General features: G+C 62.1%; 55 protein-coding genes and 1 pseudogene (1 of these 56 running past the window's edge). 22 read left to right on the top strand and 34 right to left on the bottom strand.

The annotated features are described in order from the left end of the window. From NCT05_RS29110 to NCT05_RS29095, 4 genes are all read left to right on the top strand, one after another. Window positions 1-817, top strand: the 3' portion of a protein-coding gene (locus tag NCT05_RS29110; protein ID WP_250479349.1) for an MBOAT family O-acyltransferase. It extends 740 nt beyond the left edge of the window; the window shows 817 of its 1557 coding nt (coding positions 741-1557); the start codon falls outside the window, past its left edge; the stop codon is at window positions 815-817. Between the two features lie 2 nt (window positions 818-819). Further along, complete coding sequence (locus NCT05_RS29105) at window positions 820-1857, top strand: hypothetical protein (RefSeq protein ID WP_008346076.1); 1038 nt, start codon at window positions 820-822, stop codon at window positions 1855-1857. Window positions 1858-2020: 163 nt separating this feature from the next. After that, window positions 2021-3082: a catalase family peroxidase gene (locus tag NCT05_RS29100; protein ID WP_008346074.1), complete on the top strand. Its 1062-nt coding sequence runs from the start codon at window positions 2021-2023 to the stop codon at window positions 3080-3082. After that, a complete protein-coding gene (locus tag NCT05_RS29095) occupies window positions 3079-3612 on the top strand; it encodes a cytochrome b (protein ID WP_008346072.1) in 534 nt (177 codons plus the stop codon). The genes NCT05_RS29100 and NCT05_RS29095 overlap by 4 nt, the downstream gene beginning before the upstream one ends. 10 nt (window positions 3613-3622) lie before the next feature. Here the strand turns inward: NCT05_RS29095 and pdxR are convergent, their stop codons facing one another. After that, window positions 3623-5140 carry a MocR-like pyridoxine biosynthesis transcription factor PdxR gene (pdxR, locus tag NCT05_RS29090; protein WP_175980320.1) on the bottom strand — a complete coding sequence of 506 codons (1518 nt, stop codon included), beginning with the start codon at window positions 5138-5140 and terminating at the stop codon, window positions 3623-3625. Between the two features lie 299 nt (window positions 5141-5439). Here pdxR and NCT05_RS29085 point away from each other — a divergent pair, with 299 nt between their 5' ends. From NCT05_RS29085 to NCT05_RS29070, 4 genes are all read left to right on the top strand, one after another. Beyond that, window positions 5440-6588, top strand: a complete 1149-nt coding sequence (locus tag NCT05_RS29085) for an MGDG synthase family glycosyltransferase (RefSeq protein ID WP_250503795.1) — start codon at window positions 5440-5442, stop codon at window positions 6586-6588. Next, the gene (locus NCT05_RS29080; RefSeq protein WP_250503794.1) at window positions 6585-7088 is read left to right on the top strand and encodes a hypothetical protein; all 504 of its coding nucleotides are present in this window, start codon (window positions 6585-6587) and stop codon (window positions 7086-7088) included. The genes NCT05_RS29085 and NCT05_RS29080 overlap by 4 nt, the downstream gene beginning before the upstream one ends. Next, complete coding sequence (locus tag NCT05_RS29075) at window positions 7081-7707, top strand: dual specificity protein phosphatase family protein (protein WP_250437514.1); 627 nt, start codon at window positions 7081-7083, stop codon at window positions 7705-7707. Before NCT05_RS29080 ends, NCT05_RS29075 begins: the two co-directional genes overlap by 8 nt. Before the next feature lie 162 nt (window positions 7708-7869). Continuing rightward, entirely contained in the window at window positions 7870-8103 is a 234-nt protein-coding gene (locus NCT05_RS29070) for an ElyC/SanA/YdcF family protein (protein WP_175980324.1), read from the top strand. 8 nt (window positions 8104-8111) lie between these two features. Here the strand turns inward: NCT05_RS29070 and NCT05_RS29065 are convergent, their stop codons facing one another. From NCT05_RS29065 to NCT05_RS29035, 7 genes are all read right to left on the bottom strand, one after another. After that, window positions 8112-9425, bottom strand: a complete 1314-nt coding sequence (locus NCT05_RS29065) for an MFS transporter (RefSeq protein ID WP_372492603.1) — start codon at window positions 9423-9425, stop codon at window positions 8112-8114. A 42-nt stretch (window positions 9426-9467) separates the two neighbouring features. Beyond that, window positions 9468-11141 carry a GMC family oxidoreductase gene (locus tag NCT05_RS29060; protein WP_250503792.1) on the bottom strand — a complete coding sequence of 558 codons (1674 nt, stop codon included), beginning with the start codon at window positions 11139-11141 and terminating at the stop codon, window positions 9468-9470. Window positions 11142-11359: 218 nt separating this feature from the next. Next, a complete protein-coding gene (locus tag NCT05_RS29055) occupies window positions 11360-12184 on the bottom strand; it encodes an IclR family transcriptional regulator (RefSeq protein WP_250503791.1) in 825 nt (274 codons plus the stop codon). A gap of 9 nt (window positions 12185-12193) precedes the next feature. Further along, the gene (pta, locus tag NCT05_RS29050; RefSeq protein ID WP_175980325.1) at window positions 12194-13207 is read right to left on the bottom strand and encodes a phosphate acetyltransferase; all 1014 of its coding nucleotides are present in this window, start codon (window positions 13205-13207) and stop codon (window positions 12194-12196) included. A 65-nt stretch (window positions 13208-13272) separates the two neighbouring features. After that, on the bottom strand, window positions 13273-15039 hold the full coding sequence (gene xsc / locus NCT05_RS29045) for a sulfoacetaldehyde acetyltransferase (RefSeq protein ID WP_250503828.1): 1767 nt from the start codon (window positions 15037-15039) through the stop codon (window positions 13273-13275). Between the two features lie 305 nt (window positions 15040-15344). Then, window positions 15345-16193 (bottom strand): IclR family transcriptional regulator, encoded by an 849-nt coding sequence (locus NCT05_RS29040; protein ID WP_008346055.1) that lies wholly within the window; start codon window positions 16191-16193, stop codon window positions 15345-15347. Between the two features lie 122 nt (window positions 16194-16315). Next, window positions 16316-17068: an IclR family transcriptional regulator gene (locus NCT05_RS29035; RefSeq protein ID WP_250503790.1), complete on the bottom strand. Its 753-nt coding sequence runs from the start codon at window positions 17066-17068 to the stop codon at window positions 16316-16318. 153 nt (window positions 17069-17221) lie between these two features. On the opposite strand from NCT05_RS29035, the gene NCT05_RS29030 reads away from it, so the two are divergent. From NCT05_RS29030 to NCT05_RS29010, 5 genes are all read left to right on the top strand, one after another. Further along, on the top strand, window positions 17222-18208 hold the full coding sequence (locus NCT05_RS29030; protein ID WP_008346051.1) for an AAA family ATPase: 987 nt from the start codon (window positions 17222-17224) through the stop codon (window positions 18206-18208). After that, window positions 18205-19935, top strand: coding sequence for a cobaltochelatase CobT-related protein (locus tag NCT05_RS29025; RefSeq protein ID WP_250503789.1), 1731 nt, complete (start codon window positions 18205-18207; stop codon window positions 19933-19935). Before NCT05_RS29030 ends, NCT05_RS29025 begins: the two co-directional genes overlap by 4 nt. 522 nt (window positions 19936-20457) lie before the next feature. Next, a complete protein-coding gene (locus NCT05_RS29020) occupies window positions 20458-21891 on the top strand; it encodes an NAD(P)/FAD-dependent oxidoreductase (RefSeq protein WP_008346045.1) in 1434 nt (477 codons plus the stop codon). Between the two features lie 43 nt (window positions 21892-21934). Then, complete coding sequence (locus tag NCT05_RS29015; protein ID WP_008346044.1) at window positions 21935-22324, top strand: nuclear transport factor 2 family protein; 390 nt, start codon at window positions 21935-21937, stop codon at window positions 22322-22324. 84 nt (window positions 22325-22408) lie between these two features. Beyond that, a complete protein-coding gene (locus NCT05_RS29010) occupies window positions 22409-23848 on the top strand; it encodes an amino acid permease (RefSeq protein WP_008346042.1) in 1440 nt (479 codons plus the stop codon). Window positions 23849-23890: 42 nt separating this feature from the next. Here the strand turns inward: NCT05_RS29010 and NCT05_RS29005 are convergent, their stop codons facing one another. Further along, window positions 23891-24670 (bottom strand): IclR family transcriptional regulator, encoded by a 780-nt coding sequence (locus NCT05_RS29005; protein ID WP_008346040.1) that lies wholly within the window; start codon window positions 24668-24670, stop codon window positions 23891-23893. 189 nt (window positions 24671-24859) lie between these two features. Here NCT05_RS29005 and sauS point away from each other — a divergent pair, with 189 nt between their 5' ends. The 4 genes from sauS to NCT05_RS28985 all read left to right on the top strand — a co-directional run bounded on the left by sauS (window position 24860) and on the right by NCT05_RS28985 (window position 31008). Next, window positions 24860-26323, top strand: a complete 1464-nt coding sequence (gene sauS / locus NCT05_RS29000) for an acylating sulfoacetaldehyde dehydrogenase (RefSeq protein ID WP_250503788.1) — start codon at window positions 24860-24862, stop codon at window positions 26321-26323. Then, on the top strand, window positions 26320-27933 hold the full coding sequence (locus NCT05_RS28995; protein ID WP_250503786.1) for an AMP-binding protein: 1614 nt from the start codon (window positions 26320-26322) through the stop codon (window positions 27931-27933). The genes sauS and NCT05_RS28995 overlap by 4 nt, the downstream gene beginning before the upstream one ends. Window positions 27934-27983: 50 nt before the next feature. After that, window positions 27984-29324, top strand: coding sequence for an MFS transporter (locus tag NCT05_RS28990; protein ID WP_250479339.1), 1341 nt, complete (start codon window positions 27984-27986; stop codon window positions 29322-29324). An 82-nt stretch (window positions 29325-29406) separates the two neighbouring features. Further along, window positions 29407-31008 carry a tetratricopeptide repeat protein gene (locus NCT05_RS28985; protein ID WP_250503784.1) on the top strand — a complete coding sequence of 534 codons (1602 nt, stop codon included), beginning with the start codon at window positions 29407-29409 and terminating at the stop codon, window positions 31006-31008. Window positions 31009-31037: 29 nt separating this feature from the next. On the opposite strand, the gene tssE is transcribed toward NCT05_RS28985, so the two are convergent. From tssE to NCT05_RS28965, 4 genes are all read right to left on the bottom strand, one after another. Next, window positions 31038-31463, bottom strand: a complete 426-nt coding sequence (gene tssE / locus NCT05_RS28980) for a type VI secretion system baseplate subunit TssE (RefSeq protein ID WP_033536886.1) — start codon at window positions 31461-31463, stop codon at window positions 31038-31040. A gap of 11 nt (window positions 31464-31474) precedes the next feature. Beyond that, window positions 31475-34135: a type VI secretion system ATPase TssH gene (tssH, locus tag NCT05_RS28975; protein ID WP_175980332.1), complete on the bottom strand. Its 2661-nt coding sequence runs from the start codon at window positions 34133-34135 to the stop codon at window positions 31475-31477. A gap of 124 nt (window positions 34136-34259) precedes the next feature. Continuing rightward, window positions 34260-34745, bottom strand: coding sequence for an Hcp family type VI secretion system effector (locus tag NCT05_RS28970; protein WP_008346030.1), 486 nt, complete (start codon window positions 34743-34745; stop codon window positions 34260-34262). A gap of 98 nt (window positions 34746-34843) precedes the next feature. Further along, window positions 34844-36316 (bottom strand): OmpA family protein, encoded by a 1473-nt coding sequence (locus NCT05_RS28965; RefSeq protein WP_250503783.1) that lies wholly within the window; start codon window positions 36314-36316, stop codon window positions 34844-34846. Here NCT05_RS28965 and NCT05_RS28960 point away from each other — a divergent pair. After that, entirely contained in the window at window positions 36315-36770 is a 456-nt protein-coding gene (locus NCT05_RS28960; protein ID WP_350029738.1) for a type VI secretion IcmF C-terminal domain-containing protein, read from the top strand. The genes NCT05_RS28965 and NCT05_RS28960 overlap by 2 nt on opposite strands. Before the next feature lie 294 nt (window positions 36771-37064). Here the strand turns inward: NCT05_RS28960 and NCT05_RS28955 are convergent, their stop codons facing one another. The 14 genes from NCT05_RS28955 to NCT05_RS28890 are packed head-to-tail and all read right to left on the bottom strand — an operon-like array spanning window position 37065 to window position 50226. Further along, complete coding sequence (locus NCT05_RS28955; protein WP_250503781.1) at window positions 37065-38483, bottom strand: MFS transporter; 1419 nt, start codon at window positions 38481-38483, stop codon at window positions 37065-37067. 28 nt (window positions 38484-38511) lie between these two features. Further along, the gene (locus NCT05_RS28950; protein WP_250503778.1) at window positions 38512-39729 is read right to left on the bottom strand and encodes an NAD(P)/FAD-dependent oxidoreductase; all 1218 of its coding nucleotides are present in this window, start codon (window positions 39727-39729) and stop codon (window positions 38512-38514) included. Continuing rightward, window positions 39722-40687, bottom strand: coding sequence for a VOC family protein (locus tag NCT05_RS28945; protein ID WP_008346011.1), 966 nt, complete (start codon window positions 40685-40687; stop codon window positions 39722-39724). Before NCT05_RS28945 ends, NCT05_RS28950 begins: the two co-directional genes overlap by 8 nt. Window positions 40688-40697: 10 nt before the next feature. Beyond that, a complete protein-coding gene (locus tag NCT05_RS28940) occupies window positions 40698-42188 on the bottom strand; it encodes an aldehyde dehydrogenase (protein WP_250437496.1) in 1491 nt (496 codons plus the stop codon). 14 nt (window positions 42189-42202) lie between these two features. Next, window positions 42203-43027 (bottom strand): aspartate dehydrogenase, encoded by an 825-nt coding sequence (locus NCT05_RS28935; protein ID WP_008346008.1) that lies wholly within the window; start codon window positions 43025-43027, stop codon window positions 42203-42205. Beyond that, window positions 43020-44687, bottom strand: coding sequence for a thiamine pyrophosphate-binding protein (locus NCT05_RS28930; protein ID WP_008346007.1), 1668 nt, complete (start codon window positions 44685-44687; stop codon window positions 43020-43022). Before NCT05_RS28930 ends, NCT05_RS28935 begins: the two co-directional genes overlap by 8 nt. Further along, the gene (locus tag NCT05_RS28925; RefSeq protein ID WP_175980341.1) at window positions 44680-45495 is read right to left on the bottom strand and encodes an SDR family oxidoreductase; all 816 of its coding nucleotides are present in this window, start codon (window positions 45493-45495) and stop codon (window positions 44680-44682) included. The genes NCT05_RS28930 and NCT05_RS28925 overlap by 8 nt, the downstream gene beginning before the upstream one ends. Further along, the gene (locus NCT05_RS28920) at window positions 45492-46352 is read right to left on the bottom strand and encodes an IclR family transcriptional regulator (protein ID WP_250503776.1); all 861 of its coding nucleotides are present in this window, start codon (window positions 46350-46352) and stop codon (window positions 45492-45494) included. The genes NCT05_RS28925 and NCT05_RS28920 overlap by 4 nt, the downstream gene beginning before the upstream one ends. Next, window positions 46349-47209 (bottom strand): alpha/beta fold hydrolase, encoded by an 861-nt coding sequence (locus tag NCT05_RS28915; RefSeq protein ID WP_250503774.1) that lies wholly within the window; start codon window positions 47207-47209, stop codon window positions 46349-46351. Before NCT05_RS28915 ends, NCT05_RS28920 begins: the two co-directional genes overlap by 4 nt. A 7-nt stretch (window positions 47210-47216) precedes the next feature. Continuing rightward, window positions 47217-47744, bottom strand: a complete 528-nt coding sequence (locus tag NCT05_RS28910; RefSeq protein WP_008345999.1) for a cupin domain-containing protein — start codon at window positions 47742-47744, stop codon at window positions 47217-47219. A gap of 33 nt (window positions 47745-47777) precedes the next feature. After that, a complete protein-coding gene (locus NCT05_RS28905) occupies window positions 47778-48530 on the bottom strand; it encodes an SDR family oxidoreductase (RefSeq protein ID WP_008345996.1) in 753 nt (250 codons plus the stop codon). Next, entirely contained in the window at window positions 48523-49581 is a 1059-nt protein-coding gene (locus tag NCT05_RS28900; RefSeq protein ID WP_250503773.1) for an aromatic ring-hydroxylating dioxygenase subunit alpha, read from the bottom strand. Before NCT05_RS28900 ends, NCT05_RS28905 begins: the two co-directional genes overlap by 8 nt. A gap of 17 nt (window positions 49582-49598) precedes the next feature. Beyond that, window positions 49599-49907: a recombinase-like helix-turn-helix domain-containing protein gene (locus NCT05_RS28895; RefSeq protein ID WP_175980345.1), complete on the bottom strand. Its 309-nt coding sequence runs from the start codon at window positions 49905-49907 to the stop codon at window positions 49599-49601. Between the two features lies 1 nt (window position 49908). Then, on the bottom strand, window positions 49909-50226 hold the full coding sequence (locus tag NCT05_RS28890; RefSeq protein WP_008345991.1) for a non-heme iron oxygenase ferredoxin subunit: 318 nt from the start codon (window positions 50224-50226) through the stop codon (window positions 49909-49911). Window positions 50227-50652: 426 nt separating this feature from the next. Between NCT05_RS28890 and NCT05_RS28885 the strand changes: the two genes are divergently transcribed. The 3 genes from NCT05_RS28885 (at window position 50653) to NCT05_RS28875 (ending at window position 52940) form a co-directional block, all read left to right on the top strand. After that, window positions 50653-51726 carry a porin gene (locus NCT05_RS28885; RefSeq protein ID WP_250503772.1) on the top strand — a complete coding sequence of 358 codons (1074 nt, stop codon included), beginning with the start codon at window positions 50653-50655 and terminating at the stop codon, window positions 51724-51726. Window positions 51727-52541: 815 nt separating this feature from the next. Further along, complete coding sequence (locus NCT05_RS28880) at window positions 52542-52727, top strand: hypothetical protein (RefSeq protein WP_250503770.1); 186 nt, start codon at window positions 52542-52544, stop codon at window positions 52725-52727. Between the two features lie 18 nt (window positions 52728-52745). Next, window positions 52746-52940, top strand: coding sequence for a hypothetical protein (locus NCT05_RS28875; protein WP_250503768.1), 195 nt, complete (start codon window positions 52746-52748; stop codon window positions 52938-52940). A 78-nt stretch (window positions 52941-53018) separates the two neighbouring features. Here NCT05_RS28875 and NCT05_RS28870 read toward each other — a convergent pair whose 3' ends face one another. The 5 genes from NCT05_RS28870 to NCT05_RS28850 form a co-directional block, all read right to left on the bottom strand. Next, window positions 53019-53279 carry a PAAR domain-containing protein gene (locus NCT05_RS28870; RefSeq protein ID WP_250457865.1) on the bottom strand — a complete coding sequence of 87 codons (261 nt, stop codon included), beginning with the start codon at window positions 53277-53279 and terminating at the stop codon, window positions 53019-53021. Window positions 53280-53287: 8 nt separating this feature from the next. After that, window positions 53288-53872, bottom strand: a complete 585-nt coding sequence (locus tag NCT05_RS28865) for a hypothetical protein (RefSeq protein ID WP_250503767.1) — start codon at window positions 53870-53872, stop codon at window positions 53288-53290. 44 nt (window positions 53873-53916) lie between these two features. Beyond that, complete coding sequence (locus NCT05_RS28860; RefSeq protein WP_250457868.1) at window positions 53917-54339, bottom strand: hypothetical protein; 423 nt, start codon at window positions 54337-54339, stop codon at window positions 53917-53919. Next, window positions 54305-54625, bottom strand: coding sequence for an RHS repeat-associated core domain-containing protein (locus tag NCT05_RS28855; protein WP_250503766.1), 321 nt, complete (start codon window positions 54623-54625; stop codon window positions 54305-54307). The genes NCT05_RS28860 and NCT05_RS28855 overlap by 35 nt, the downstream gene beginning before the upstream one ends. 234 nt (window positions 54626-54859) lie before the next feature. Further along, complete coding sequence (locus NCT05_RS28850) at window positions 54860-55150, bottom strand: DUF6966 domain-containing protein (protein WP_250503765.1); 291 nt, start codon at window positions 55148-55150, stop codon at window positions 54860-54862. A 537-nt stretch (window positions 55151-55687) separates the two neighbouring features. On the opposite strand from NCT05_RS28850, the pseudogene NCT05_RS28845 reads away from it, so the two are divergent. Next, window positions 55688-55855, top strand: a pseudogene (locus tag NCT05_RS28845) (IS4 family transposase); the annotation flags it as partial. 29 nt (window positions 55856-55884) lie between these two features. Here NCT05_RS28845 and NCT05_RS28840 read toward each other — a convergent pair. Together NCT05_RS28840 and NCT05_RS36865 are read right to left on the bottom strand one after the other, a co-directional pair. Further along, window positions 55885-56343 carry a hypothetical protein gene (locus NCT05_RS28840; RefSeq protein WP_250457875.1) on the bottom strand — a complete coding sequence of 153 codons (459 nt, stop codon included), beginning with the start codon at window positions 56341-56343 and terminating at the stop codon, window positions 55885-55887. A gap of 11 nt (window positions 56344-56354) precedes the next feature. Beyond that, window positions 56355-57032, bottom strand: a 678-nt coding sequence (locus NCT05_RS36865; RefSeq protein ID WP_284507585.1) for an RHS repeat-associated core domain-containing protein, incomplete at its 5' end; no start/stop codon positions are given.

Raw genomic sequence — 57032 nt, 5'->3', positions numbered from 1 at the left:
CGACTTTTCCGGCTATTGCGATATGGCCGTGGGCATCTCACTGCTCTTCAACGTCAAACTTCCGATCAATTTCGATTCGCCCTATAAGGCGGCCAGCATCATCGACTTCTGGCGGCGCTGGCACATGACGCTATCCGCGTTTCTGCGGGATTACCTGTATATACCGCTCGGCGGAAGCAAACACGGCGGCCCGCTGCGCCGCTACGTCAATCTGATGATAACGATGTTATTGGGCGGCTTGTGGCACGGCGCCGGATGGACGTTCATCGCGTGGGGCGGATTGCATGGCGCGTATCTGATCGTGAATCACGGCTGGCGCGCCGTGTCTCCGCGTCTGGGAATAGATGGTTCGAGCCGGTTCGCGCGAATCGCAGGCGTAGCGCTGACCTTTTTAGCCGTCGTCGTGGGATGGGTTTTCTTCAGGGCCGAGAACTTTCAGACCGCCTGGAACATGCTCGCGGGCATGGCGGGCTTTCACGGTGTTTCGCTACCCGCGTCTTTGGAACGGCATATCGCTCCCGTTCTCGGTTCGAAGCTGCGTTTCGACGGCTTTCTGCCATCCGTCGGCATTCCGTCGATGGTGTTCGTCACGCTGCTGTTCGGCTTCGTTCTCGTGTGGGGATTTCCGAACCTGCAGCGTTTGCTGGAGCGCTACAAGTCGGCTGAACTTTCATTCACGCGCGTCCGGAACCGGATATTGCCGCGCCGGGTCGACGCCACGTTATTGGCCGCAAGTCTTTCGGCGTTGCTCTTTTTCGTCGTGGTTCTGGCTATTGGATCAGCGGGTCCATCGGAGTTTCTCTATTTCGAGTTCTGACCATGACGTACTTGAAAATCTTCGCGACGTCGCTGGCCATTATCGCGATTGCCTGGTTCTCGGCGGCATTGATGCTCGCGCCCGCGCCAATTGCCGGCGAGTATTGGGTACGGGAAATGACGGTCGTGAAGCGGAGCATCGCGCAGCATTACAAGGGACAGCGAAAGCTGATCGTAGCGGCCGGATCGAACGTGCTTTTCAGCGTGGACACGACGCAACTGAGCAAGGATCTCGGCATTCCGGTTTTGAATTACGGATTTCACGCGGGACTCGCGCTCGATGAAATCCTTGGCGAAGTGACGTCCGTCGCCGAGAACGACGACACCGTGATTCTCGCTTTGGAGCGCGAATACTATTGCGACGATGCCAACAAGGAGAATGCCACCTGGAGAGCGCGAAACGCCATCGCCTGGGATCACGACCGCTGGCGGACGTGGTCGATATTCCGGCGGCTGGACGCAATTACATCGATGGGTCCTGGACTCATCTTCGAACTCGCGCAGGCTCGAATTCGCGAGACATGGTTTCCGAAATCCATCGAAGACAGGCTTCGCGCATTTCACGATCAGGAAATCGTGACGAGATTCATCGATGCGCCGCCGCCGACATCATTCGCCTATTCCGCGTATCACCTCGACGGCCTGGGCAACATGCAGCAGATCGATGGCTCGAATTACACGGGACGTCCGGAATCGGCGGAACAGGAAACGGAAATCTGCCCGGATAGCTTTCTCGTGCTGAAGCGATTCGTCCATGCGATGCACGACAAGGGCGTGTCGGTCTACTTCGCCAATACGCCCTATGTGCAGACGAGCACGACGCGCGCGGATCGGGTCGAAGAGGCATCGAAGCAATTCGCCAGCGCCATTTCTCCGCTCGGGACCGTGCTCGACGACCGGAACCAGCTTCTCTTCAACCGCAAACTGTTTCTGAACACCGACCTCCACATGAACACCGAAGGCAGGACATTGAGAACCGGATTGCTCGAAGACTCGATCAAAAGCCATCCCGCATTGAAGCAATGGCTCGACTTGCGATGAACGCGAAGTTATCGCGAGCGGCTATCGGCAGGCCATAACTTCCTTTTTCGAACCAGGAGACAATGCGAAGCGGGGGTAGTCTGCGAATTTTGCGCGTTGCTGGCACGATTTCCGTCACGCTGCTAGATTACCGTGCAACAGAATCGTTGATCGAGAGACTACGATGCCTGACAAATCCGCTTCCCCGCGTTCGCCTCTTCCCGCGCTGATCCTCATCGCGGCCATCGTCGCCGTGCTGGTCGCGGCCTTCGCCTACACGGCGGGCTGGCTCACGCCGAATCGCCTCACACCGGCGAAGATCGTGGGCAGCCTCGCGCCACCGGGCGGCGCGGTGCCGGGCTTCAGACGCAATCATGCGAAGGGCATCTGCTTCAGCGGCGATTTCGAATCCAACGGCTCGGGCGCGGCAATCTCCAAAGCAAGGATGTTCATGCCGGGTACGTATCCCGTCACGGGGCGCTTCAATCTCGCGACGCCGGACCCGAAAGCATCGGATGCGATGGCGCGCGTGCGCGGCCTGAGCCTGCGCATCGTGATGCCCGACGGCAGCGAGTGGCGCTCCGCGATGATCGATGCGCCGTTCTTCCCCGTTGCGACACCGCAGGCCTTTTTCGACCTGCAACGCGCGCTCGCGAACAAGAGCGATCCCGAGTCGATGCAGAAGTTCGCCGCCGCGCACCCGGAGATCGCTGCGTTCGGCGCGTGGGCCGGCAGTGCGCCGTGGACGGCATCGTATGCGGACGAGCGTTACAACAGCCTCAACAGCTTCGTCTTCACGAACGCGGAGGGACAGGATCAGACGGTGCGCTGGTCCTTCGTTCCCGCCGCGAAGCCCGAGACGCTGACGCCGGACGAGTTGAAGCAGAAGGGCGCGAATTTTCTCGATGCCGAGATCACGCAGCGCGTGCAAGGCGCGCCGCAACGCTGGGCGATGGTCGTCACCGTCGCGAATCCCGGCGATCCGACCGCGGACCCGAGCAAGGCGTGGCCGGAAGACCGGCATACGGTCGAAGTGGGCACGCTCGTCGTGAAAGCCATCGAACCGGAGCCGGACGGTCCTTGCCGCGATCTCAACTTCGATCCGACCGTGCTGCCCTCGGGCATGCGCGTATCGGACGATCCGTTTCCTGCCGCGCGCTCGGCTGCCTATTCCGTATCGTTCAATCGACGCACCGCCGAGGACAAGGCCTATCCGCACACGCCTTCGCAAGGAGCGCAGCAATGAACGCGATCAACGAGCGGTTCTCGCCGCTGCAACGCGCCCTGCACTGGATCATGGCGATCTGCATTCTGTCGATGCTGTTCATCGGCGTCGGCATGGTGTCGACGGTGAGGCCGGACTATCTGACGCTCGTGTCGATACACAAGCCGCTCGGCATCGCGATACTCGTGCTCGCGCTGATCCGTCTCGCCGTGCGAATCGCGCGCGGTGCGCCGCCGCTGCCCGCGAACATGCCCGAGCCGATGAAGCTCGCCGCGCATCTATCGCACTATGCGTTCTATGCGTTGATGATCGCGCTGCCATTGCTCGGCTATGGCATGTTGTCGGCGGCGGATTATCCGGTCGTGATAGGCGGCTATCGCCTGCCGTCACTTTTGCCGCATAGCAATTCGTTGCACACGCTGCTCTGGAACGCGCATCGGTTCCTCGCGTTGTGCTTCTTCGCGCTGATCGTCGTGCATCTCGCGGCGGCGCTGTTTCATGCGCTCGTGCGTCGCGATGGCGTCTTTCACGCGATGGCGCCGTGGAAATAGACGCGCACGTTCAGGGGCGCCGCTGCTGCACGACTTGGGCGAGCGCCCGCACGCCCGGCTCGATCAGCTCCGCGCGTATCGCTGAAAAACCCATGCGGAAGCATCGCTGGCCATCGGCGGGATCGGCGAAGAACACGCTGCCCGGTTCGATGAGCACGCCGAGCGCTTGCGCGTCTTTCGCGAGACGCGTCGCGTCGAGCCACGGCGGACCTTCGACCCAGCACGAAGCGCCGCCCGTCACGTTCGATGCGCGCAATTCCGGCAGATGCGTGGCGAGCGCATCCATCAGCACTTCGGCGCGTTCCTTGTAGACGCGCCCGAGCTTGCGCAATAGCGTGTCGTGATGACCGAGCGCGAGAAAGGTCGCGAATGCGCGCTGGATGTACGCGGCCGGATGACGAATCATCAGACGGCGCAGCGCGCGCAGCTCGCGTATCAGCTCGCGCGGCGCGACGATATAACCGAGCCGCAGTCCTGGCGCGAGCGTCTTCGACAGCGAACCGATATAGACGACGCGCTCTGCCGTATCGAGGCTCTTCAACGCGGGATGCGGCGTGCCCGAGAACGTGTTCTCGCTCTCGTAGTCATCCTCCACGACGATGAAATCATGCTTCACCGACAGGTCGAGCAACTTGCGTCGCCGCTCGATGGGCATCGTGACGGTCGTCGGACATTGATGGCTCGGCGTGACATACACGTAATCGCAAGGCGCGATCACGCTTTCATCGTCGATGACGGCGCCGTCTCCGTCCACTTCGAGCGGCACGATTTGCGCGTTGTGATGCTGGAAGATGTTGCGCGCATCGGGATAGCCGGGGTTCTCCATGCCGACTTTCGTCTGCGTGCCGCACAACAACGCGCCGATGAGATAGAGCGCCTGCTGGCAGCCGTTCGTGACGACGATCTCTTCGGGCATCGCGAAGACACCGCGACGCGGCAGCACGCGCGTGCGTATTTGTTCGACGAGCGTTTCGTCGTCGCGTTCGATGAGATCGGGCGCCCAGTTGCGGATCTCCATCACCGACAAGCCGTGCATGCAGCTCTCGCGCCAGTCGCTCGTCGGGAAGAGTTCGGTGTCGAATTGCCCGTAAATAAAGGGATATTCGTAACTCTGCCAGTTCGACGGCTTGACGATATTGCGTTGATGCGACGGCGCGTGCCGGATGCGCGCGCTCCAGTCGGGATGACCTTGCTGCGTCTCGATGCTCGATGTTTCCGCGACGCCCGCTGCGGTGAAGCCGCGTTGCAACTCGTCGGTCGCAGGATTCACGAAATGGCCGCTGCGCTCGCGCGAGACGAGATAGCCTTCCTCGACGAGTTGCTGATACGCGAGCACGACGGTGTTGCGCGACACGTTGAGCTGATCGGCGAGTTCGCGGCTCGAAGGCAAGGCGGAATCGGGCGCGATATGACCGCTCAGGATCGCATTGACGATCATCTGGCGGATCTGGTTTTGCAGGCTCATCCCCGAGACCCGCGAGCGCTCGAAGAGCTGCGCCCAAAGCATCGCGGTAGGACGGATGGGCATGCATGTCTCCTTGTGGAACGTTTATTGGATGTGTCGATATTACGTGGGGCTTGCCTGTCGCGCCAGTTGAAAAATAGCCCGAAGGCAGACGAGCTGTTAGCCGCGAATCCGTTCGCGCGATGACGCTGAAGTAAAAAATGATCCCGGATAGCGGATGCGGCGCGACGATTGAATAGAATCGCCTGCGTTTTCTCACGGATGACGACTTCGTAAGTTGGTTCTATTGACGATATCGGCGGCGCGCTGGCGTAATCTCCAAGCCGAATCGAACAGTCACCCCATCGAGCTTTCCGATAAGTATGCCCAAGGTTCTTGTTCTAAGCGTGAGCGCGGGCGCCGGCCACGTTCGCGCAGCAGAGGCGCTGTGCGCGTATGCAAAGACTCATCCCGCAAGTGTCGAAGCCGTGCATCTCGATGTCATGGACTTCGTTCCCGCAAGTTTCAAGGCGCTTTACGCGGAGTTCTACATCAAACTGGTCGCTCGCCAGCCGGCCCTCTGGAGTTATCTCTATCAGAAGACGGACAGCGCTTCGCCACGATCATTCGGCGAACGTCTTCGACGCGCGGTCGAGCGGCTCAACTGCCGCGCGCTGATAACGGGGATCGAGCGGCATCGCGCCGATGCGATCATTTGCACGCATTTCCTGCCTGCCGAGTTGCTTTCGCGTGAACGTCGTCTCGGCAACATTCATACGCCGGTGTGGGTGCAAGTCACGGACTTCGATCTTCATCGCATGTGGGTCGTGCCGGGCATGCAGGGATATTTCGCCGCAAACGACGAAGTCGCCTGGCGCATGACGAACCGCGGCGTTTCATCGGCATCGGTTCACATCGGCGGGATACCTGTCATGCCCGCCTTCAGCGAGCCTCTCGACCGCGCGGCGTGCGCGGCGCAATGCGGCCTGGACCCTGCGCGCATGACTCTGTTGATGATGTCCGGCGGCGAAGGTCTTGGCGCGCTCGACGCACTCGCCGAACGTCTGCTGAACATGGACGGCGATTTTCAGTTGATCGCTTTGGCGGGTCGCAACGAAGCGATGCGCGCCGCGTTGCGAAAACTGTGCGCGTTCCATCCAGCACGTTTGCACGTTTCCGGCTTCACGCCCAACGTCGAGCGCCTGATGGCGTGTTCCGATCTCGTCATCACGAAGCCTGGCGGGCTGACCACGTCCGAGTGCCTCGCAATGAAACTGCCGATGATCGTCACCTCGCCGATCCCGGGGCAGGAAGAGCGCAATGCGGATTACCTGCTCGAACACGGCGTCGCGCTGAAAGCCGTCGATGCAGTGGCGCTGGAGTATCGCGTTCGCGCGCTGCTCGACGATCCGGCCCGGCTCGATGCGATGCGCGAGCGAATCGCGCCGCTCTCGCGTCCGTATGCAGCACGTTTCGTTCTGGATACGGTGTGCGATGCGCTCGGCAATCCGGATACAAAGGTGGCGGCATGAACGCACGTGTCCTCGTGCCTGGCGGGCGCACGCTCGCACTCGTCGGCTGGGTCGCGCTGCTGGGCTTCTTGTTCGCCAACGTCGAAATACAGATCGAAGGCAACGCAGGTTGGGCCGCGAGCTTGCCCACATGGCGCATCGAACATCACTGGTTGCTCGACATCTTCTGGGGCGGCAGACCGATGACGGGGTATCACGCGTGGGTCTTTCCATTCGTCGCGTTGTTCTTTCATCTGCCCGTGATCTTTTTCGCTCGATGGTCATGGCGCATCGAGGCGCGCATCGTCGCATGCGTCATGACGTTCTGGCTGATCGAAGACTTTCTCTGGTTCGTTCTCAATCCCGCGTTCGGCATCGATCGCTTCGATGCGCTTCATGTGCCCTGGCACAAGCACTGGATCGGGTTCGCACCAACCGATTACTGGACCATGAGCATTGCAGCGCTCGTGTTGTTTCATCTGTCGCGTGAGCCTGGCACGGGGCGGTCGTCGCATGAATAAAGTCTTCCGCATTTTGTTTTACGGCGCGGGCTTCATCGCTGCGGCATACGTCCTGCAGTCGAAGATGGCGGCAGCGCCCGCTCCGGCCACGTCTGCATCCATGACGGTCGAACGCCCGCTGAACTGGGCCGAACCGATCGTGTACGCAGGCGTCGACAATCTTCATCGCATCACGCCTTCGCTTTATCGGAGCGCGCAGATATCGGCGGCCGATATCGTGCAACTGCGCGCACTGGGTATCCGCAAGATCGTCAGCTTCCGTTCGTTTCATTCCGATGAGGATGTTCTCGAAGGCAGCGGCATCGCGCTGCAGCGCATCCGTATCAACACATGGAACATCAAGGACGAGGACATGATCGCCGCGCTCAAGGCGCTGCGCGATGTCGACCGCGATGGTCCGATTCTCATTCACTGTCAGCATGGCGCGGATCGCACGGGGCTGGTATCGGCGCTGTATCGCGTGGTGTATCAAGGGTGGACCAGGCAACAGGCCGAAGATGAGTTGCTGCATGGCGGCTATGGATTTCATCCGGTGTGGGGAAACATCAGAAGCTATCTGCAGCACGTCGATGTCGAATGGTTGAGGCGGCAGGTTGGCGTTGCGGGGAGTCCCGCGTGATGCGCGCCTCCATGATTCGCATGGTGCTGATCTGCCTGCGACGTATCACCGTGCCTTTCGAACGCGCCGACGTCGCCGTGGTCTTCCGAAATGCGCTCCAAGATGACGGCACGCCAAAGCCCATTCTCGCGGCGCGGCTCGAGACCGCCTTGAAGTGTCATCGTGCGGGTCTTTGCTCGCTATTTCCACCTTCCACGAGCGCAGCTCGCGTTCGAGAGCCTTGGCGCAACGGTCTTGCCGGGTGCGTTTCCGCGTGAAGTCAGGGCGATGGACGCGTATTCGATTTGGCGCGAAGTGCCCGCGTACGCCGTCTATTTCGCCCGGCTCTCGCTCGACGAGCACGCCGAGCCGGTGTCGTTCAGGCCGGTGAAGTTTTTGATGAGTCTCTTCTTCTGAGCTGCAAGTCAACTCGCGCCCCGCACCGAAAACGCCATCTCCCTTCTCTGCCGCAACCCGACCCACGCCGCCGACATCGCACTGACGATGCCCGCTGCGAGGCAGTATCCCGCGATCATCCACGGATCGCCGCCGTTGCGTTGCAAGAGCCACGTCGCAATGATCGGGCTGATGCCGCTCGCGAAGATCCCCGAGAACTGATACACGAACGAGATGCCCGAGTAGCGCACTTTCGCGTCGAAGAGTTCGGAGAAGAGCGCGGCTTCCGGACCATAGATCGATGCATAAACCACGCCGAGCGGAATCACGACCGCGAGCCACGCGAGCATCGTATTGCCGCCGCTATTCTTCATGAGCCAGAAGCCGAGGAACGCGGAAAGCCCGGTCGCAAGCGATCCCCAGAAGTAAATGCGCGCACGCCCAACGCGATCCGACAGCCGTCCGAAGAACGGAATCGTGAAGATCATCACGAACGCGGCGACCATTACGCCGAGCAGCGCGTCCGTGCGTTGCAGATGCAGCGTGCCGGTGAGATAAGAAATCGAAAACACGCCGAACACGTTGAAGAACACGCCATCGATGAAGCGTGCGCCCATGCCCGCAAGCGTATTGCCGGGATACTTCGTGATGACATCGACGATCGGCATGCGCGCTTCGCTGCCCGTCTTCTGGATGCGGGCGAACTCCGGCGTTTCCATCACGTTCAGGCGGATATACATGCCGATGAGCACAAGCGCGAACGACAGGAAGAACGCGATACGCCAGCCCCATGCGAGGAACTGCGCGTCGGTCAGCATGAGCGAGAGCCCCGCGACGACGCCCGACGACAGACACAAGCCGAGCGCGAGGCCGATCTGCGGAATGCTCGCATAGAAGCCGCGCTTGTTCTCGGGTGCGTATTCGAACGCCATCAGCACGGCGCCGCCCCATTCGCCGCCGAGACCGATGCCTTGCAGCACGCGCAGAAACAGCAGCAGCGATGGCGCCCATATGCCGATCTGCGCATACGTCGGCACCATGCCGATCAACACCGTCGCGACGCCCATGATCGTCAGCGTCATCACGAGCATGCTCTTTCTGCCGACGCGATCGCCGAAGTGCCCGAAGATCACGCCGCCCAGCGGCCGGCTGAGAAAGCCGACGGCGAAGGTGCCGTAAGCGAGCATCGTCGAGATGAGCGGATCGCTGCCTGGAAAATAGAGCTTGTTGAAGACGATGCCGGCGACCACGCCGTATAGAAAGAAGTCGTACCACTCGATCGTCGCGCCGATCAGACTCGCGACGACGACCTTTCTCATCTGTTTGCCATCGGTTCGGGGCAGTGCGTTCATGGTTTGTCTCCGTGATGGGTTCGAGACTTGTGCTCAGTCTCTTTGGCCTGCATGGGCCATGGGCTTTTCCGCAACGACCTGGGTTACGTCTTCCACATGCGTGACGTGCTGATAGCGCTGGTCTTCGAGAATCATGTCGGCCGCCTTCTCCGCGATCATGATGACAGGCGCATTCGTGTTGCCCGATACGAGCTCCGGCATGATCGACGCATCGACCACACGCAGTCGTCCGATGCCGCGCACCTTCAGGCGCTCATCGACGACCGCGGATGCATCGTTGCCCATCTTGCAGGTGCCCGCCGGGTGATAGATCGACTGACTGAACTTGCGCGCGACGTCGAGCAGATCGGCATCGGTTCGATACTCCGAACCAGGAATGAACTCCGACACGATGTGCTTCGCGAGCGAAGGCGCCGCCGCGATGCGTCGCGCCACCTTGATGCCGCCGATCACGACGGGATGATCGCGTTCGTCGGAAAGATAATTCGCATGAATCGCGGGATATTGCAGCGGATCGTTCGAGCGAATCTCGACGCTGCCGCGGCTGTACGGCCGCAACTGACACACCGAAGACGTGAACGCCGAGAACGGATGCGCGCCTTGTCCGGGCTTGTCGGCGGAAAGTGGTTGCATGTGAAACTGGATGTCGGGACGCGCGACATCCGGCGACGAACGCGTGAAGATCGCAACCTGGCTCGCCGCGAGCGTCAGCGGCCCGGTGCGCGAGATAACGTATTGCAAGCCGATGAGCGCTTTCTTCAGCGGATTGTTGATCTCGTCGTTCAACGTCCGCTCGCGCGTCTTGAACACAAGCCGCACTTGCAGATGATCCTGCAGATTCCGGCCCACGCCCGGCAGGTCGTGCCTCACTTGCACGCCTGCGCCGTTCAACACGCTCGAAGGCCCGACGCCCGAGTTCTGCAGAATCTGCGGCGAGCCGATCGCGCCAGCCGCGAGAATCACTTCGACACGCGCGCGTACTTTCTTCACGACGCCTTCATGCATGTACTCGATGCCGACCGCTTCCTTGCCGTTGAACAGCACCCTGCGCGTTTGCGCCCGCGTCTCGACGATAAGATTGCGCCGGTCGCGCACCGGCTTGAGAAAGCCCTTCGCGGTGCTCCAACGAAAGCCCTTGTAGGCCGTCTGCTGAAAATAGCCGACGCCTTCTTGCGTCGCGCCGTTGTAATCCTCGTTGAACGGGATGCCGATTTCCTGCGCCGCCGCGATGAAGTGATCGGCGATCGGACGGCGCAAGCGCAAATCCGATACTTTCAACGGCCCGCCCGCGCCGTGATATTCGCTCGCGCCGTGCTCCTGATCTTCCGATTTCCTGAAGTAGGGCAGCACGTCCTTGTAACTCCATCCCGCGTTGCCGAGTTCGGCCCAGCGATCGTAGTCCTCGCGCTGACCGCGCACATAGAGCAGCCCGTTGAGCGAACTGCAGCCGCCCAGCACCTTGCCGCGCGGCCAGTCGATGCTGCGTCCTGCGACGGCATCGTCCGGTTCCGTGCGATAGCACCAGTCGAGCTCGGGATCGTGCATGGTCTTGAAGTAGCCGACGGGGATATGAATCCACGGGCTCGCATCGGGCCCGCCCGCTTCGAGCAGCAGCACGGTGTTGGACGGATCGGCGCTCAGACGGTTGGCGAGCACGCAACCTGCCGAGCCCGCACCGACGATGACGTAATCGACTTCCTGCTGCATGACACCTGTCTCCTGAGGTCTTCTTTTGGAACGAATCGTTTCGCTTGCGTTTCGTTCAATGTGGAAGAAGCGGGCAAGGAAGCCAAGAGAAAAGCGCGGAAGCTCGCGAAAGTGAAACGGAAAGTGCGAATTCCGATTCAGAAGCGGAAGGGGGATTGGGGTTGTCCCTGAGCCGCGATTTATTGATTCGCCATCCGAAGTAACGATGCTGCGGCGCGTCAGAAAGTGCCCGTGAGCTCGGCGGCGGCTTCCTGCAGGCGCGGCACGAACGTCAGCGCACGGGACAGCGCCATGCGCGAGACCGGCCCATGCACGGCGATAGCCGCGATGCACTTGCCGCGCGAGTCGAAAACCGGCACGGCGACGCAGGCGATGCCCAACACGAACTCTTCGTTATCGACGGCGATGCCCTTGTTCGCGATGCGATCCAGTTCCGCTTCGAGCAGGTTCGGATCGTCGAGCGTGTTGGGCGTGAAGCGTTCGAGCCGCATCGCGCGAACGAGCGCGCTGCGTTCGTCGCGCGGCATCATCGAAAGAAGCAGCTTGCCGCTCGCGCTGCAATGCGCGGGAACATGCGATCCGGGCTTGAGCTCCAGTCGCAGCGCCCACGGCGATTCGCAGCGGTCGAGATAAAGCACTTGCGTGTCGTGCAGCGTGCTCAGGTTGCACGTTTCGCCGAGATCGGCGACGAGACGCTCCAGAATCGCATGACGCTGGCGCCGCGCGCCGCTGTGCATCATCACGTCGACGCCGAGCCGTTCGAGGCGCGGGCCGATCACGTAAGCGTTCTTCTGGCCCGGCTCGCGCGCGACGAAGCCGCCCGCTTCGAGCGATTGCAACATGCGATGCAGCGATGCCTTCGGTTGCTCGATGATGTTCGCCAGCTCCGCGAGCGACAGCGCGCCCTTCGCCGCGACCAGATGTTCGAGCACGCTGAATGCGCGCAGCGTAGGCGTTTCGTTGCGCGCGGCGCTTTCGGCGAGCGGCGCGCTGTCCGTCGATCCAGGGTGAGCGAAGGCTTCCGTATCGGCTCGCGTGTCCATGTTGCGCGCTCACGCCGGGTGATGCCGCGCTGCCTGCGCCTGCACGCAAGTCACGGCGATTACGTGAAAGATATCGTCCGCGCTGCAGCCGCGCGACAGATCGTTGGCGGGCTTCGCCAGCCCTTGCAACAACGGGCCGATAGCCTTCGCACCGCCGATGCGCTCCGCGAGCTTGTAGCCGATGTTGCCCGCTTCCAGACTCGGGAAGATCAGCGTGTTGGCGTGTCCTTCGATCTGCGAGTGATGCACCTTGCGCATCGCGATTTCGGCGACGATCGCGGCGTCGAGCTGCACGTCGCCATCGATGGCGAGGCCGGGGCGCGCTTCCTTCACGCGCCGCGTCGCTTCGATGACCTTGTCGACGGCCGCATGATGCGCGCTGCCGCTCGTCGAAAACGACAGCATCGCGACGCGCGGGTCTTCCATCAGCAGACTGCGTGCGCTGTCGGCCGCGGCCATCGCGATTTCGGCGAGTTGCTCCGCATTCGGCTCGACGACGAGCGCGCAATCGGAAAAGACGAGGCCGCCTTTCATCGTATGAAAGGGCTCGCAGAGCATCATCAGAAAGAAGCTGGAAACGAGCTTGAATGAAGGCCGAACGCCGATGATCTGAATCGCGTTACGCACGACATCCGCCGTCGTGTTGACCGCGCCGGAGACCGATCCGTCGGCCTCGCCCATACGCACCATGAGGTTCGCGAAGCACAGCGGATCGCGCACGGCGGCGCGCGCCTGATCGGGCGTCATGCCCTTTTTCTCGCGCAACGCGAAAAGCTCTTCCGCAAAGCGTTCGCCAAGCGATGATTGAGAAGGATCGATCACCTCGATGCCTTCGAGATCGATGCCCGCGCCATCCGCGACCTGATACGCGCGCGCTTTCGCACCCGCGAGCACGATGCGCGCGATACCTTCCCTGTGCGCGCGTTGCGCCGCCTGAAGGACGCGCGTGTCTTCGGCTTCGGAGAGGACGACGCGCATCGGCAGGTCGCGAGCCTGATCGATGATGCGATGCATGGCTTTCATGGCGGGCTCTCGATGGTCGGTCGGAAAACGCCGCTGCGCGGGCGCGCAGCGGCGTGAGGCAGGACTTAGACGAAGTCCTTGTACTTGTCCAGCATGCGTACCGGCTTCGAGAGCGCATCGCGGCGGAACGGATCGCCGAGCTCACGCGTGCACATGATTTCGATGATCGTCGTCTTGCCATGATTCATCTGCAGATCGATGGCCTTCTTCAGCGCCGGGCCCACATCCTCCAGCTTGTCGACGACGATGCCTTCCGCGCCCATCGCCTTCGCGATCTCGGCGAAGCTTTGATTGTCGAGCTCGCCCGCGACGAAGCGGCGGTTATAGAAGTCCACCTGATTCTTCTTCTCCGCGCCCCATTGACGGTTATGGAAGACGACGGCCGTCACCGGAATGTTGTGGCGCACGCATGTCATGGTCTCCATCAGGCTCATGCCCCACGCGCCATCGCCCGCATACGACACGGCCGGACGATGCGGCGCCGCGACCTTCGCGCCGATGATCGTCGGGAACGCATAGCCGCAATTACCCCAGCTCATCGCCGCGAAGAAGCTGCGCGGTTTGTTGAAGCGCAGATAGCTGTTTGCAACCGAGTTGATGTTGCCGATGTCCGTCGAGACCATCACGTCTTCCGGCATCGCCTTTTCGAGTTCGCGCAACACCTGACGCGGATGCAGATATTGGCCGCCGCTGAAGGGCTTCTCGCCCTTCTGCTCTTCGATCATGTCGAGGCTGTACGGATCGCGCTCGTGCGTCCACTCGTCGAGCTCCTTCTCCCACGCGGCTTTTTCAGAAGCGATGGTTTTCGCGCGGGCATCCTTCGTCGCATCGCAATCGAGCTTGCGGTCCGCGAGACGTTGCGTGAGCGCGATGGCAGTCGCCTTCGCATCGCCGCAAATGCCGACGGAAATCTTCTTCACGAGGCCGAGCATCTTGTGATCCGCATCGATCTGGATGACCTTCGCTTCCTTCGGCCAGTAGTCGAGACCGTGCTGCGGCAGCGTGCCGAACGGTCCGAGGCGCGAACCGAGCGCGATGACGACATCGGCCTGACTGAGCAGCTTCATCGCCGCCTTCGAGCCTTGATAACCGAGCGGGCCGCACCACAACGGATGATTCGCCGGGAACGAGTCGTTATGCAGATAGCTGTTGACGACCGGCGCGCCCAGACGTTCGGCGAGCGCCTTGCACTCTTCGATGGCATCGGACATCACCACGCCGCCGCCCGAGATGATGACGGGGAATTTCGCTTGCGCGAGCAGATCGGCCGCTTCGTTCAGGCTCTGGTCGCCACCGGGGCCGCGATCGAGACGCTGCGGCTTCGGAATCTCGACCTTCACCTGGCCGTAAAAATAGTCGCGCGGAATATTGAGCTGCGTCGGTCCCATTTCGGACATCGCGCGATCGAAGCAGCGCGCGGTGAATTCGGCCATCCGCGCCGGATGCGTGACGTGGCCCTGATACTTCGTGAATTCTTGGAACATCGGCAGTTGCTTCGCTTCCTGGAAACCGCCGAGGCCGATGCCCATCGTGCCGGCTTCCGGCGTGACGATCACGACCGGGCTGTGCGCCCAGTACGCCGCAGCGATGGCCGTCACCGCATTGCTGATGCCCGGACCATTCTGACCGATGACGACGCCGTGACGACCGGACACGCGCGAATAGCCGTCGGCCATATGACCCGCGCCCTGCTCGTGCACGACCGGAATGAGACGGATGCCGGCGGGCGCGAAGATGTCCATCGCGTCCATGAATGCCGAACCCATGATGCCGAACATCTCGGTCACGCCATTGGCGGCGAGCGTTTCGACGAATGCTTCGGACGGGGTCATCGCCTGCGGACCGCTGGGCGCCGCGCCGGTGGCGGCGAGGGTGGTCTTGGACGGACGTGCTTGGTCGTGCTCGCTCATGAATGTCTCCGGGTGAAATAAAACGGAACGTTCGGTTCCGGAATTCGTATCGTGAAGACATCGTAGGACGCGCCGATTCCGCGGTCAACCTGTTTTTCGAATAAATGGAATGATTCGTCTCTAAAAAAATCGGAACGAAGTCGTTCAAAAGAAGGGCGAATCGCCGCCGATGCCCGTGCGGCGGGCTTCGGCGGGAAGTTCGGCGGCAAGTTCGGCGAAAAGCGGAGTCAGCGTGCGGCGGGGCGTTGACGCGTCATGAGCGTCAGTCCATCGGACGTATCGATGAGCGTTGCGAGCTTCACGGCGGTTTCGCGCAACTGCGGAACCGCCTGCAGCAGATCGTTGAGATTCGCGCGCGCGGTCGGCGCATGCGCGGCGAGGCACGCGAGCGCGCGCCCGGTGGAGGCGTCGGTGATGGGCACCGCGACCGCGACCATGCCGAGCACGAACTCCTCGTTATCGATGCCGATCCCGCGCGCCGCGAGCCGGTCGAGCTCGGCTTCGAGCAACGACCGGTCAGTCAGCGTGCGATGCGTCTTCTTGGTGAGCGTGAGGCGTCCGAGAATCTGGCGGCGCTCGGCCAGCGGCATCTGCGAAAGAAACAGCTTGCCGCTCGCCGTGCAATGCAGCGGCACGCGCATGCCGGCCTGCATGTGCAAGCGCAGCGGCTCGGCCGTTTCGACGCGCTCGATGTAAAGGACGGTATCGCCGTCGAGCGCGGTGAGATTGCAGCTTTCGCCGATCACGTCGACGAGCGAGCGCAGGATCGACCGGCATGCGCGCGTGAACGAATTGTTGGCGAGCGTGGCGAGTGCAAGCTGGGCGGCGCGCGGCCCGAGCGCGATGCCGCGATCGGTGCCGCGCGAGTCGGGCATGTGCGTGACATAGCCCTGCGCTTCGAGCGAATCGATCAGCCGGAGCAATGTGGCCTTGGGAATGCGTACGCGCGCCGCCAGTTGCGACAGCGTGTAGGCGTGGCCGGCGGCCGCCAGTTGTTCGAGCACGGCAAGCGGGCGAAGCGTCCGTGCTTCATCGCCGGCGTGTTCGGAAGGATCGAGATGTGTGACGTCGCGCATGAATCGGAAACGGAACGGTTGGTTTCGGATTACGACTACTTTACGCCGGGAAGCGGCGGCGACGCCACGATTTTCAGAACGTCCGGTTGCGTTTTTTTATACGGCTGATCCGGAACGGGCCTTCAGAATGTCTTGCCCAACTCCACCGCGGCTTCCTTCAGACGCGGCACCATTTCCAGCGCGCGCGAGAGCGGCGTGCGCGACACAGGCGCGTGAACGGCGATCGCCGCGATACATGTGCCGTGCGCGTCGGCGATGGGCGCGGCCGCGCACACGATGCCCTGCACGAACTCCTCGTTGTCGATCGCCACGCCCTTCTTCGCGATGCGGTCCAATTCCGCTTCCAGCATTTCCGTGTCGGTGATCGTGTTTGCCGTGTAGCGCTCGAGTTTCATCGCGCGCACGAGCGCATTGCGTTCCTCGCGCGGTTGCAGCGCGAGTAGCAGCTTGCCGCTCGCGCTGCACCAGACGGGTACATGCGAGCCGGGCTTGAGGTCGAGCCTGAGCGGCCACGGCGCTTCCACGCGATCCAGATACAGCACTTCGTTTTCATGCAGCATCGTCAGATTGCAGGTCTCGCCGAGATCGGAGACGAGCCGGGTGAGGATCGCATGACGCAAACGCCGTGCGCCCGCGTGCGTCATCACGTTGAGACCGAGTTGCGCAAGACGCGGGCCGACGACATACGCGTTTCGGTCGCCGGGCTCGCGAATCACGAGTCCGCCCGCTTCGAGCGACGCGAGCATCCGATGCAGCGAAGGCTTCGGCATACCTATGTCGTCGGCCATGTCCGTCAGCGACACGGGGTTGCCCGCCTGGACCAGATATTCCAGCAGCGCGAAGGCGCGCAGCGTGGGCGTGTCGGGCTTGTCCATCGGCATGATTTCCATATCAATTTGTCGACATTATTTTAAATGAGGTGCCGATCGCCGCCTCATATGCCGTTCGGATAAAAATAAACGAAATGAATTGTTCCGAAAAAGAATAGTTTGCTATGCTGGAGTCTCTGCTACGGGAGACGAAGCCTCATGATGCGCGACACATGGATGGACGAGCCGGATCGGAAGGTGTCCGTGCGCTCGCTTTTCGGAATCGACACCGATCTGGACGTTCCTGCGTTCAGCACGCGCGATCCGCACGTTCCGGAAATCGACGAGGCGTACCGCTTCAATCCCGAGGTCACGCTGGCGATTCTCGCCGGCTTCGCGTTCAACCGGCGCGTGATGGTGCAGGGGCTGCACGGCACCGGCAAGTCGACTCACATCGAACAGGTGGCGGCACGGCTCAACTGGCCTTGCATGCGCGTCAATCTCGATGGCCACGTGAGCCGACTCGATCTCGTCGGCAAGGACGCGATCGTCGTGCGCGACGACGTGCAGATCACCGAGTTTCAGGAAGGCATCGTGCCTTGGGCGCTGCAACGGCCGGTTGCGCTCGTGTTCGACGAATACGACGCCGGCCGTCCCGACGTGATGTTCGTGATTCAACGAATTCTGGAACGCGACGGCAGTTTTACGCTGCTCGACCAGAACCGCGTGATCCAGCCGCATCGTTTTTTTCGGCTGTTCGCGACGACCAACACGATCGGCCTCGGAAACCTGAACGGTATGTATCACGGCACGCAGATGTTGAATCACGCGCAGATCGATCGCTGGAACGTCGTCGCGACGCTCAACTATCTGTCGCGCGAGGAAGAGGCCCGCATCGTGCTCGCGCGCGTGCCGCAGCTCGATGACGACGCGGGCCGCGCGCTCGTCGATTCGATGGTGAGCATGGCGGGCCTCACGCGGCGCGGCTTCGCGGCGGGTGATCTTTCGACGCTGATGTCGCCGCGCACCGTCATTAGCTGGGCGGAAAACCGCGAAGTTTTCCGCGATACGAAGCTCGCGCTGCGTCTCACTTTCCTGAACAAATGCGATGAAGCGGAACGGCCGATCGTCGCGGAATATTTTCAGCGCGCGTTCGGCGAGGAACTCGATACGCCATCGCAGTGGCACGACGAGTCGGCGCGATGAACGACTCGCGCGAACGCGCGCGACGCGATGCGCTGTGCGCGGCCACCGTGCGAGCCCTGACCGGCGACGACGCATTGCATTACCGCGGTGGCAAGTTGTATCGGCATCTGCGGCTGGTGCCGTTGCATGCGCCGCATTTGCGCGGCGAGCACAGAGAGGAAGATGACGCCGATTCGACGCGCGGCGCGGCCGATGCGTCCGCGTTGCGCATCGCGCATTCGGATGCCGCGCTGCATCGCGAACTCGCTCCCGGTGAACCCGTCGCGCGCATGGTCTTCGACATGCTCGAACAGTTGCGCTGCGAAACGCGCGTGCCTTCCGGCATGGAAGGCGTGAAGCGCAATGTGCGGCATCGCTTCGATGCGTGGTCGCTCGCGTGCTACGAATCGGGCTTGCTCGACAGCGAAATCGGCTTGTTGATTTACACGGCCGCGCAAATGGCGCAGTCGCGTCTTTCGGGCCGCGCCGTGCTCGAAGAAACCGAAGGGCTCATCGAAGCGACCCGTGCGGCGCTCGCGCCATCGCTCGGCAATGCGCTTGCGGGCATGCGCCGCCATCGTCACGACCAGCGCGCGTATGCGGTCCATGCGCTGGAAATCGCGCGAACGATAGGCGAAATGGTGCAGGAAGTGCGGCACACGTTCGTCGAGAGCGATTCATCCGACGACGAAGAAGAAGATGCCGCGCGCACCATGCTCGGCACCTGGTTCGATACCGACGACGAACATGGCGAACTCGAACGGCTGGCGCTCGCTGCGAGTGGCGACAGCAGCGCGCGCGAGGCGACGGGCGAGGCGTATCGCATCTTCACCACGCGTTACGACAAGACCGTTCGCCCATCGACGCTGATCCGGGCCGCGTTGTTGCGCGAATATCGCGAGCGGCTGGACGCTCTGATTGCCGCGCGGCATATCAACGTGCCGCGTCTCGCGCGCATGTTGCAGGCATCGATCACCGTGCCGCGTCGCGATGGCTGGTCGTTCGGCGAGGAAGACGGGCGCATCGACGGCCGGCGGCTCGCGCAAGTGGTGGCATCGCCGGATGAGCGGCGCGTATTCAGACGCGAGCGCGAACGTCCGCACGCGGACTGTGCGGTGGGCTTTCTCATCGACTGCTCGGGCTCGATGAAGGCGAGCATCGAGCCGGTCACGGTGATGATCGACGTGCTCGTGCGAGCGCTTGGCATGGCGGGCGTCACGACGGAAGTGCTCGGCTTCACGACCGGCGCATGGAATGGCGGGCGCGCGAAGCTCGACTGGCTCGCGAAGGGCCGGCCGAAGTATCCGGGCCGGCTCAACGAAGCCTGCAACATGATTTTCAAGGAAGGGGAGGCAGGCTGGCGTGCCGCGCGACGCGATATCGCGGCGCTGTTCAAGGCCGATCTGTTCCGCGAAGGTATCGACGGCGAAGCGGTGGATTGGGCATGCTCGCGGCTCATCGCGCGTGACGAAGCGCGCCGCATCCTCGTTGTCATCTCCGATGGAAGCCCGATGGACAGCGCGACCGCGCAAGCCAACGATCCGAACTATCTCGATCAGCACTTGAGAGAGGTCGTCGAGAAGCACGAAGCATCGCGCGCTGTGGAAGTGCTCGGCCTTGGCGTCGGCCTCGATTTGAGCACGTACTATCGGCATCACTTCGCAGTGGATCTGAGCGTTGGGCCGGACATGACGCTATTCGCGAAGCTCGCCGCATGGCTCGGTGCGCGGCGCAGAGGCACGACTTAACGCGCGATGTATGTCGTCGGTTTCGAACAGGCCGATGAAGACGATGGCGGTTTCGTCGACATCGCGGCATGGCATGACTTGCCAGCGCTTGCCGACGACGTGGATCTCGGCACACGTTCCATCACGAGCCGCGCGATGCTCTTCGCGCGCAAGAGGCGATCGCCGATCGACGCGCACGTGGCCTTGGGCAAGCGGCGATCGAAACGCTCATCGGAGCGAAAGGCAACGCTGCGCAGATCGGCGCGAAGATGACTCGAAGGCATGAATGCTTGCCCTTCGATGCCTGAGAGCGCTTCGGCATGGGTCACTCCGCATGATCATTGGCCTCCCGAGACATTCGGTGCGAGGGAGAAGGGATTCGGCCCAGTATGACCAGACAAAAAGCGCGCGTCGTAGTGCCAGACGCGACCAATCGCTGGGGCCAGCGGCGGCGGCATCCTGGCACTAACGATGGTTTCGGCGTGGCTCTAAGCGGTACGTCGAGTTCGGTGCAGTATGAGGGTACTTTCCAAGGAGTCATCGGTGGCTACTCTCGACTACGTTGCGCCGGCCTTTCGTGGCGCGTGCGCCCCATACGATCCGCTCTACGACCCGCTCGTTTCGCCCATCGGCCGTCAGCCGATGGATTACGCGCCCACCTACTGGGTCGCGACCGCAGGCGAGCCGCCTGAAGACGACGGCCCCTTGCCCGGCGATGCCGACGTCGACGTGCTGATCGTCGGCGCGGGATTCACCGGCCTTTCGACGGCGCTCTTTCTGGCGCGCGAACATGGCATCCGCGCGACCATCGTCGATGCGAATCGCACGGCATGGGGCTGCACGAGCCGCAACGGCGGGCAAGGGCAGAACGCGAGCGGACGCCTCTATCGCTCGCAATGGATCGAACGCTGGGGCAAGCAGACGGCGCTCAGGCTCGATGCCGAGATCCGCGAAGGTTTCGACACCTTCAAGCAATTGATCGGCGAGTTCACATGCGATCCGCAGCCGGGCGGGCATCTGTACATCGCGCATCGCGCGCGCAAGATGGACTTTCTCGCGAACGAATGCAAAGTGATGCGCGACGTATTCGGCTACGACGCGCGCATGCTGAGCGCGAAGGAAGTCGCGCAATCGTATGTCGACGATCGCGAGAATTGCGGCGCGCTGCTGGAGCCCGATGGCATCGGCGTGCATCCGTTGAAGCTCGCGTTCGGCTATATGCGTATGGCGCGCTCGCTCGGCGTGAAGGTGCATCCGGGCACGCCGGTCCTCAACGTCGAGACGATTCGCGGCGTGCATCATGTCCGCACGCCGCGCGGCGTGATTCGCGCGAAGGCGATCGCGTTCGCGACCGGCGGCTATACGCGCAACGACATGCATCGCGCGCTATCCGCGAAGATCATGCCGATACTCTCGAACTCGCTCGTTACGCGGCCGCTTACGCAGGAAGAACTCGCATCGACCAATTTCCTCTCGCGCCAGGTCATTACCGATACGCGCACGCTGCGCTTCTACTATCGGCTGTTGCCGGATAACCGCGTGCAGATCGGCAGCCGCAGCGCGATCACCGGCGCCGATGCGGCAAACCCTCGCCATATGGACGTGCTCATCGAGGGCTTGCATCGCAAGTTTCCATCGCTCAAAGGCATTCGCATCGATTACTCGTGGTGGGGTTGGGTCGATGTGAGTCACGACATGATGCCGCGCGTCGCGCAACCCGATCCGCAGCAGAGCATTTTTTATGCAGTCGGTTATGGCGGAAACGGCGTGTCGTTCTCGGCGCATGCGGGGCGGCGTATGGCCGAGCGCGTCGCGGGAAAGTGGCAGCACAGCCGCGACGATCTGCCGATCTACGACTCCGCGCTCGAATATCCGAACGTGATGGGCATGGTGAAGTGGAAAGGCTTCGCGCCGTTCCGCCGCGTCGGCCAACGGTTTCTGTATCACAAGTATCTGACGCAGGACGAGAAGCGCTGAACGCATTTTGGTCTCTTTCGCAACGCACTGAAAACATCGACACATGAGCACACAAACGAATCAGGATTACATTCGCCTCTTGCAGACGTTCAACGATGCATGGAACCGCCACGACATCGACGCGCTGATGAACTGCATGGCGGACGAATGCGTTTTTCACGGCGTGGCCGGACCCGATGCGCTGGGCCGCACGTTCAAGGGCCGGGACGAAGTGCGCAAGGGCTTCACGCTTGCGTGGGAAACCTTTCCCGATGCATCGTGGAATGACGGCGAGCACTTCGTGAGCGGCAATCGCGGCGTATCGGAATCGACGTTTCGCGGCACGAAGGCGGACGGCTCGCGCATCGAGGCGCGCATGGTGGACGTCTTCACGTTCAGCGATGGCAGGATCGCGGTGAAGAACGCCTATCGAAAGGATCGTCCGGCGCTTTGAAGCGTCATTGAACGAACGCCTCGACCCGCCGGCAACGAACCCGCGGGCGAGCGCCGAATCGGTACAAGCAAATCAGGAGACGACATGCAATCGAGTACGGAGCAGAGCGATCTCAAGTGTGGCCTCAAGCAGCGCCACATGACGATGATCGCATTGGGCGGCGTCATAGGCGCCGGACTATTCGTCGGGAGCGGCGTGGTGATCCAGCAGGCCGGACCCGCGGCGATTCTCTCGTTTCTCATCACGGGCGGCCTCGTGGTTCTCGTCATGCGTATGCTCGGCGAGATGGCCTGCGCGATGCCCGCCGTCGGCTCGTTCTACGAATATGCGCGGCTCGCGTTCAAGACGCAGCGCGGGCCGGGCCGTCTCGCCGGGTTCCTGACGGGCTGGATGTACTGGTACTTCTGGGTCATCGTGATCGCGCTCGAAGCAGTCGCGGGCGCGAAGCTCGTGCAGTTCTGGATACCGGATGTGCCTGCATGGATGATCAGCCTCGTGTTGCTCGTCGTGCTCACGCTGACCAATCTCATTTCGGTCGGCAGTTATGGCGAATTCGAGTTCTGGTTTTCGTCGATCAAGGTCGGCGCGATCATCGTGTTCCTGTTTCTCGGCGGCCTGTACGTCTGCGGCTTCTGGCCCGCATCGATGCACACGACCGATGTCGCCGCGACGTTCCTCGGCCATGGCGGCTTCATGCCGAAGGGCATCGGGCCCGTGATGACAGGCGCGGTCGCGGCGACCGGCTTCTACTTCGGCGCGGAAATCGTCACGATCGCGGCGGCCGAAGCGAAGGAGCCTGCGAAGGCAGTTGCGAAGGCAACTAATTCCGTCATCACGCGAGTGCTCGTGTTCTATGTCGGATCGGTGGCGCTCGTCGTCGCGCTGGTGCCGTGGAATTCGCATCAGATGGCGACGCCTTATGTCAGCGCGCTCGAAGTAATGGGCATGCCCGCCGCAGCCAACGTGATGAACGCGATCGTCCTCACCGCCGTGCTGTCCGCGCTGAACTCGGGCCTCTATGCGGCATCGCGCATGCTGTTCGCGTTGACGCGTCACGGCGATGCGCCGCTCGGACTCGCGAAGGTCAACAAGCGCGGCGTGCCGACGCGCGCCATTCTGCTCGGCACGGTGTTCGGGTATGTGTCGGTGGTGATGTCGTATGTATCGCCGGATACGGTGTTCGCGTTCCTCGTGAATTCGTATGGCACGGTGGCGATCTTCGTGTATCTGCTGATCGCGTTTTCGCAACTGCGCTTGCGCGGCCGTATGACGAGCTTCGAAGTAAGCGACCTGCGCGTACGCATGTGGGGATTTCCCTATCTCACGTGGCTCGCGATCTTCGGGATGATGGCGATTCTCGTCGCGATGGCCTTCATTCCCGATCAACGCAAGCCGCTGTGGCTGGGCGTCGCGAGTCTCGGCATTCTGATCGTCGCGTATGTCGTGTTCAAGCGCGGCCGCAAGGAAGTCGAGGTCGAAGACGAACATCATTCGACGCGGCATCTCCAGACCAGCGAACGATAAGCACTGAAGCAAAGGCCGGTTTGCCGAATCGAAAACCGGCCTTCAATCCTTGAACGTCTTCGCGGTTTCTTCCGCAGCACGGCGCAGATCGGGTTCGAACGCAAGCAACTGATCGAGCGCCACGCGCCCCACCGGCGCCTGAATCGCAATCGCCGCACACGCGCGATTGCGATCGAGCATCACCGGCACCGCGATCGCAACGAGTCCCTGCAAATGCTCCTGATTGTTGATGGCGAGCATGCGGCGGCGTGTCAATGCGAGCTCCTTGCGCAGTGCGTCGCGATCGGTGATCGTGCGCTCCGAATACGAACGCAACGGCAAGCGTTCGATCATGCGTTCGCGCCGATCCTTCGGCAAAAAGCTCAGCAGCAGCTTGCCGCTTGCGGAGCAATGCAACGGCACATGCGAACCTGGCTGCAGATGCATGCGCAGCGGCCATCCCGTTTCGACGCGATCCACATAGACGACGTCGTTGCCCGCGAGCATCGTCAGATTGCATGTTTCGCCGACGCGCATGACGAGCTGTTCCAATAGCGCATGACGCGCCGCAGCGGGACCCGCGTGCATCAGCACGTTGATGGCGAGCGTACGCACGCGCGCCGAGCATTCATAAAGCTTGTCGCTTGCGCCGCGCGTGACGAGCCATGCGTCCATCAACTGCACCAGGATGCGATGCACGGTCTGTTTGGGCAGACCCAATGCATCGACGAGCTCGGTCATGGAAAGCGGGCGATTCGCCTCGGCGAGCGTTTCGAGCACGCGAAACGCGCGCACGGCGGCGGCATTCGATTGATTCGAAGTCACGCTTGTCTCCGTCTGCATACTTTTCGGTTTTATTTCATTGTGCGTCGAAAACACCGGTTTTCGGGACTCTAAAAAGTCCCGAAAAGCTGAATTTCCGATGCTCGCGCTATCGCTGCACGCGTTAGTCCAGAAAACGGGACCGCGCGACGGACGCGGCTGACTAGATTGGAAAGCACCTTCAATCTTCCAACAGCCGAGGTTTATCGCATGAATCACATGGCAAGCGGCGCGACGCTCGCACGTCCTCACGACGATGCGCCGAATCAACCAGAACCCGATGTGGAGCGCGTCGTTGCCGCGCTCGTGGCGCGAGCGCGCGCCGCGCAACGACGCTTCGAACAAGCGGGCCAGGAGACGCTCGACTTAGCTGCATCGGCCGCTGCGTGGGCCATCATGGAGCCGCAGCGCAACCGGCAACTCGCGGACCTGGCCGTGCGCGATACGGGCCTCGGCAACGCCGACGACAAATTCCGCAAGAACCATCGCAAGACGCTCGGCCTGCTGCGCGATCTTCACGGCGTCGCGACGACGGGCGTGATCGCCCGCGACGAGGAACACGGCATCGTCGAAATTGCGCGCGCGGTCGGCGTCGTGGCGGCGATCACGCCATCGACGAATCCGGCCGCGACGCCCGCCAACAAGATCATCAACGCGCTCAAGTGCGGCAACGCGGTCATCGTCGCGCCCTCACCGAAGGGCTATTCGTCGTGCGCGTTGCTCATCGAGTTCATTCATGCGGAGTTCGCGAAGGCCGGTCTCGATCGCGATCTCGTGCAGATGTTGCCGCATCCGATCGGCAAGGCCGCGACCGCCGCGTTGATGAAGCTCGCGGATCTCGTCGTCGCGACGGGCTCGCAGGCGAACGTCCGCATGGCCTATACGAGCGGCACGCCCGCGTTCGGCGTGGGCGCGGGCAACGTCGCATCGATCGTCACGGCGAGCGCGATTCCCGATGATGCCGCGCGCAAGATTGCCGCGTCCAAGACGTTCGACAACGCGACGAGTTGTTCATCGGAGAACAGCGTCGTGATCGAAGAAGCGATCCATGCGCGCATGCTCGATGCGTTGACGAAGCAGGGCGGCGTGCTGCTCGACGCTGCGCAGAAGGCGCGGTTGCAGGCGGCGATGTGGCACGACGGCAAGCTCTCGGCGCGCTGCACCGCGCGCTCGGCGACGGCCATTGCGCGCGAAGCGGGCCTCGACGATATCGCGGCGCGCGAGCCGAAGTTCTTGATGGTCGAGGAGAGCGGCTACGGCGCCGAGTATCCGTTCTCCGGCGAAAAGCTCTCGCCCGTGCTGACGGTCTATCGCGCGCGCGACATCGACGCCGCAATCGGCATCGTGCGCGGCATCTACGAATACATGGGCGCGGGACATTCGGTCGGCGTGCACGGCGCGGACGATGCCCTCGCCGTCCGGCTCGGCACAGAATTGCTGGTGGCGCGCGTGATCGTCGATCAGGCGCACTGCCTCGCGACCGGCGGCAACTTCGACAACGGCCTGCCGTTCTCGCTGTCGATGGGATGCGGCACCTGGGGCGGCAACAACTTCTCGGCGAATCTCGGCTATCGGCAATACCTGAACGTGACGCGCATCGCGTATCGGATTGCGGAGCGCGTGCCGGAAGTCGACGCGTTGCTCGGCGATTACTTCAGGAGGATCGGGCGATGAGCGCGCTAGCGGATCGAATCGTTCCTTCCGATCGTGCGCCGGTCGTTGCATCCACGTTGCGCGCATTGATCGACGCTCGCGCCGGACGCGCGCCGGACAAACCCTTCCTGCTCTCCGCGGTCGGAGACGACATGCTGACCTTCGGCGCGTTGCGCGAAGCATGTCTCGCGCTGGAAGAGCGTTTTCATGCTGCGGGCCTCCGTGCGGGCGATGTCGTGTCCGTCTTCATGGGCAACGGCATTCAGACCGCGCGGCTGCTGCTGGCGGCGATGTATAGCGGCCTGGTGGCGAATCCGCTGAATCTCTTGTGTCAGCCTTCGCAGGTGCGCTATATCGTCGAGCATTCGGAGACGCGCGCGATCTTCGTCGCCGATGACACGCACGACACCATCGTCGAAGCGATCGACGTGTTGCGTCGCGAAGGCATGGACCGTGACGTCGCTGTGGTGCGTACGTCGCCCGATGCGAACGCTTTACCCGATATCCCGACGCTTCCGTCACGCACGATCGGACTCGTGCGCGACGAAACGCCCGGCACGCATATCGTCGCGAGCGATGCGGGCGCGATGAATCCCGGCGATACGGCGCTGCTCATGTACACGTCGGGCACGACGGGCGCGCCCAAAGGCGTGCTGCTGAGTCATCGCAGCCTGCTCGCCAACATGCGCAACATCAGCGACGAACATCGGCTATCCGATGATGATCGCGTGCTCGTATCGTTGCCGCTCTATCACATCAACGGTCTCGTCGTCGCGCTGCTGTCGCCACTGTGGCACGGCGGATCGGCGGTGATGACGCCGCGTTTCTCGGCGCGCACGTTCTGGAACGAGGCATCGCAGTTCGGATGCACATGGATCAACGTGGTGCCGACCATCGTCGCTTATCTGCTGAACGGCGAGGGCGCTGAGGGCTGCGATCTGTCGGCGCTGAAATTTTGCCGCAGCGCGTCGGCAGCGTTACCGGCCGATCATCATCGGGCGTTCGAGAAGCGCTTTCGCATCGGCGTCATCGAAACGATGGGCATGACGGAGACCGCCGCGCCGATATTCAGTAATCCGTATGACAAAACGTTAAGGCGAATCGGCAGTATCGGCTTGCCTTCGGGCGGCGAAGCGAAGATCGTCGACATGGATGGACGTGAGTGCGCGCCCAACGAAACCGGCGAGCTCGTGCTGCGCGGCGAGCAATTGATGAGCGGCTACTACAAGCGTCCGGAAGAAACGCGCAACGCGTTCACGGAAGACGGATGGCTGCGCAGCGGCGATCTCGGTTATCGCGACGAGGCGGGCTTCTTCTACATCAATGGACGCGCGAAGGAACTGATCATCAAGGGCGGCGAGAACATCGCGCCGCGCGAGATCGACGAAGCGCTGCTGCGTCATCCCGGCGTGCTCGAAGCAGCGGCCGTCGGCGTGCCCGATGCAGCGTATGGCCAGGACATCGTCGCGTACATCGTGCCGAACGGCGGCGCGGCATCGCTCGATGTGGCCGACTTGCGCGCGCACTGTCTGCGCGAACTCGGCCGTTACAAGACGCCGCGTGAATTCCGCTTCACCGATGCCTTGCCGCGCGGACCTTCGGGCAAGGTGCAGCGCCTGAAGCTCGTATAGCTGACACGGCTCGATATTCCACATCAGATGGACCAAAGGAAGGAGACACTGTGAACAAGCAACGTCAGCGCGTGAAGACGCGCCATATCATTCTCGGCGTGATGTGTCTGATGTACTTCATCTCGTACATCGATCGGGTGAACATCGCCGTGGCAGGACCGTTGATCCGGCAGGAGATGGGCCTCACGTCCGTGCAGCTCGGGCTCGTGTTCTCCGCGTTCGCGTATCCGTATGCGGTGATGCAGATCGTCGGCGGATGGCTTGCCGATCGATTCGGCCCGAAGCTCGTATTGACCGTGCTCTCGTTGATATGGGGCGCGGCGACGCTCGCGACGGGCTTCGCGGGCAGCATCGGCATGCTCGTGCTGTTGCGCCTTGCGTTGGGCATCGGCGAGGGCGGCGCGTTTCCGACCGCCACGCGCGCCTTCACGTTCTGGATGCCGGTGCGCGAACGCGGCTTTGCACAAGGCATCACGCATAGTTTCGCGCGGCTCGGCGGCGCGGTGACGCCGCCGCTCGTGCTTGCCGTGGTCGCAGCGAGCGGCTGGCGCGAGGCATTCATTCTGCTGGGCATCGCGAGCCTTGCGTGGACGGTGCTGTATCTCTTCGTCTTCACCAATTCACCCGATGAAAACCGCCGCGTGACGCCGGAGGAAACCGCTGAGATCGGCTATCGCGCGGGAGAATGCGCGCGCGCGAGAAAGCAGCCGACGCCGTGGCGCATGCTGATTCATCGCATGTGGCTCGTGACCTTCGTCGACTTTTGCTATGGCTGGCTGCTGTGGGTGTATCTGACGTGGCTGCCTTCGTATCTGAAGGAATCGCGCGGCTTCGATCTGAAGCATCTCGCGCTGTTCACCGCATTGCCGCTGCTTGCCGGTGTTGTCGGCGATACGCTCGGCGGGGTGCTGTCGGACCGCATCTACCGGATCACGGGAAAACTGCGGCTCGCGCGCTGCAGCATTCTCGTCGTGGGCATGGGCGGGTCGCTCGCCTTCCTTCTGCCGATGGTCAATGCGCCGAGCCCGATCATGGCGGTGTGGTTTCTGACGGCATCGTTCTTCTTCCTCGAGATCACGAATCCGGTGCTGTGGACGTTGCCGCTCGATATCGCGGGCAAGTATGCGGGCACGGCGGGCGGCATGATGAACACGGGCTTCGGCATCGCGGGAATGGTGTCGCCGGTCGCGTTCGGTTATCTGATCCAGCAGACAGGAAGCTATAACGTGCCGTTCACGATTTCAGCGGGATTGCTCGCGGTCGGTGCGGTCGCGGCGCTTTTCATCGATACGAGCAAGACCGTCGAAGCCGATGAAGCGCGTGCGGCGCGCAGTCGCGAGGAAATGGGCGTGCCGGCGTTCGCGGGAGGGGCGGGGCAGTGGCATGAGTAGCGGCGTTCGCGCGTCGCATTGTTACGGTTGAGACGCTCGGCTCTGTTACGCTCCGGCATCCTTATTGAACGACGGAAGAGCGATGGTGGAGCATGACATCAGGGAGCGAGCGACGGCGCTCGCCAGCGCTGCTCAGGCTGCAATCGAGCGTGGCAAACGCGACCAGGCAATCGCCTTGTGGCACGGGACGTTCGATATCGAACCTCACGAGGCTCATTACGCGATCGAGGCCACCAATGGCCTCATCCGATTAGGTGAGCCGCTTCTCGCGCTGGAAATGTGTACGCGATGGATCGCGCGGAACCCCGACAACGCGATCGTCCGCGTACAGCGCGGCATCATCTATCTGAACGAATGCGGGGATCGGGAAAGCGCGATCGAGTGCTTTGTCGAGGCGCTCGAATTCGATCCCGACAACTGCGACGCACATTCCGCCCTCGCGCAGATTTACCTGTTCGCTGGTCGACCGGAACTGATGCGGTTCCATGCGAAGCAGGCGCTTATCCGGGCCGACGACAAGAGCGCGCTGCATCTTCGCGGACGATTCCTCTCCGATTATGCCGGGGTCATCGAACGTGCGGGCGCGCTGCTCGCGCAGACTCCCGACGACGTCGACATCTGGCTGATGTTGGGGAAAGCGCTGTACATGCAGAGCCGTTATCTCGAAGCGCTGGATGCATTTAGCCGAGCCGAAGAGATTGCACCGCACCGAGTGGATGCCTTCGGTCCGCTTGGGGACGTGCTCATTCTGCTCGGACGCGAGCGCGAGGGATGGCGCAAGCTCGAAGGGGTGTCGAGCGATGAGTATGTTCTTGCGCTTGATCCGGATATTGCCCCGTATCTTTCAAAATGGTGGCGGGGTCAATCGCTGCAAGGCAAGCGTATCTTGGTCGCCTACCATGCGGGCGTCGGCGACAATCTGATGCTCGCGCGTTACGCGAGCCGGCTGACAGCGGCGGGCGCGTCGGTTCACTTCGTTTGCCGGCCGGAACTGCACCGGCTGTTTCGCGATCTCGACGGCGCGCAAAGCGTTGCATCTGGCTGGCGGCCGGACGAACTGGCGAATTACGATTACTGGGTCTTCGACTACTTGCTGCCCGCATACATGCACGAGACAGCAGCGGCCATCTCCGACAGTCGACGCGGATACATCGAGGCGCCAGCTGATGCCCGCGCTCGCTGGGACAGCTTCATGCAGCCGTATGCGGGCAAGCTGAAGGTGGGACTGTGCTGGTATAGCGGGCCGCACAACTTCAGCGGCATCGACCGCTTCGTGCCTGCGCGCGCATTGAAGCCGCTGTCGGAGATCGAGGGTATCGAATGGTTCGTGCTGCAGAAGAACCAGGCGAACGCCAGTTTGACGAGGCAGTCGGGCATTCGCGCGCACGACGTGTCGTCTCAGTGGACGGACTTTGCAGATACCGCCGGCTTCATCGATCATCTCGATCTCGTGATATCGGTGGACTCTTCGCCGTTGCATCTCGCTGGCGCGCTCGGCAAGCCGACATGGGGAATCTTGCCGTCCGCGCCGGAGTGGCGCTGGGGACTGCAGGGCGAGCGAACCGAATGGTATCCCACCGTGCGTCTGTATCGACAGAAGAAGCTGCATGACTGGGAGCCGGTCATCGGCCGGATCGCGGACGATCTTCGCGAGTTGGTCGGCGAGCGGGGGGCTTCGGTGTAGCGCGCGAATCAGCCCGCGCGCAAGCTGAGTCAAATCCTGCCCTCGCGCACGCGCCGCTCCAGCCGGAAAACGCCGGGCGGCACGAAGTACGTTCCGAAGCGCACAAGGCCCGCGCGCTTCAGATGACAGGTCATTTCGAAGCTCACTTGCAGGCCCGGCTCGGACGTATCGACCATCGCGACGTCGATCGCGCGGATGCGCGGCTCGTACTTCAGCAGCGCGACTTCCATCTGCTCCTTCAGCGCCTGTGAAGAAGCCGGCAGCGCCTTGTAGATGTTGGTCAGATCGGGCAGCCCGTAGTCCGGCAGATGCTTGAGGGCACCGGCGCGCGTGTTCAGGATGCGTCGCACGTTCTGCTGCACACTCAGGACTTCGAGCGTGCGGTCATCGAAATCGCTGAGCGGTTCGCCGTCGATCTGACCGAGCAGCATTTCATATAGGGACGGGCCTGGCATCTTTTCTCGCTTCAGGCGGTTGCGGGCACGGACGAGTCGCGATCGATGAACTCGATCGTCAGATTGCCTTCCTCTGAATAGGCGAGACGAATCTCCGCGGGTGCGGCGCCGCTCGCCATGCGCGTCAGGAGTTCGCGCGAGACAGTCGGCAGAATGCGCTGGTCGAGGAAAGCGTCGATATTGCGGGCGCCCGAATCGCGCGACAGGCACATTTGAGCCAGCGATGCGATCAGCGATTCCTCGCAGGCGAGCGTCACATCGTGCTGACGCTTCAGGCGATCGGCGATCTTCGCGATCTTGAGGCGCACGATATCGCCGAGCGCGCTTACGTCGAGCGGGCGGAACACGAGCGTCTGGAAACGCGCGAGCAGCGCCGGCTGGAAGTGCTTCACGAGCGGATCATGGATGGCGTCGAGCAACGCGGCGTGCGCGATGCCGGGCGTGTCCGTGGTCGCATCGTGAATCTGTTCGGAGCCGAGGTTGGACGTCATCAGAATCACGCAGTTGCGGAAGTCGATTTCCCGACCTTCGCCGTCACGCATCGAGCCACGATCGAACACCTGATAGAACATGTCGAGCACGTCGCGATGCGCCTTCTCGACTTCATCCAACAGCACGACGCTATATGGGCGCTGACGCACCGCTTCGGTCAGAACGCCGCCGCGGCCATAGCCGACGTAACCCGGCGGCGAGCCCTTCAACTGCGACACCGTGTGCGCTTCCTGATACTCCGACATGTTGATCGTGGTGAGCGCGGCCTCGCCGCCGAACAGCACATCGGCGAGCGCGAGCGCCGTCTCCGTCTTGCCGACGCCCGAGGGTCCGGTCAGCAGGAACACGCCGAGCGGCGCATGTTCGCTCTTGAGCCCCGCCTTCGCGGTGCGCAGGCTTTGCGCGAGCATGCCGAGCGCGTCGTCTTGCGCGACCACGCGCTTCGCCAGTTGATCTTCGAGCGTGAGCAGATTGAGCAGCTCGTCTTCGACGAGATTGCCGACCGGCACGCCCGTCCATTCGGCGACCACGCGCGCGATGGCCTGTGCATCGACATCGGCGAAGATCAGCGGCGACTTGCCTTGCGCATCCGTGAGGGCGTGCTTCGCTGCGGCGAACGCGTCTGCATCCGGCTTCGTCTTGCCGTCGCCGCGTTGTTCCAGCAGCGCGCGCACCAGCGACAGTTCGCGGTCGTAGCGCGCCTGAACGTCCGCGAGTTCCTGATTCGCTTGCGCCAGTGAGGCGCGGAGTGCGTCGCGATGCGCGGCTGTATCGTCGATGCCCGCCCGTTCGTCGGCATCGATGCTTGCGCCTTCGAGTTCCAGTGCGGCCACGACCGCGCGCGCGCGCTGCAGTTCGGCGGGCGGCGCGTCGAGACCCATACGCACGCGCGCCGCGGCGGTATCGATGAGATCGACGGCCTTGTCCGGCAACTGGCGCGCGGGGATGTAGCGGCGCGACAGTCTGACTGCCGCAACGAGCGCTTCGTCGCGGATATGCACGTTGTGATGCCGTGCGTAGCGCGTCGCGAGGCCACGCAACATGAGACAGGCGGCATCGTCGTCCGGCTCTTCCACCTTGACCATCTGGAAGCGCCGCTCGAGCGCCGCATCCCGCTCGAAGTATTCCTTGTATTCGGACCACGTCGTCGCGGCGATGGTGCGCAACTCGCCGCGCGCGAGTGCAGGCTTCAGCAAGTTCGCAGCGTCCGAGCCGCCGGCCGAGTTGCCCGCGCCGATCAGCGTGTGGGCTTCGTCGATGAACAGCACGATCGGCGTCGCCGATGCCTTGACTTCATCGATCACGTTTTTCAGGCGCTGCTCGAATTCGCCTTTCACGCCCGCACCGGCTTGCAGCAGCCCGAGGTCGAGCGTGAGAATGCGCACGTCGCGCAAGAGAGACGGCACACTGCCTTCGGCGATGCGCAGCGCGAGCCCTTCGACTAGCGCCGTCTTGCCGACGCCCGGCTCGCCCACGAGGATCGGGTTGTTCTTGCGCCGCCGCACGAGCACGTCGATCATCTGCTGGATCTCGCGATCGCGGCCGAACACCGGATCGATTTCGCCGCGACGCGCCTTCTCCGTCAGATCGATGGCGAAGCGCTCGAGCGCCTGGCCTTCGGTCGAGCGCGGGGCCGCCTGCTTGACGGGCGCTTGAGCATCTGCAACTGGTGCGCTTGCGTCGCCTTCGTCTTCCTGCGCGGGCGCGTTCTCGCACGACGCGCGTCCGAGACGCGGCACGAGCCGTTCGATCTGCGCATCGGAAAGCGAAAAAAGCGGCCACGCGTCCTGCGTCCGCATGACATGCGGTGCGCCGATGAGCGCGCGCAGCAGATGCGCCGAGCGGATCGTACCGTCGATATCCTCGCGCGATGCGAGATTCCACGCGTCCTGCAGCACGCTCGCGAGCTGGATGGAAAGCGACGGCATGCCCCGCAGATTGCGCGGCAGGCGGTCGATTGCGGCGAGCAGTGCGTTCCAGATCGCATCGACATCGATTTCATAGTGACGCAGGATCGCGGGAATGTCGCCTTCGTCCGCCTCGATGAGCTTCAGCAGCCAATGCTCGACGGTGATTTCGTCGGAAAGGCGCGTCTGGCACAGGCTCGCGGCCGCTTCGAGCGTGCGGGCGCAGTGCTGGTTGAGCCGGCGAAGCAGATGAGTGGAGTCGCGCATTGTCATATGAAGTCGGTGCCGAGGTGAATGAAAGAGGGCGTACGGTGGGGATGAATTGCAGAAGAAAAGCCAGCCCGCAAGCAGGCTGGCTTCGACGGCTCACGTTGTCATGAGCCGCTGGGTCACGCGCTTACGCGCGCTCGTTCCACGTGTCCTTGTGGATGATGTTGCCGTCCTTGAACGACCAGGTGATCTGCTCGTAACGCAGTTCGACTTCTTCGAGATGGTTGTGCTTCTCGAAAGCCGGGTTCTTGATGTCGAGCATCTTCGGACGGACCGCGACGACCTTGACGTTGTCGAGCTTGGTGTTGAAGTATTCCTTCTCCTTGCCCGCGTCGTCGATCTTGTACCACTTGATCTCGACCGACTTCAGCGTCTGGCCGCTCGTCACCGCCTTGTACAGATACGGCGTGGACGAATCGGTTTCCTTGGTCAGCGTGATCGGCGCGTGCACGCGCGTGCCGGTGAGCTTGCCGGTGTTGCCATCGGTCGGGATATGCACGCCATGACCGAACTCGACGATCTCGACGCTGCCTTCGCGGCCTTGCACGGTGACGGAACCCTTGATGTCGGCGCCGCCGTCATCCTTCAGCCACATGTATGCGGGAATTGCCATTTACTACTCCTCTTTGGTACTGCCAAGCAATGCTCAGAAAAACAACTCCTGAGCGACAAGATCCCGAAGAGAGAACTCCGGGAATTCGATTAACGATGTCAGTTCGCGACGTTCGCGGTGTCCGGTACGAGAGTGATTTCCACGCGACGGTTCTTCGCGCGCCCTTGTGGCGTGTCGTTCGCGACGATGGGGCGTGTGTCGCCGTAGCCCTGAACCGCAAACTGCGTAGCCGGTATGCCGGACGCTTCGATCAGCCAGTCGCGCAGAGCCGCGGCGCGCGCGTTCGACAGCTTCAGATTGCTCGCGGCATTGCCCACGTTGTCCGTATGGCCCGCCACGAGGATCCGCTTGCCCGGATGCGCCTTGATCATTTCGACGGCTTCGACGAGCACGCGCGTCGATCCCGGCTTAAGTTGCGCCTTGCCGCTGTCGAAGAGCGACATGCTGTCGAGCGTCACCACGGCGGGCGGCGGCGCAGGCGGCTGATAGCTGGCGATGGCGGTATTCAACGTCGGCAGCAATTGCGCGCCGCGATAGAGCCCGAAGGACAGTCTGAGCGGCACGCCCGTGCGCGCGTAGCGATCCAGTTCATCGCGATCGGCGACGAGCGCCTTCAACGCGTCGCGGCGCGCGGCGTCGTGCTCCGGCGTGACGGCTGCGTAGCGGTCCATGTCCGCCTGCAGGCGCTCGAGCAGCGCCGCATTGTTGCGGCCCGCGCCGAGGATCGCGGCGCCTGCCGCCAGTGCCACGATGCCGATGGCATGTGCGAAGGCGGCCACGCGCGGCGACGTCACGATGCGGCGGGGCATTGCTTCGATCAGCGATTGCGGCAACGGCCACGGAGCCGGGCTTGCTTCGACGCTCGCGGGCGCGATGTGCGTTTGCATCTGCACGTCCTGCTCCCACGGTTTATGTGCGTCGCTGGCGGGCCCGCAGTCGATCCAGCCTGCGCCGTAGAGCGCCCAGGGCGTGGCCGGCTGGCGCGGATCGGTCAGCGTGCCGAACACCATGCGCTGCGTCCAGCCGACGATGGATGCCAGTGCGGCCGCATGGGCGGACGCGTAACGCTCGCCCGCATGGCGGCAGGCATCGTCTTCCGCATTGCGGATCAGCGCTTCGAAGCGCCGGGCGTCGACGAGCGGCGTCCCCGACGACACACAGTGCCATCGGCGTGCCGCGTTTGCGTCGCTGGACGCGATACGTGTCAGGCGCTGATACACCGCGACATAACCCGGCAAGCGCACGCTCACGATGCGCGAGGCATCGGCGAGCGCCTGGCGCGCCACGCGCAGGCTTTGCGAGAGCACATCGGCGTCGGCGTGGAGCGCGGGCGCAATGCTCAGCACGACGCCGTCGGGCGCCTGGCCGTCGCGCCACTGGCGCATCGCGAGTGCGATGCCGGGCAGATCCTGCGGACGATCCACGCGCAGCCAGATCGCGCCATCGCCGATAAGCACGAGACGCGGCGTGCCCGAGCCGTGATCGAAAAGCGAGGCGAGCGCATCGCCCATGACGAGCACGAGCGGCATGCGCGTGCGCAGGTTCAGCGGAATATCGACGGTCACGGACATGAAGCTGATCTCATCGGGCCAGCAACTGCACTACTTCAACCAGATGGAACAATGGGTGCCGTTCGAATGGCCGGCGCAGGCGCTGGATAACAACGCGCAGCTTCAGTGGGAGACTGAGGAAGGCGGCTTGCGTTCGACGATGTACTCGCAGGGTCGCTTCGCATTCATCCGGCTGCTCGAGCGCGCGAGAGTTTCGCAGCAGGATAATGCGCGCTATCTGCTGTCGTGGACGCCGGACCAGGGCGCGGGGTCCTCGCTCTCGGTGCAGTTGCGCGCCGAAGCGGGCGCCGGTCCGCTTGACGTGCTGGCGCTGCGTCACTTCACACTGCCCTCGCGCATCTTCGTGACGAAGACGCTCGCCGAGAAGGCAACCGGGCAGCCGCCGCCGCCCTTGCCACCTGGTGCGCTGGCTGCCGCGCAGAAGGTTGGCGTCCCGTTACCGGGGGCGAACTGATGCACGCGGCGCGTTAGTTCACGCCGATCTGGAACGCGCGAGTGCGTGGTCCGAAGCGCCCCATCGGCGAATACATCGAACTGTGCAACCGAAAGCGGCCCCCCACTCGAGCCTGGCGGATCAAACGCCGGACGAGGCATACTTTGCGACGCTAACCGCGATTAAATCGGCAGCATGATCGCCCCGGACGTTCCACCTAAAAAACTCAGAAAACCCTCCGAACGAGCGAGGCCCCCTCTGGCCTCCGCTCAACAGGAAAAAGAAAGCCCCGCGCAAAGCGGGGCAACCATCCTCTCAAACCTCCAACTGCTCCAGCACCTTCCCCTTCGTCTCGATCCCCATGAAATGCACCGCCGCCGCCGCGACGACCGGCACGACCGCGAGCGCATAGAACGCGATGTCCATGTTCCCGCCCATCAGCGTCTTGCCGACGAGCGCCGGCGCGAAGATCGCCGCGATCTTGAGCCATGCGCCACCGAGACCACAACCGAAAGCGCGGATACTCGTCGGATATAACTCCGGCGTATAAACATAAGCGGTGATAAACCCGCAAGCCATGAAGCCGAGCGCGAGCGCGCAGAACGTCGCAACCACATACACAGACTGCGCGACGAACACGCCCGCGCATACCAGCGACACCGCGCACAACACGAACGACCAGTTGATGACCGGCTTGCGCCCGACCTTGTCGACGATCAGCGCGCACGTCAGCGAGCCGATCACGCCCAGCACCGACGCCGCCACCGCAAGATTCAGCGCAAGCTGCAGCGGCGCGTGATAAACCGTCTTGTAGATCGTCGGCAACCACGTCGAGAGACCGTACTGCAGCACGCCGCACGTCATCCACAGCAGCGCGACGGCGATCGTGCGCTTCAGATACGCCGGCCCGATCAGATCGAGACGGCGCCGCTTCGGATGCCGATTCGCCATCGCTTCGAATTCGGCGAGATTGCCGAGCGGCGGCAACGGCTGCTTGACGGTCGCTTCGAATGCGGAAAGCGCATCGCCCGCTTCCTCCATGCGGCCGCGTTCACCGAGCCAGCGCGGCGATTCCGGCACCAGCGCGCGCAACATGAAGAACAGCACGAGCGGAATGCCGCCGATGAAATACATCGCTTCCCATCCGAATCGCGGAACGATCCACGCGCCGAGCGCATTCGATGCAAGCAGGCCGATCGGAAACACGATCTCATACAGCAGCACGAAGCGCCCGCGTCCATGCGCGCGCGTGATCTCGTTGATGTACGTCGCCGCTACCGGCAACTCGCCGCCGAGTCCGAGCCCCTGCACGATGCGCAACGCGACGAACACGGCGAACGAAGGCGCGAAGCCGCATGCAATGCTCGTCAGTCCGATGATCCCCGAGCTCCACGCGATCGAACGCACGCGCCCGAAGCGTTCCGCAAGCGAAGGAAACAGGAATGCGCCGATCAATTGTCCGATCGATCCCGACGCGATCAGAAAGCCGACCTGTCCCGGCGTAAGCCCCCAACGCTGGATGAGCAGCGGCAAGGTCGCCGCGATGACGATGACATCGAAGCCATCGAAGAACGTCGCCGCGCCGATCAGAATCCGCGCGCGCACCTGCATCGCATTGGCGGGCAGCCGTTCGATGCGCGCGATGATCGATCCCTTCGTGACCGCGTGAGCGGCCGCGCTCGCGTCCGCGACTGTCGTGGCCGTGCCGCCGTGCTCAACGGCCGTGTTGCTCATGCTCCTCATGCCTGCTCCCGTCAATGTGTTATGCGAGTGCCTTCGCCGTATCCGCGAGCGACGCGATATCGACCGCGCGTCCCTGGCTCATCCATTTCTTCGCGACCTTCAGATCGCGCGTCGCGTTGATCGCGATGACGCCGCGCAATACATCGCCTTCGAAGAAGAAGAGCGATGCACGACGCGCGTCCAGATCGCCGCGCACGACAGGCGTCGCGCCCGGCGGAATGTCGCCGAGAATCTGCAGGTTCACGTCGTACTGATCCGACCAGAACCACGGAATCTCCGCATACGGCGTGCGAACGCCGAGCACGGCGCGGGCCGTCGCGATCGCCTGGTTCTGCGCGTTCGCCCACGATTCGAGACGCACGCGGCGCTTCAGCCACGCATTCGGATGATTGGCGACATCGCCGCAAGCGAACACATGTGCATCGTGGGTCGCGCCGAATTCATCGACGACGATGCCGTCGTTCACTTCGATGCCCGCGCTTTCCGCGAGCGCCGTATGCGGCGCGAGACCGATGCCCGCGACGGCAAAGCCGGCGTCGATGAACGTGCCATCGGCCATCGAAGCGCGCACGCCGCCTTCGCAGTCTTCGAGCGATACGACCGATGCATTCAAACGCACATCGACACCGTTATCGCGATGCAACTTCAGCAGAAAGTCCGACACGTTCGCGGGCACCGAACGTCCGCACAGACGCGGCGCACCTTCGATCACGGTCACATCGACGCCGAGCTTCTTCGCGGTCGCCGCGACTTCAAGGCCGATCCATCCGCCGCCGATCACGAGCAGGCGCTTCGCATGACTCTCGCGCAGACGCTTGCCGATATGCACCGCATCGTCGAGCGTGCGCAGATAGGCAAGATGCGAAGTCTTCACGAGCGATGCCGGCAGACGGCGCGCCGCACCGCCCGTTGCGATGACAAGCCGGTCGTACTGCACTTCGCGTCCGCTCGCGGTACGCACGATGCGCGCGTCGCGATCGATCGACGTCGCGCGTTCCGGCTGCCACGCTTCGACGTTCAACGCGGCGAATGCATCGTGATCGACGAGACGCACGGTTTCGATATCCGCTTCGCCCGCGAGTACGGCCTTCGACAACGGCGGGCGCTCATAAGGAAGATGAATCTCGTCGGCGATCATCACGACGCGGCCATCGAAGCCCTCCTTGCGCAACGTCTTCACGATCCAGCCCGCCGCCTGTCCGCCGCCGATCACGACGACTGTCTGAAGATCAGCCATTTTTCCGCTCCGTCATGAACTTGCCTTCGGGCGCCTTCGCCTCTTTCTGGCGGCGCGTGTTGCCGTCGAGACCTCCATCGACGGCCCATTCCGCAAACACGGTCGGACCCGGCTCGAACTCGCGCGGCTGCCATTCGGGCGTGAGCACGTCTTCATCGGCGTAATACTCGATGAGACCGCCCGCCGGATTCTTGAAGTACCAGAAGTACGCCGACGAAACCGGATGACGTCCCGGTCCGAGTTGCGTGGTCCATCCGCAGCGGCTGATATGCAGGCCGCCGCCGAAGACTTCGTGGATGTCGCGCACCGTGAACGCGACGTGATTCAGGCCGCGTTTTCCATCGGGTAGTTGCAAGAGAAACAAATCGTGATGACCGCCATGCGGCGCGCAACGCATGAACGCGCCGCGTCCCGGATAGCGATCCGATGTCTCGAAGCCGAGCAGCTCGTGATAGAACTTTTCCTGCTCCGCGACGCAGTTCGTGAAGAACACGACGTGTCCCACTTCGACGGGTTCCGCGCGCTCATAGACGGGGCTCGGCGTATCGATGCGCTGCGCGTTGCCCCACACGTTCGACAGTGAGCCCTTCACGTCGATGTCGCGCTTCTTCGTCACTTCCACACGAATCGCCATGCCGTTCGGATCGATGCAACCGACCGCATCGTCGGTTTCGATGTGACCGGGCTGGCCCGCGAAGCGTCCGCGCAATGCGTCGAGTTCGGCGCGCGTCGCGACGGACCACGTCACTTCGCGCAACGTCGGACCGCCTTCGAATGCGGGCGGCAGCGCGGGATCGTCGGCCAATGCAAGCAGCACTTCGCAGCCGTTGAGCGTTTCGAAACGCGCGCGCGCTTCATCGTGCGCGACTTCCTTCAATCCCCAGTCCGCGAAAAAGCGCCGGCAGGTGTCGAGATCGGTCACGCCGTAGGTGATGCGTTCAATGCCAAGGATCGTCATGGCAGCTCCTTCAGTTCGCCCACGGCAGCGGGGCATCGTTCAAGCCCCAGTACAGGCTCTTTTGCTGCATGTATTCGCGCAGGCCGAGACGGCCTTTCTCGCGTCCCATGCCGCTGTCTTTCCATCCGCCGAAAGGCGTCGAAATCGAAAACTGCTTGTACGTGTTGATCCAGACCGTGCCCGCGCTCAACGCGCGCGCGAGGTTCCATGCGCGCTTGTAGTCGCGCGTCCAGATGCCGGCGGCGAGACCGAACACGCTGTCGTTCGCTTGTTGCAACAACGCGGCTTCGTCGTCGAAGGGCAGGGCGGCAAGCACCGGGCCGAAGATTTCTTCCTGACACATGCGCGCATCGTTCGCGAGACCTTCGATGATCGTCGGCAGATAGAAGAAGCCTTTCTCGCGGCCATCGCCCGTCGGACGTTCGCCGCCGCATAACAGCGTGCCGCCTTCTTCGAGACCGAGCGCGACATAGCGTTCGATGCTCTCGCGATGCTGCGATGTGATGAGCGGACCCATCTGCGTGATTTCGCGCGTGGGATCGCCGACGCGCAGCCTGCGTGCGCGATCGACGAGACGCGACATGAACTCGCCGTACACCTTGCGTTCGACGAAGAGCCGCGATCCCGCGATGCACGATTCGCCCGATGAACTGAAGATGCCGTACAGCACGCCGTTCACTGCGTGATCGAGATCGGCATCGGCATAGACGATGGTCGGCGACTTGCCGCCCAGTTCGAGCGATACCGGCATCAGCTTTTCCGCGGCAAGACGCGCAATACCGCGACCGACTTCGGTGCCGCCCGTGAACGCGACCTTCTTGACGAGCGGATGACGCACGAGCGCATCGCCGATGACCGAGCCCTTGCCGGGCAACACGCTCACGACGCCTTTCGGCACGCCCGCTTCCTCGCAGATGCGCGCGAGCGCAAGCGATGCCAGCGGCGTCACTTCAGCGGGCTTCAGCACGACCGCGTTGCCGGCCGCGAGCGCAGGCGCGAGCTTTTGCGCATCGGATGCGATCGGCGAATTCCACGGCGTGATTGCCGCGATGACGCCGAGCGGTTCGTGCACGCTCATCGTCAGATAATCGCCGCGTGAAGGCGTGAGTTCTTCTTCGAGCGTTTCGAGGCACGCTGCGAAGTAGCGGAACGTGTTGGCCGCGCTCGTGACCAGGGCGCGCGTTTCGCTGATCGGCTTGCCGTTGTCGCGGCGCTGCAATTGCGCGAGCGCTTCATGACGCGCTTCGATCAGATTCGCGATGCGATGCAGAACCGCAGCACGCTGATGCGGCTTCAGTCCGGCCCAATCGGCCTGCCTGTAAGCGCGATCCGCGATCTCGACGGCTTCGCGCGCGTCGTCGGCATCGGCGGTGCTGATCTCCGCGTTGACGGATTGATCGGCGGGATAGATGCTCGCGTACTGATTGCCGCGCCCTTTGCGCCACTCGCCGCCGATATAGATATCGCCGGACGCTACGAGCGAAGTGTCGGGATGATTCATCTTTCTGAAGCTCCTTAGATGACGCAACGCGCGGCGCGATTGCGCAACGCACGGATCGCGCTGAATGCAGTCAACGCCGATGTCTTCGGATTCGACGGCAACGGCTTGCCGCACATTTCCAGCGACATCTCGCCGAACGCGCCGCGTGCGACGATGCGATGCACGTTGCGCTCGACAGCCGGATCGGCGATGAGACGCACGCGTGTGCCATCGAGCCCGAGTCCCGCTAACGCAATGGTCGCCGCGACGTTCGCGTTCTTCGGATAGAGACGCGCCGCATCGCGTGCAGTGCCTTCGAAGATGACCTTTTCTTCAGTCAGCGACTTCAGATCGCAGAGCGTTTCAGCAGGCGTGCCGAGCCAGCCGAGCGGCGGCTTGCGGCCGGTGTACTGCACGTCGTCCAGGCCGCCTTCCTTCGCGGCGGCGAGCGCATCGACGCCGCCGATCGCACCCGAGAGCAGCGTGATCGTGGCCGCGCCTTCATTGGCGGCATTGGCGAGGGCATCGAGCAAGCCGGCTTCCGACAGCGCGCCGATCGATGCGACCGCGCAATCCGTGCCCGACTTCAGCAACGGCACGACATGATCGACGAGCGCCGCATGTCCCGCGCATTCGAGCGCGAATTCCGGATGACTGGCGAGCGCATCGACGTGCGACACGACATCGACGTTATCGCCGAGCACGGCGCGCACGTTGTCGCGATCGCGTTCCGGCACGATCACATGCGAGATGCGAACGAGCGGATCGTTGTCGAGCGCGCGATACACCGCCGAACCGATCGCGCCGAAGCCGATCATCGCGATGTCGATCGCTTGCCGTGCATGGAGGGGATCACGCATATTCCGGCTCCTTCGGCTCTTCCTTCTTGACGGGCGGCCCGGCGAACGCGGTCGCGAACGAGCCGACCGACAGCATGTCCACTTCGACCAGCACCGGGCCATCGATCGCGAGCCCTTCGCGCACGATGTCATCGGCCTGATCGAGCGACGTGATGCGGCGATGCGCAAGGCCGAGACTCGCGCAGAACTGCGCGAAATCCGGCTGATGCAGATCGACGAACATGCGGCGTCCGCCGTAGTTCGCGTCCTGAATGTTGCGGATCACGCCGTAGCATTGATCGTTCATCAGCACGATCATGACGTTGGCCTTTTCCTGCACGGCGGTTGCGAGCTCGCCGACATTGACCATCAGACCGCCATCGCCGACGAGCGCGACAGTCTTCTTCGCCGCGCCCGAAAGCGCGGCGCCGATCGCCATCTGCATGCCTTGCCCGATGCCGCCACCGAGCGCATGCACGCCCGCGCGCGGATTGAAAATCTTCAGCAGGCGATTGCCCCACGTGCTGTTCGAAATCGTCACGTCGCGGACCCAGTTGTAATCGCGGCCCACCGCGCGTTGCAGCGAATCGACGAGACGCTTGTACGGTCCAAGTCCCTTCGACACTTCCGCGACGGCCGTTTCGCGCGCTGCCGCGAGATCGCTCGCGAACGCGGCATCGATGCGGATGCGGCCTTCGAGCAGCGTCGCGAGTTCATCGAGCACGCGCGATGCATCGCCATGCACGAAGAGTTCGTTGCGATAGCCGCGGTTATCGGCGAGCGCATCGGCGTCGATGCGATAAAGCGGCTGCGGCAGCGCGAGCTTGTACTTCAGCGTTTCGTTGCCGCGCAGACGCGAGCCGACGACGACGAGCGCATCGCAGGTCTTGTAGAACGCTTCGACGGACGGATGCACGTTGAATGCGCCGAGCGTCGCCGGATGATCTTCCGGCAGCACGCCGCGACCTTGCACGCTCGTCACCACGCCGAAGCCGAGCTTCACGAGGCGCTCGACCGCGCCGCGCGCATGACGCGTGCCGCCGCCGAGCCATAGCAACGGACGCTTCGCGTTCGTGAGCGCATCGGCGAGCTGCTTCACGCGCAGACTGTCGTGCGTGAGCATGCCGACGTGCGGCGCGGCGAGATCGGCGGGCCATTCGATTTCAGCGGCCTGAATGTCGATGGGAATCTCGACGCTCACCGGGCCCGCAGGCGCAGTGAGCGCGACGCGCACGGCTTCGCGAATCGTCGGCAACGCGGTGTCCACGGTGCGTACGCGAAACGCCGCCTTGGAGATGGATTGCAGCATCGACAACTGATCGGGCGCTTCGTGGATATACGCGAGATCCTGATCGAGATACTCGGTTTCGATCTGCCCGGTGATATGCAGCAACGCCGTGCCCGCGGTCAGCGCTTCGACCATCGCGCCCGCTGCGTTGCCGGCAGCCGTGCCCGTCGACGTGAACGCGACGCCGAGTTCGCCGGATACGCGCGCGAGGCCGTCGGCCATGTTCAGGGCGCCCGCTTCGCCGCGCGCGCCGACATAGCGGATGTTGCCGCGACGCCCGATCGCATCGAGGATCGGCATGTTGTGAATCGAGATCACGCCGAACGCCGTGCGGACGCCGCATTGTTCGAGGAACGCGGCGATCAGTTCGCCGACCGTGGTTTTTTCAGACATGACGAGCAAAGCCTCCGGAAACATCGATATGGCTGCCGGTCGTGTACGACGACAGCGTTGTTGCGAGATAGAAGAGCGCCTGCGCCGCTTCTTCGGGCAAGCCGAAGCGGGCGAGCGGAATGTTTTTCTTGCGCGCGAGCTCGCCGGTCCATTCTTCCCAGCTTTGGCGCGTGGGGTTATCGGCGTTCTCGTTCAAATAGTTCTGATAGCGACGCTTCCATTGCCCCGATTCGACGATGCCGATCAGAATCGAATTCACGCGGATGCGTTGCGGCGCGAGTTCCGTCGCAAGCGATTTCACGAGACTCAACACGCCCGCGCGCGCTGATGAAGTCGCGACCATATGCGGCTCCGGTTGCAGCGCGAGCAGCGAGTTCACGCAGACGATCGCGGGCGAAGGCGCATCTTTCAGCATCGGCAAGAAGGCGCGCGTCGGACGAATGATGCTGAAGTACTTCAGTTCCAGTTCGTCGCGCCAGGCGTCGTCGGTGGTATCGGCGAATGTGGAGACGCGGCCCTGACCCGCGTTATTCACGAGCATGTCGACGCGGCCGAAGCGTTGCATTACCTGCGATGCGAATGCGTTCACTTGGTCCGCGTCGAGCACGTCGCAACGCGCGGCGAACAGTTGCGCTTGCGGGAATTCATCGGCGAGCGTTGCCTGCGCGCCTTGCAGACGTTCGCTGTCGCGCCCGCAAATGGCCACCGATGCGCCCGCTTGCAAGAACAACTTCGCCGTCGCGAGACCGATGCCCGACGAACCGCCGGTGACGACAGCGACCTGGTCCGAGAGATCGATTCGAATCATTGCAACCCCAGAGATTTCATGTAGCGGTTCGACGCGGACGCACGCGCGCCCGGGCGATAGTTGAGACGCATCGAGAGCGCCTCGGCGGCTTCGCGAACCTTGTCGACGAGACCGCTGTCGAGCAACGCTGCGTCGATCTCGGGACGCGGAATCGTCGTCGTGATGACGGCGACGATGCGTCCCGTGTCGTTGCGAACGGGCGCGGTGACGACCGATATGCCGCGCTCGAACGACGACTGGCTTGTCGCGTAGCCGCGTTCGGCGTCTTCCTTCACGCGCTCGAAGAGCTCTTCGACCGTTTCGGGCGTGGACGTCGTGAAGCGTTCGAGATGCGCTTCCGGATAGAGCGCGCGCAGTTCATCGAGCGAAAGATCGCCCATCAGAACGTGGCCGTGCGTCGTCGCATGGGCGGGAAGGCGCGTGCCGACGTTCACCTTCACCGAACTGAAGATAGGCGCGTGACTCTGCGCTTTCGCGACGAACACGACATCGCGGCCATCGCGAATGAGGATGTGGCTCGTGAGACCGGTCGCGTCGCGCAATGCTTCGATGATCGGCAGGCCGAGATCGGTGAGTTCGAGTGAGCTCAGATATTCGAAGCCGAGACGCAGCACGGCGACGCCCAGCCGATAGTTGCGGTCCTTGTCCGCGCGCTCCAGAAAGCCGAGCGATTCGAGCGTCTGCAACAGGCGGAAAACCGTCGTGCGCGGAATGCCGAGGCGTCGCGACAATTCGGGCGCGCCAAGCACCGGTTCGCGCGGCGAGAACTCGGTGAGGATCTTCAATCCGCGTTCGAGTCCCGGCACGATGTAAGTCGGTTCGCCCTTGTCGGCTTCTTCCGTGGCGAGGGATGTCATTGCGGTACTCCGTCTTTCGTGTGGCATTCGATGCTTTCGCAAAACGCATCGATCAATGCGGTGTATGCAGCGGGTGATTCGACGTAGCCTGCATGGCCCGCACGCGGCATCACTTGCAGATTGACCCGCGCGGCCTGCGCGATGCGCTCGCATGCGTCGGGCGGCGTGATCGCATCGTCCGCGCCGACGGCGACCGCGATGCGTCCGTGAAAGCGCGCGATATCCGCTGCGAGATCGGCGTTGGCAAGCAGATGCGTCGCTTGCGCATAGCCTGCGGGGACGATGCGCGCCATGTTCCAGCGGACACATTCGCGCGCTTCATCGTCGGCGTAGTGCGAAAGCATGTTGGCGCTGCGCTCGCGTGCGAGTCCTTGCGGGCCGAGTTCGTTCAGCATCTTCAAACGTGCATCGCGTTTCGATTCGCGCACTTCCTTCGATGCAGCGCCATAACCCGCAGCCGGCGATATCAGCAGCAGGCCCGCGACGCGCTGTGGCGTATGCACGGCGAATGATCCCGCGATGATCGCGCCGAGCGAATGGCCGACGATCACGCATCGATCGATATCGAGCGCATCGAGCCACGCGCGCAACGCTTGCCCGTAATCGAGCGCAAGCGGCGAATCGTTACGTATGCAACTAGATTCGCCATACCCCGGCGCGTCCCATGCGATGACACGCCGCTTCGCACCGAGCGCGTCGAGCTGCCGGACCCACGACGCCGCGCCCGACCCGATCCCATGCAGCAGCACGACGGGCAGCGCGCGCCGATGCATCGCACCTGCCTCGCGATAACCCGTGATGCCGTGCGCGGTTTCGATATGCGTGTCGGGAAAGCACGCGAGCGTCTGGATGTTCATGCGAGCCTCAGCGCTTCAACTTCGCCAGCGGCGAATCCGGCGGATACGTCGGCGTGATGGGTTTCGGCGCGCCGAGCATCACGCACATCAGCGCGTCTTCCTCGCCGATGTTGATCTCCGTGCGATACACGCCCGGCGGCACGGAAATGAGATCGCGCTCGCCGAGCACGGCTTCCCACGTTTGTCCGTCCTTCTCGCAGACGACTTTCATCTTTCCGCGCAGCACGAAAAAAATCTCTTCGACGTCGATATGAATATGACTCGGCCCGATGTTGCCGGCGGGAATGACCATCGTCGAAAACGTGAAGCTGCCTGCGGGAATCGTGTTCATGTCCTTCGATACACCCGTGCCGCCCGTGCCGACATAACGCATCTGCGCGCGACGATACTTCGGGTCGTAGTCGGCCTGGAACTTGAGCGCGTCCCAGTCGTAACGGCGCGTTTCGAGGCGCGCGACGCGCGTGTCCATCCATTGTGCGAAGCTCGCTTCGGCGGGCTGATCCCACGACTTGCGTTCGATGTCTGCATCGGCCATTGCTTTCTCCAGGTTCCAATCAAATAGAGCGAATCAATTCATCACGAAGCCGCCGTTCACCGGCAGCAACTGGCCCGTTACGAAGCGCGCCGCATCCGAGAGCAGGAACAGCACGGGGCCGTTCACGTCGTCGGGGACTTGCGCGCGCGTCAATGCGCGGCCTTTGAGGTAATACTCGTGACGCTCGGCGGGCACATATGCGGTGGCTTCCACTTCGGTGAGGCCGGGCGCGATCGCGTTGACGGTCACGTTGTCCGCGCCGAACTCGCGGGCGAGCGAGCGCGTCATCGCGATCACCGCGCCCTTGCTCGCGACGTATGCGAGCAGCTTCGGCGCGCCCCACAGCGCCGTATCGGATGCGATGTTCACGATCGCGCCGCGTCCCGAATCCTTCAGATGCGGCAGGCACGCGACGCTCATCAGCCAAGTGCCGCGCACGTTCACGTTCATCACCGCATCCCATGTTTGCGGTGTGAGCTCGCTGGCGGACTTGCCGCCCGAGTTGGTGATCGCGGCGTTGTTGATGAGCGCATCGAGACCGCCCAACGCATTCGTGCCTTGTTCGACGAATTCGGCGATGCTTCGCGGTTCGTTCAGATCGAGCGGGAAGAAGTGCACGTCACGCAGTTCGCGCGCAAGTGCTTCGCCTTCTTCGCTAAGCACATCGCCGAACGCGACGTGCGCGCCTTGCCCGACGAGCGCGCGCACGAAGGCCGCGCCGAGTCCGCGAGCGCCGCCGGTCACGATCACGCGACGGCCGTCGAGCGCTTTCGACGCATCACGCATGAGCGTGCTCCGTGTTCTTCGGCAATGCTTCGAGCGCGGCGAGATGTTGCTGCGCGCGCTGCTTCAACATGCGACGCACGCGCGTCATGCCGACATCGTGCTGATAGAGGAATTCGTGATCGCGTGCGTTGGGCGCCAGGCTTTCGAGCACATAGCGGTCTTGTTCGAGCACGGCCCAGTGCAGTCCTTCGAGACGATTGCGATACAGGAAGCGCCACGCATCGCGCTGCCATCCGGAGACCTTGCGCGTGCGCCAGAAGTAGACCTGGCAGTTGTCGTTGTCGACGGGCGTAGCAAAGCCGATGATCCCGAAGTTGCCGCCGGGCCCGAACTTCTTCTTGTACGGAATCGCGAGGCGCATCCACAGGCAGCCGGTTTCGCCGAGCTCCACCCAGTCGAAGTTCACGTCGCGCTGATTGACCTTCTCGAACATCAAGCCAGTTTCGGTCTTGCGCACGCGCATGTCGGCCTGCTTGTCGCCCTCGGCCATCGAATGCGATGTCGCGTGGAGATACGCGCCGTGCATCGGGTCCATCACGTTGTCGATCGCGTACTGGTAATTGCACTTCCAGTGCGACATGCACAGGAAGCTCGCGTATTCCTCGCCGACGAGTTCTTCGGGCAGCACGAGCGGCGCGGGTTCCTTGTTGGCGTCGTCGCCGAACCAGAGGAAGATCGCGCCCGCGCGTTCTTCGACGGGGTACGACTTCACGCACTTCTGGCCTTCGAGCGGGCACGCGGACACGGCGGGCACTTTCTGCACAGTGCCGCTGCCATCGACTTCGATGCCGTGATACCAGCACGCGACGCTGCCGCCGAGATTCCAGCCGAGCGACAGACGCGCACCGCGATGCGGACAGCGATCTTCGAGCGCATGCACTTTGCCTTCGTTGTCGCGCCAGAGCACGATCTGATCGCCGAGTCGCGTCAAGCCGATGGGCGCATTCGCCACTTGCCAGCTCGGCGCCACGGGATACCAGTAATTGCGCAAGCCGCGATCGAGATAGGCCTGAACGGGATCGGCGGCGACTGTTTGGTGAGGGGAGGTCATGGGAAGAAGCTCCTTCTTTATTCGGCGAGCGTGCGCAGTTCGGCGGCGAGGCGGTCGGCGGTCCATGCGGTGCCTTCCGGCGTGCGGAAACCGTCCTTGTTCAAGCCCGCGACCACCTGTTCCAGTTCCAGCGCGCCCGCTTCGAAGACGCGTTCGAGCGCATCGCCGAAGTCGTTTTCGTATTGCGTCGGCTCGGCCTTGCGCGTCTGCCAGATGAAGTTTTCAGTCTCGCCCGGCTTTTCGATCACGCCCTTGCCGGCGACGTTGTTCGGCTGCGGCGCGAGCCACGGCTTGAGATGCGGGTTGAAGTTCACGACTTTTTCCATGTCACGCCACCTTGATCTGAATTTCCTCGCCGGCGAGGCGCACCGAATACGTCTTCAGGTCGCGGCCGCCGGGCTCTTTCAGGCATTTGCCCGTGGGGATGTGAAACACCGCTTCGTGCAGCGGACATTCGACGGTGTCGCCATCGACGAAGCCTTGCGTCAGCAACGCATATGCGTGCGGGCAGACGTTCTCGAGCGCATATAGCGCGTCGCCCACTTTGTAGATTCCGATTTCCGCGCCGTCATCGAGCTTGAATTCGATTGGTGCGTCTTCCGACAGATCGCCGGCATGCCCGGCGCAGCGCCATTGTTCAGACATCTTTCACCCTTTCCTCTGGTTCGTCTGTGTTCCACTAAAGGAACAACAGTTCGTGTATGGTGATTATAGGAGTCGACTGGCTCGGAAAAAATATAAAAGTAGATATCTAGGTGAAAACACTTAAGTCGACGCGGTTCAAAGCTCGCGGATGAAGTAAGAACGCCCGTTTGTCATTGATCCGTAAGCCCTTTTGCCCGGCAGATGCGCCGTGTCCGCGTCGTCTCAGGGTCTACCCGGCTTCATCACAAATTTATTTTTTTGGCGCGGGAAAGCTCACTATACTTTCCATAGGCAGGACGGTGATCCATATATGGAACGCAAACGCGTGGCGGGACGTCTTGCTGGGGAAGGGCAACAACTGCGATCAGCAGGAACAGGAAAGCGGGCGAGGCCCGCGCTCGAACCACACGATCAGGAGAACGAAGGGTGAAGCACATCATCGCAGCGGGGCTCATCGGGGCCGGGGTCGCGACCGGCGCGGCCGCGCAAAGCACGGTCACGCTCTATGGCAGTCTCGATGCCGGCATCGCGTATATCAACAACGTCGGCGGCCATCCGAAGTGGATGGAGGAGCAGGGCAACATGCAGCCGGATCGCTGGGGCTTTCGCGTGGTCGAGGATTTGGGGGGCGGGCTCAAGACCGTCGCGCAACTCGAGAACGGCTTCTACACGAACACGGGCAACTTCGCGAAGGCGGGCACGCTTTGGAATAGGCAGGCGTATCTCGGGCTCGAGCAGGAAAACGTCGGCACGCTGACGCTCGGTCATCAGACGCCGTTCAGCTTCGACATGCTCGGACCGCTATCGACCGCGTATCTCGCGGCGAGCTGGTACGCGTTTCATCCGGGCAACATCGATCAATTGGCGGATACGGGCGTGGTGCCCTACGACAACTCGGTGAAATTCCGCTCGGCGAACTTCTATGGCTTCTCTGCGGGCGCGATGATGGGCCTCGGCAACACGACGAACTTCTCGACGGGCCGCAACTACGGCTTCGGCATTACGTATGCGAACGGTCCGTTCAAGGCGGCGGCCACGTATTCGAACGAGCACAATCGCACGCCCGCGATCGCGACGACCGGTCTGACGACGTTTCAGGGTCAGCCGGCGGCGACTTACATGGCGGACAAGCAGGAGGAGATGGGCGCGGGTGCGTCGTATGAGATCGGCAAGTTCGTCGTGCATGCGCTTTATACGCGCGTGAAGCTGCAATCGAACGGGCAGTCCGATACGTTTCAGTCATACGATGCGGGGTTGACCTTTAAACCGGTCGCGTGGAACTGGATCGCGGGCGGCGCGGCGACGACGACGTTCGCGGGCGGACGATGGACGCAGTTCGAAATCGGCGATATCTATATGTTGTCGAAGTCGACGCAGCTTTATGTCAATGCGCTTTATGAGCGTGCTACTGGGGGGGTGAAGGCGGCTTTCTTTACCGCTGGGGTGTCGAGTACGGCGAATCAAGTCATCGTGCTGGCGGGGATTCATCACTCGTTTTGATTTTTTGGTTTTGGTTTTGGTTTTCGCCGGATCCCGTATTCGCGTCGGTCTATTGGCGCTGCCCCTGTGCGGGGCGGCGCCTACTTTCTTTGCAAAATTAACCATTACCACGGAAATGGTACGGTCCGTCAGATTCTGGATTGGGCGGCGATGCGCGGCTCGCGCAGCGGCCCGAACCCGGCACGCTTCGACGGGCACATCGAGCATCTCCTCGCGAACCGATGAAGGCGAAGCCGACCCGCTCAACCTTGCTTTCCATCACAGAGTGCGAAGTTGCGGGTTGTGTCGCGTGTGCGCCAGCGGCAGCATGCACCGTTCAAGCGATCGTTGTTGACGGTAACGCCATTCTGAACGTCAACAGCTCGGGCGCGAGCGACGAGCGCGCGGTCACGGTTGGCGCTTCCTCGACGACCGCAACTGTGACCATCAGCAAGCTATCGATTAAGGGGAACGTGCGGACCTACCCAGGCGACACGCAATATCCGATTGGGCTTATCAATCTTCAAGCGGGGGCCGTGGCACTCGCTGATGTCGCGGGCAACGATTTCAGTGTGCCCGCTATGCCGTTTGGAATTGCGCTATCGACAGTACGACAGCGGTAGCGCCATTTCAGTCCTTCGACAGCGGGAACCTGCTGCCCGGGCAGCGCGTATTGCGAGGCACGGCTCCGCCGACCTCCGGAACGTGGGTCATCGGTGACACCATGACCAATAGCAACCCGGCCGGAACAGCCGTCGCCGGGTGGACCTGCACCGCAGCAGGCACGCCGGAACGTGGAAGGCTTTCGGAGCGCTCTCGTAAAGCGTCGCTCCGCTATGTCCATCCGCTACGCCGCAGCTCTGCTAGCCGCGCTTTTTTTCCACGGCTGCACGCTCGTCTACATCGAAGGCGATCACAACGCCGTGAGCGATACCCGCGGACACGGCGGTGTGCGGCTACCTGAGCATGAAAGCGGCGGCGCGGCCTCGATCAATCGGCTCATTCACCCGCAGCAACGCTAACCACAAGGAGACAAAGCAATGAAGGTGCATATCGAGAACCAGGGCAGTTCGGATATTCGGGTCATCGTCGACGGTGACACGGTGAACGATTCGACGCTCACGCCGGGAGAGGCGGAAGTCTACGCGACGGAACCTGAAGGCGTCGTTGAGTTGCGCGAGTTGGGCGGTGGCGAGGCGCAAGACGAAGCGAGCGAGGACGTCGAGCGCGCATAAGTAACGGCCCGCGCCAGGCGGGCCTTATGGGTGCTCGTCGCGAAGGTCGAGCCGCGCATCAACGCTCGACCATTTCCCTTACCCCACCGAGCCGTGATCCTCGTAAGCGATCAGACGGCTGCCACACGCGGTCAAATGTCCGTCGAGTGCGACGCCATTGCCGTTCGTGTCGGTCAACCTGTCCGAGCATTGAATGATCGGGTTCGTGCCGTGTTCGGGACACGTCACCAAGTCACCCATGCGGGCCATTCCGCGCCCCTTGATGTCCATCGTATCGGAACCTGTAATGATGCGCCCGCCGTGCGTGGTCGCATCGCCTACGCATGCAATTGAGGTCATGCCTTTCCTTAGGTTTGCTCGACCGCGCAATACACCGATGTGCGTGGGCTATCTGTGTTGCGTGGTGCGCTGAGGAATACTCGGAACGTCCCGATTTTCTCGTCGAGGCCTTGATCAGGATAGCCATTGTTGTACTTGATCGAACGCACATAGGCCGTGACGTTTGCTTGCGATACTTCATGAAACCGACTGGCAAAGGGTCCAGCTTGCTTGTACTGAACTAATTGCTGATCCAGACTTGTCTTTACCTTACCAATACTGCCGGCGAGATCGACAACTAAACTAGAGCCAGCAGGATAAGCGTCCTGCAGCAGCACAACCGACTTGACGGGAAATCCCCAAAGTGTCATTCCCGGTTTCACAGCAAAGACGACCTTTTCGCCGTCAGCGATAGCCTTACCTTGTCCAACGATAGCACCTTCTTTCTGCAATCTAACGAGATCGGCATGGCCATTAGGCTTGTAAAACTTGTCCGGAGCGCTTGCTGTGCATAGTTCGTTGTCCGCTAGCCAGTCCAGTTCTTTTGCGTGAATAGCGACGCTGATAAAAGGCATCAACACCAAAGAACTGCGAAAAATGATTTTTTTCAACATATTTGACAAATGGAATTACTGACAAAAATCACGAAGGGAGAATGCTACCAGTCTGAGCGGATCAGCGCATGAAAATCAATGTTAAACGAATGGCTGATTACTACCGCCGAGTAAAAACACGAAGCGGCCGCGTATGCGGCCCCTTCGTTCGTCTGGTCAGCCAATGCCGGCAATGGAATCGCGTTCCGCTCTAGTGTCTGCATTGCCTTGTCCAAGAACCTCAACGGCAAGTCAGTTTGGGCATCGTAGAGGTCAACAATTCCAACCTCTATCACGCTATCAACTAGACGAGCGAGTTCGCTCAAGTCGCCGCTAGACGGCACTGAATTAGGACTTTCTGGAATTGGATCTCCTCGTCCGTTTATTGCAGTTACTTCGGCACATTGAGTATCGAACTCGTTCGGCGGAATATCTTTCAACGCATCCTGCACTTCAGGGTTTGTCACACCGCCTTGATTTTCGTCCAACTACGATACGACCGTCCTTGGAAACAATCACGGCGACCGCATTTGGTCGTTGAGATCCCGGCAAACTTTGGGCCTTATTGGGCAGCCTTCCTGCAAGTGTGCCACTCAACCCCAACGGATCAAGCCACTGAACGGGCGAAGGTGCATAAGCGTACAGGTTGGTTCCACCCGCGAGTCCGATCGGGTCTTGCGTGATGAACCGCCCGCTGGCCGATTCATAGTATCGATGCCGGTTGTACGCCAATCTTAAAGCACGTCCACACGTCACGGAACGATTCGTGACCATTCAAGAGTCGCGGCGCGAGGACCGCTCGACCAAACCGTACTGGCAACGACCCGAGCCGCCGTGTTCCCTGGCTCAAACTCGCCGGACGGTGGATTGAGCAGGCAGGATTTCAGGCAGGGCAGCGCGTAAAGGTCAACGTTGAACACGGACGGCTGATCATTACCCCGAGTAGACGAACAAAGGGCCGCGTATGCGACCCTTTGCAGTCCACAACAAGACTCGAGGGGGACAGCGTTATGGTGCCGCATGACAGAGTCGATACAATTCGCTTCGTAAATCATCAAGCTCGTTGTTTTCGCGAATCAGAGGCTGCCCATTTCTGTATAAAACCACATCATTCAGCGATCCCGTTCCGCCATATATCGAGACGATTCTCATTCGCACACCGCTAGGATCAACAGGCAAGTCCAGTACACAACTATCAAGCGCATCGGCCCAGTCTCTCAGTCCGCCGATGCGTAGCAAGTCGCGCATCTTAGAAAGCACTGCCTCAATTTGTCGAATATCCATCATTTGAGAACGCATGAATGCGTGACCTCGACTCCCTCGATAGTCCACGGTTTTGGCACAACCACCTACTGCGTACCGCCTACGTAAAAACCACCTTGCGAACCAACCTCTCCAACATACACTTGAGTTCCCGCAGGAATCTTGACCCCGAATGACGTATCAATCGGCGATGTTCCCCCACCAGGCCACGTAGGCAACACCGCTTTGTCTATCCGAGTTTGCAACACGCCAGTAGGTGCCTCTTGGCTAAAGAATTGCCCCAACGGTCGCTCCGCCGTTCCTGCTCGATACAGCACGGTGTCTTTGGGCAAAGTGACGGTTTTGTATCGCCCTCCTGCAAACGTCGCGGCTAGATCATCGGGCAAAGGACCCGGCTTCACTGCCGAATAACTCCCGGTCGCTTTGCCGAGTCTCTTTGTGCTCAATGCACAGCGCTTCGCAAGCCCAAGCGGATCAATCCACTCAATCGGATTGGGCGCATATTGATAGACTTTCAGCCCCCCGCCAACCCAATCGGATCCGAGCACGCCGCGCACGAGCTGTTGTTCTTGCTCGGCCCTCACGCCGGCGTTTGCAAAATTACCCGCCTGCCTTCAGCGTCTGCGCGAAAGGCTCAAGTCTATGCGCAACGAAAAACGACCCGGACGCACATGCGACCGGGTCGTCAAATCCCGCCCTAAACGGTACACCGTTCGCTATCTAAGAAAAGACCTTAACTGAACGGCATTACCGCAGAAGCGGCCCTTTGTTCATCTCACACCCCACCTCTTCACATCTATCAGGCGATTGCCTGAAACCTCAAAGAAATCAAAGCTGATAGCAGCAGACATATCAGCCCATATAAACACAATGTCATTCAGTATTTTGTTGCCAAATTCAAAGTCGACATTGAGACTTTCCGTACTTTTGACCCGTAATATCCCGCAGTACCTCCAGTCTTCATCTATGAGGACATACATGTCTCTATGATGATCTTTCATGGCTGAGAGTTCGACGTGAAGTCCGCTCCCGGATATCCGCTCAGTCTTCTGGTGTAGTTGAGTGGACGCCGCTTTGAAGCGATCCAATACAGCATCCGTTTCCTCCAAAGGAATTATCTCTGATCGATCTCCAGTTGGGAACAAAGACGCTATCTTGCCAAGGTACTCATTGAGCAACTTTTTCCCGTTAGCCTTTCTGTAAAGGAGCTCTTTCTTGTATTGGTTCACACCTCGCTCATTCATTGGCAGCTCCCGTAATAAGCCTTTCCTTTCGGATTGGCTATTTTAGGTCGATCATAATCAGTCATCCGCGTTTCGCCGCTAATCGGATCAACCTTTACTTTGCCTGCTTCCCAATGAGGATCTTCCTTATGGCTCACGTCCATCGTTTGTTGTTGGACCGTTGCCTCTATTGTTCCGCCACCGGCCTGTGGCACGTTGTACCGGTATTCATATCCTGAAGCATTGCGCGACTGACTAATCGGCTGCTGGCTCGTTGGGATACCGGCTTGCCGCATCGCTTCGCGGCGTGCTGCTCTAGATGTGAGGCAACATGGAGTCAGCCCAAGCGGATCCATCCACTGAATCGGGTTCGGCGCGTATTGATACAGGTTGACGCCACCCGCAAGGCCGATCGGGTCTTGCGTAATATAGCGGCCCGAACTCGAATCATAGTACCGATGCCGATTGTACGTCAGTCCCGTCTCGTCGTCCGCATACTGGCCTTGGAACCGAATCGCGTTATCCGCTTCGGCCGGATCTGTCTTGCCATGGGGCGTTGGTTTCCTTCCACCCCACGCCCTATACCGCGCCAGCCACACAACCTTACCCGACTCGTCCAGCAACTCCTGCGGCGTGCCAAGGTGGTCATTCTGATAGAACAGCGTCGCATGACGGCTCTTCGCCGGAACCTGAAC

This window comes from Caballeronia sp. AZ7_KS35 (genome assembly GCF_023631045.1).
Taxonomy (GTDB): domain Bacteria; phylum Pseudomonadota; class Gammaproteobacteria; order Burkholderiales; family Burkholderiaceae; genus Caballeronia; species Caballeronia zhejiangensis.
This window is presented reverse-complemented; position numbering and strand designations above follow the sequence as displayed.

What these genes read in the sequence shown, in the direction of transcription:
- NCT05_RS28915 (WP_250503774.1), bottom strand. Translation starts at nt 47,209, where the DNA reads ATGAACATCCAGACGCTCGCGTGCTTTCCCGACACGCATATCGAAACC.
- NCT05_RS29025 (WP_250503789.1), top strand. Translation starts at nt 18,205, where the DNA reads ATGAACGACTCGCGCGAACGCGCGCGACGCGATGCGCTGTGCGCGGCC.
- NCT05_RS28865 (WP_250503767.1), bottom strand. Translation starts at nt 53,872, where the DNA reads ATGTTGAAAAAAATCATTTTTCGCAGTTCTTTGGTGTTGATGCCTTTT.
- NCT05_RS28850 (WP_250503765.1), bottom strand. Translation starts at nt 55,150, where the DNA reads ATGCGTTCTCAAATGATGGATATTCGACAAATTGAGGCAGTGCTTTCT.
- NCT05_RS28935 (WP_008346008.1), bottom strand. Translation starts at nt 43,027, where the DNA reads ATGCGTGATCCCCTCCATGCACGGCAAGCGATCGACATCGCGATGATC.
- xsc (WP_250503828.1), bottom strand. Translation starts at nt 15,039, where the DNA reads ATGACCCCGTCCGAAGCATTCGTCGAAACGCTCGCCGCCAATGGCGTG.
- NCT05_RS29075 (WP_250437514.1), top strand. Translation starts at nt 7,081, where the DNA reads ATGAATAAAGTCTTCCGCATTTTGTTTTACGGCGCGGGCTTCATCGCT.
- NCT05_RS28945 (WP_008346011.1), bottom strand. Translation starts at nt 40,687, where the DNA reads ATGACGATCCTTGGCATTGAACGCATCACCTACGGCGTGACCGATCTC.
- pta (WP_175980325.1), bottom strand. Translation starts at nt 13,207, where the DNA reads ATGAAAGCCATGCATCGCATCATCGATCAGGCTCGCGACCTGCCGATG.
- NCT05_RS29015 (WP_008346044.1), top strand. Translation starts at nt 21,935, where the DNA reads ATGAGCACACAAACGAATCAGGATTACATTCGCCTCTTGCAGACGTTC.
- NCT05_RS29055 (WP_250503791.1), bottom strand. Translation starts at nt 12,184, where the DNA reads ATGGACACGCGAGCCGATACGGAAGCCTTCGCTCACCCTGGATCGACG.
- NCT05_RS28870 (WP_250457865.1), bottom strand. Translation starts at nt 53,279, where the DNA reads ATGACCTCAATTGCATGCGTAGGCGATGCGACCACGCACGGCGGGCGC.
- NCT05_RS29080 (WP_250503794.1), top strand. Translation starts at nt 6,585, where the DNA reads ATGAACGCACGTGTCCTCGTGCCTGGCGGGCGCACGCTCGCACTCGTC.
- NCT05_RS29030 (WP_008346051.1), top strand. Translation starts at nt 17,222, where the DNA reads ATGATGCGCGACACATGGATGGACGAGCCGGATCGGAAGGTGTCCGTG.
- NCT05_RS28965 (WP_250503783.1), bottom strand. Translation starts at nt 36,316, where the DNA reads ATGTCCGTGACCGTCGATATTCCGCTGAACCTGCGCACGCGCATGCCG.
- NCT05_RS28895 (WP_175980345.1), bottom strand. Translation starts at nt 49,907, where the DNA reads ATGGAAAAAGTCGTGAACTTCAACCCGCATCTCAAGCCGTGGCTCGCG.
- NCT05_RS28920 (WP_250503776.1), bottom strand. Translation starts at nt 46,352, where the DNA reads ATGACATCCCTCGCCACGGAAGAAGCCGACAAGGGCGAACCGACTTAC.
- NCT05_RS28930 (WP_008346007.1), bottom strand. Translation starts at nt 44,687, where the DNA reads ATGTCTGAAAAAACCACGGTCGGCGAACTGATCGCCGCGTTCCTCGAA.
- NCT05_RS28955 (WP_250503781.1), bottom strand. Translation starts at nt 38,483, where the DNA reads ATGAGCAACACGGCCGTTGAGCACGGCGGCACGGCCACGACAGTCGCG.
- NCT05_RS28995 (WP_250503786.1), top strand. Translation starts at nt 26,320, where the DNA reads ATGAGCGCGCTAGCGGATCGAATCGTTCCTTCCGATCGTGCGCCGGTC.
- NCT05_RS28900 (WP_250503773.1), bottom strand. Translation starts at nt 49,581, where the DNA reads ATGACCTCCCCTCACCAAACAGTCGCCGCCGATCCCGTTCAGGCCTAT.
- NCT05_RS28960 (WP_350029738.1), top strand. Translation starts at nt 36,315, where the DNA reads ATGAAGCTGATCTCATCGGGCCAGCAACTGCACTACTTCAACCAGATG.
- NCT05_RS29010 (WP_008346042.1), top strand. Translation starts at nt 22,409, where the DNA reads ATGCAATCGAGTACGGAGCAGAGCGATCTCAAGTGTGGCCTCAAGCAG.
- pdxR (WP_175980320.1), bottom strand. Translation starts at nt 5,140, where the DNA reads ATGCCCATCCGTCCTACCGCGATGCTTTGGGCGCAGCTCTTCGAGCGC.
- NCT05_RS28905 (WP_008345996.1), bottom strand. Translation starts at nt 48,530, where the DNA reads ATGCGTGATGCGTCGAAAGCGCTCGACGGCCGTCGCGTGATCGTGACC.
- tssE (WP_033536886.1), bottom strand. Translation starts at nt 31,463, where the DNA reads ATGCCAGGCCCGTCCCTATATGAAATGCTGCTCGGTCAGATCGACGGC.
- NCT05_RS28890 (WP_008345991.1), bottom strand. Translation starts at nt 50,226, where the DNA reads ATGTCTGAACAATGGCGCTGCGCCGGGCATGCCGGCGATCTGTCGGAA.
- NCT05_RS29040 (WP_008346055.1), bottom strand. Translation starts at nt 16,193, where the DNA reads ATGCGCGACGTCACACATCTCGATCCTTCCGAACACGCCGGCGATGAA.
- NCT05_RS28970 (WP_008346030.1), bottom strand. Translation starts at nt 34,745, where the DNA reads ATGGCAATTCCCGCATACATGTGGCTGAAGGATGACGGCGGCGCCGAC.
- NCT05_RS29060 (WP_250503792.1), bottom strand. Translation starts at nt 11,141, where the DNA reads ATGCAGCAGGAAGTCGATTACGTCATCGTCGGTGCGGGCTCGGCAGGT.
- NCT05_RS29100 (WP_008346074.1), top strand. Translation starts at nt 2,021, where the DNA reads ATGCCTGACAAATCCGCTTCCCCGCGTTCGCCTCTTCCCGCGCTGATC.
- NCT05_RS29095 (WP_008346072.1), top strand. Translation starts at nt 3,079, where the DNA reads ATGAACGCGATCAACGAGCGGTTCTCGCCGCTGCAACGCGCCCTGCAC.
- NCT05_RS28910 (WP_008345999.1), bottom strand. Translation starts at nt 47,744, where the DNA reads ATGGCCGATGCAGACATCGAACGCAAGTCGTGGGATCAGCCCGCCGAA.
- NCT05_RS28925 (WP_175980341.1), bottom strand. Translation starts at nt 45,495, where the DNA reads ATGATTCGAATCGATCTCTCGGACCAGGTCGCTGTCGTCACCGGCGGT.
- NCT05_RS28985 (WP_250503784.1), top strand. Translation starts at nt 29,407, where the DNA reads ATGGTGGAGCATGACATCAGGGAGCGAGCGACGGCGCTCGCCAGCGCT.
- NCT05_RS28855 (WP_250503766.1), bottom strand. Translation starts at nt 54,625, where the DNA reads ATGGTCACGAATCGTTCCGTGACGTGTGGACGTGCTTTAAGATTGGCG.
- sauS (WP_250503788.1), top strand. Translation starts at nt 24,860, where the DNA reads ATGAATCACATGGCAAGCGGCGCGACGCTCGCACGTCCTCACGACGAT.
- NCT05_RS28875 (WP_250503768.1), top strand. Translation starts at nt 52,746, where the DNA reads ATGAAGGTGCATATCGAGAACCAGGGCAGTTCGGATATTCGGGTCATC.
- NCT05_RS28950 (WP_250503778.1), bottom strand. Translation starts at nt 39,729, where the DNA reads ATGGCTGATCTTCAGACAGTCGTCGTGATCGGCGGCGGACAGGCGGCG.
- NCT05_RS29105 (WP_008346076.1), top strand. Translation starts at nt 820, where the DNA reads ATGACGTACTTGAAAATCTTCGCGACGTCGCTGGCCATTATCGCGATT.
- NCT05_RS29005 (WP_008346040.1), bottom strand. Translation starts at nt 24,670, where the DNA reads ATGCAGACGGAGACAAGCGTGACTTCGAATCAATCGAATGCCGCCGCC.
- tssH (WP_175980332.1), bottom strand. Translation starts at nt 34,135, where the DNA reads ATGACAATGCGCGACTCCACTCATCTGCTTCGCCGGCTCAACCAGCAC.
- NCT05_RS28880 (WP_250503770.1), top strand. Translation starts at nt 52,542, where the DNA reads ATGTCCATCCGCTACGCCGCAGCTCTGCTAGCCGCGCTTTTTTTCCAC.
- NCT05_RS29085 (WP_250503795.1), top strand. Translation starts at nt 5,440, where the DNA reads ATGCCCAAGGTTCTTGTTCTAAGCGTGAGCGCGGGCGCCGGCCACGTT.
- NCT05_RS28940 (WP_250437496.1), bottom strand. Translation starts at nt 42,188, where the DNA reads ATGAATCATCCCGACACTTCGCTCGTAGCGTCCGGCGATATCTATATC.
- NCT05_RS29035 (WP_250503790.1), bottom strand. Translation starts at nt 17,068, where the DNA reads ATGGACAAGCCCGACACGCCCACGCTGCGCGCCTTCGCGCTGCTGGAA.